This is a genomic window from Streptomyces sp. NPDC087420, assembly GCF_044744165.1.
Classification (GTDB): Bacteria; Actinomycetota; Actinomycetes; order Streptomycetales; family Streptomycetaceae; genus Streptomyces.
This window is the reverse complement of sequence record NZ_JBIUXU010000009.1, coordinates 341,688-399,358: the sequence shown is the minus strand read 5'-3', so window position 1 is coordinate 399,358 and position 57,671 is coordinate 341,688. Positions and strand designations below refer to the sequence as shown.

The following is a 57,671-nucleotide window of genomic DNA, read 5'->3' as shown; positions in this document are numbered from 1 at the left end:
CCTTGGCCTTCGGTACGTACACCGTCCCCCGGTCGTCCGGCAGCGTCTGGACCGTGAACATCGGGACCCCGTCCTCCGGCAGCGCCAGCATGCGCGCCGCGTGGACCGGACCGCCCGACTGCGGCTCGACCGTCAGCGCGTACTGGCCCTTCAGCCCGCCCGGCACCGGCGGCGTGACGTCCAGGGTCGTACCCGCCTTGACGGTGTACGTCTTCTCCGCCGGTTCGCCCCCGCCACTGCCTGCCGAGGCGACGACCTTCACCGTCGCCGCCGCCCCCGGCGCGGTCAGGGAGAGCGTGGAGCCCTTCGCGCGGTTGTCGGCCACACTCGCGCGGGCCGTGATGGGACCGGTCGCGGGGATGAACGCGATCTCCTGATTACCGCCCTTGCCCCGTACGACCCGCAGCGCCGCGACCACCGGCGTCGGGCTGTTGCTCTGCGTCGGGCTGATGATCAGCGAACCCGCTTCGCCCTTGGTGACGTCGGCCAGGTCCAGCGACGCGGTCATCTTCGACTTGACGTGCAGGCTCTCCTTGCCGGCCGGGGTGATCGTGCCGTCGGCGCCCGCCAGTTGGACCTTCAGGTCCGCGTCCTCCGCGCCGGGCGCGAAGGCCACCAGCCGGACGTCGGTCGCGTCCTTCGGGATACCCGGGAGCACCAGCGTGCCCGCGGGGTCCGCGGAGGTCGTCAGCCAGTCGCTGCCCGCCGTGTCGTCGGCCGCGCGGACCGCGGCGCCGACCCGGCCGGTACGGGTGCTGACATGGACGGTCACGTCCTCGACCGCCTCCGGGGTCAGCGTGGAGAGCAGCACCGGGACGCTGGAGCGGGCCGGTACCGGAATGCCCTCGCCCGCCTCGGACTTGAGCGCGCCGTTCTTCCCGTACAGCTCGATGTCGACCACGGCGGCGCTGTCGTCCGGGTTGGTGAGGTGGACGTAGTCCTGCCGGGACTTCTCCGTACTGGCCCCGGGGAACCAGAAGTCGGTGTCGGGCGCGGTGCAGGACAGCCCGAGCAGGCCGCGCGCGCCGCCCACCGAGTCCACGGTGGACTGCTGGGTGGTCCAGCCGGGGGCGAGGCGGCCGGTGGCCGTGCCGACCAGGGCCGGGGTGTCGGCGCCGTCCGCGGTCTTGGAGACGGGGGCGCCGGGCGCCTTCACGGCGAGGAACGCCTTCGCCGGCGCGTCGGCCTTCTTGTCGCCGGCCTTCTCCGTGTCGCCCTTCTCGTCCTTCTTCTCGTCCTTCTTCTCGTCCTTTTTGTCGTCCGTCACGGGGGCGTCCGGGTCCGCCGACGTGACGGGGGACGCCACCAGTTCGGCCGTGCCCGTCGTGCTCCCGCCCGGCGTGTCACCCGCCGGGGTGTAGGAGGTGTACGTCGTGTCCGCGAGGTCCGAGACGCTCGGCGCGGGGCAGACCAGGCTGGTCCGCTCCACGGGGAGCAGCTTCGGCGCCGCCGTCGCCGCCGTCTTCCCGTCGTCGGCGGCCGGCGCGGACAGGGAGGCGAATCCGGTGACCGCCGCGAGGGCGGTCGCGGCCGCGATCAGGGAGAGAGTCGTACGGTTCACTGGTCGGTGCTCCCGTCGGGGCGCGGACGCCGCTCGTTGTCAGGGCCCTCGGGGGACGGCTGCTGCCCGTAGCCGTACGGGTCGTAGAGAGCGGGGTCGTACGGCGGGGGCTGCTGCCCCTCCTCGTACGTTCCCTGCTGGTACGGGTACTGCTGCTGGTCCGGGTACGGCTGGGCGGGGTACTGCTGGTCCCCGTACTGCTGCTGGTCCGGATACTGCTGCTGGTCGGGGTACGCCTGCTGGTCCGGGTACGGCTGGTACGGCTGCTGGTACTGGTCGCCCTGGTACTGCTCGGCCGGGTAGGTCTCCCCCTGGAACTGGTCACCCTGGTAGGCCGCGTACTGCGGTTCCACGTACGCCTGGCCGTCCCACTCGCCGTACGCCTGCTGCTGCGGCACCGCCGCGTAGGGGTCGGGGCCGGGAGGCGCGGAGGGCACCGGAGGTACGCCGGGCACGTCACCCGGCTCCTGAACCGGCTGCCGCTGCTCCGGCAGACCGAGCCGGTCGGGCGTCTCCCCTGTGTCGACCGCCCCCGAGGCGTCCGTCTCGCCGGAGGTCTCCCCCTCGGCCTCCGCCGCCGCCCGCAGCCTGCGCGCCCTGCGGCCCTCGCCCTCGACCGCCTGCGCCGGGACCGCGAGCTCCTCCTCGGGCAGGTCGTCGTCGATCTCCCGGCGGCGCCCCGGCAGGGCGAGCACCAGCAGGACCACGGCGAGCGCGCCCTGCGCCCAGATCCACGCGGTGTGGGTGAACGGGTCCTCGTACGTGAGGTCGAGCCGGCCACCGGCGGCGGGCAGTTCGAAGCCCTGCGCCCAGCCGTCGACGGTCTGCTTGACCAGGGGTTTCCCGTCGAGGGTGGCCTGCCAGCCCTCGGCGGCGCGGTCCGCGATGCGCAGCACCCGTCCCGCCGGGCCCGCCGGGACGGTGGTGTGCGCCTCGACCGGACCCGCGGCCACGGCCAGCGGTTCGCCGCCGGCCTTGCCGTCGGCGCTGTTGACGATCGTGGCCCGGGAGATCTGGCGGTCGACGCGCCACAGCGCGCTGCCGTCCAGCTGGCTCAGCCGGCTCAGACCCGGCGTGGCGTCCAGTACGCGGCCCATCTCGCGCGGCGCGCCGTCCCGTACGAGCACATAGCGGATCGCGTACCCGCTGAGCTGCTGCGTCTGGTCGGCGCCCGATCCCGCGACCAGGTTCGCGACGACCTTGTCGAGTCCCTGGTCGCTGCCGCCCGACGCGGTCAGCTCGGCGTCGCCGAGGCGGCTGCCTGAGCCGCGGACCAGGGCGTACGAGACCTCGGCGGTGGTGGTGCCGTCGAGGACGAGGGTGCGGGGCTGGTCGCGGGTGATGGACTCCTCGGCGACAAACGCGGGCACCTGGACCGGGTCGCGGCGCTCCAGCGGTCCTGCGGCGCCGCTGATCATCCAGCCGAAGACGGACAGCAGCGGGGCGACGGCCGCCGCGAGGGCGATGAGGGCGGCGACGGGCTGGCGCCAGCCGAAGCTCAGGGCGGTGACCCGTTCGCGCGCGCCCTCCGCGCCGACGACGGCGGCGGCGATCAGAGCGAGGCCGTAGACGAGGGTGGCGGGACCGGCCCAGCCGGAGTTATTGGTGACGACGGAGAAGACCAGCCCGACGACCGCCACGACCCAGGCCGCGCGGACGGCGAACTGCCGCTCCCCGCGCAGCAGGGCGGCGAGCGCGGCCAGGACGACGCCCAGGAGCACGATCCCGCCGACCGCCTTGGGGCCGCCGGGGCTCATGCCGAGCAGATCGAGGGCGGAGGCCGATCCCGTACCGAACTCCAGGCCCGCTTCCCGCAGCAGGGCGGAGGGGTCGGTCAGCAGGGAGAGGGACCAGGGCGCCAGGATCAGAAGAGGGGTGCCGAGGGCGGCGAGGACCCGGACGCCGTACGCGGCGAGGTCGTGACGCCGCAGCACCAGGACGCCGATGCCGAGCACCACGGCCAGCGGCCAGGCGACGGGGGTGAAGGCGGTCACGAGCGTCAGCAGGAAGGCGTAGGCCCAGGTGGCGCGCCAGCTGCCCCGTACCGGAGCCTCCGGCTTGTCCTGCCACTCGTCGTCCTCGTCGTCGGCGCCGCCACGCGAGCCGCCGCCCGCGCCGGACCGCAGGCCGTACGCGCCGACCGCCGCGCGGGCGATCAGGGGCAGCAGGACGGCCAGCACGGCCGTGCCGAGGCGTCCGGTGGCCAGGGCGCCGGTCGCGGCGGGCAGGAAGGCGTACGCGACGCTCGCCCAGGCCCGCAGGAGCCGCGACTCGGTGAGGGGCCGGGAGGCGAAGTAGGCGGTGACGCCGGCGAGTGGCACCGAGCAGACGAGCAGGAGCGTCAGCGCGAAGCCGGTGGAGCCGAGGAACAGCGCGGAGAGGGCGGCCAGGACGGCGAGGTAGGGCGGTGCGGTCTGGGTGCCGCCCGTACCGACCGGGTGCCAGCTGTCCGCGTACCGGGACCAGAGGTCCGAGACGTCGCCGGGGGCGGGCAGCAGGGCGCCGCCGGCCAGTGCGCCGCCGCCGAGCAGCGAGCGGCAGGCGACGAGCGAGACGAGCAGCAGGACCGCGAAGAGTACGGGTCCGGGCTTGTGGGCCAGCTTCTTGAGCCGGGCGAACTGCTCGACCTCCATGAAGTCGGCGTCCTCGCCCCCGGGGCCCGACTCGACGACGCCGTGGCGTGAGCCGCCCGCGTCGGTGTCGGTGTCCCGGCCGAGGCTGCCGGCGATCTGTTCGACGGTCGCGCGGATGGTGGCGCCGGGGGGCGGGAAGAGGGGGCGCAGTTCGGAGGCCTCGGCGACCCCTTTGCCCCGCGCGCGCCGGGCGCCCAGGATCCGTCCGGGGCGCAGCAGGGTGCCGAAGAGCCCCATGACCTCGTCCACGGCCTGGCCCGGCACCTTGCCCACGAGATAGGCGACGGTGCGCAGCAGGGTGCCGAGGACCAGCCGGAAGAACACGAACGGGAGGACGGCGGCCCGCGCGTTGACGAGCATGGTGTAGACGGCGCCGGCCTTGTCGACCCGGTGCGGGTTGACGACGGAGCGTCCGGCGCAGTCGACCGTACGGCGCTCCCTGGCGGCGGCCTCCGCGTGCCGCATGACGGCGTCGGGGGCGACGAGCACGCGGTGTCCGGCGGCGTGCGCGCGCCAGCACAGGTCGACGTCGTCGCGCATGAGCGGGAGGGCGCGGTCGAAGCCGCCGAGTTCGTCCCAGACGTCGCGTCTGATGAGCATGCCGGCGCTGGAGACGGAGAGGACGGTACGGACCTGGTCGTGCTGGCCCTGGTCCTGTTCGCGCCGGTCGAGGCCGGTCCAGCGGCGTCCGCTGTTGGCGATGGAGACGCCGACTTCCAGCAGCTGCTTGCGGTCGTACCAGCCGCGGAGTTTGGGGCCGACGACGGCGGCGTACTGGTCGGAGTCGGCGACGCGCAGCAGTTCGGCGAGGGCGCCGGGGTCGGGCGCGCAGTCGTCGTGGAGGAGCCAGAGCCACTGGACCGGTTCGCCGTGGGGCAGTTCCGGCAGGTCGTACGTGTCGTCGCGCCACGTCCTGGTCTCGGGGTCCCAGCCGCTGGGCCGCTTCAGGTACGGCAGGTCGTCGGGGGTGAGCGTCCCCGCGGCGTGCACGGCCTCCTCGACCGCCGTACCAAATCCGGACCTGCGGGCCAGATGCAGCACCCGGTCGTCGCCGAGTGACTCGGTGAGCAGCTGGGCGGAGTCGTCGGCGCTGCCGGTGTCGGCGGCCATGACGTTCTGTACGGGCCGTTCCTGGCCCAGCAGCCCGGCGAGGGCGTCGGGCAGCCAGCGCGCACCGTCGTGGGCGACGAGCACCGCGGTCACGACGTGGCGCGGGAACTCGGGTGCGGTGGCGGGAACGAACGCGGCGTTGGTGGGGGACATTGAGGTAACGGGCCCTCCGGCCGGGGGGTCGCCCCGAAGGGGCGTTGATGCGTCTCGGACGGGGCCCCACACTAACGGCTGACACCATGACGGTCCGCCGCCTGCGGTGTTGTCGCAGACCGCGGACCGTTCCCTACGTATCCCTACGTGCGGTTTTGCGCGGATTGGTCACGTGGACGTGCCACCTGGACCTGTCGCGCGGACCCGCTGTCACGCCGGAGTTGGCCGCGCCGCCGGAGTGGTCGAAGTAGTCGAACTTGTCGGACAGTAAGCCAATCAACGAAAGAAATCGATCGGATCGCGATCAGATCGCGGCTTTCTTCAATCGCCGACGCTCACGTTCCGACAGGCCGCCCCAGATACCGAATCTCTCGTCGTTGGCCAGGGCATATTCAAGGCATTCTGAACGGACTTCACAGGCGAGGCAGACCTTCTTGGCCTCGCGGGTGGAACCGCCCTTCTCCGGGAAGAAGGACTCGGGGTCGGTCTGGGCGCACAAGGCGCGCTCCTGCCAGCCGAGTTCCTCGTCCGCGTCCTCGACCAGCAGTTGCTGGAACAGCTCGGTCATGTGCGCCCCTCGTCTGTCTTTTGCGTCCCCGTGCGGTGGCCGCTACCGATTCCGGCCGAACGACACGAGTGAAATTACAAGTGGGTGGCTCCGGGGCAGTCAAGCGGAGATCTGCTATTGGGCCCGGTATTCACTCTGCGGAACCAAGGCTATGCGGAAAGTGTTCAAATCACCAAAAACCTGACACATGCCACTGGCCTGCCCACGCCCACCCCCTCCCCTCTGCGGGAGAGACGTCACGGGCCCCGAGGTTGGTGCCGATCCGGCTGCGGAAGCGATCCGGATCACAGTCCGATCACGAGGGTGCGACGGTGTTTGCGTACGCGGTTGCTGCGCCATGTCTCCGCAGGTGCGGGCGCACAAACCTTTCTCCGCTCGGAGTAACCGGATGTGGTGAAACATTACCGCCAAATCGGGCATTGAGTTGACACTGGCAACCAGATTCGCCACCTTTAGTGACATGCCAGCGATCGCCGTGCACACCGCGACCCACGTCCGTGGATTCCGCAGCGTTGCCCAGGCCGGTTGTTGCTGTCCGTCTTTCTCCCGCTGTTGATGCCCTGGCGTCCTTGACGCCCCAGCGCTCCAGCCATTTCCTCCCGTTGTGCTTCCTGCCTCAGTTGCCTCTTCGGCCGTCACGCCCGCGTGTCCGGGCCTCCGACGGCTCTCAGCTCTTCCTGCCGAGGAACCACCGCACCCATGAACAGCGACAGCGACATCCAGATCGCCGGCGACCTCCTTGAGGTCCTGCACCTTCTCCGGCCCCCGCGCGAGCACCCCGTCACGGTGGCGGAGTTCGCCGGGCTCGCCCGTACGCTCGCGGCCGACCGCGCCCTGTGGGCGCCGCTCGTCCGGTACGACACCACCACCCGCTGGTACCACCGGCTGCGCACCGGCCCCGGGTACGAGGTCTGGCTGCTCTCCTGGGTGCCGGGACAGGGCAGCGGACCGCACGACCACGGCCGGTCCTCCGGCGTCCTGACCGTGCTCGAAGGCGAGCTGACCGAGCGTACGAGGAGCGGCGCCCGCACCCTCGCGCCCGGCGCGCAACGGGTCTTCGCGCCGGGGTACGTCCACGACGTCGTCAACGACACGATCGGCCCCGCCGTGAGCCTGCACATCTACTCCCCCGGCCTGACGGAGATGCCGATGCACGCGGCGAGCTGCGCCCCGCACGCGGACGAGACCGTACCCGCGTAGGAGGATCCCGGCGGGGTCACCTCACCCCCTCCCGGACGGGAATGTCCGACCGGCCTGACACGATGGGTTCATGCGCATTGTGGTTCTGGCCGGCGGCATCGGCGGCGCCCGTTTCCTTCGCGGCCTCAAGCAGGCCGCGCCGGACGCGGACGTGACGGTGATCGGCAACACCGGTGACGACATCCATCTGTTCGGGCTGAAGGTCTGCCCCGACCTCGACACGGTGATGTACACCCTCGGCGGTGGCATCAATGAAGAGCAGGGCTGGGGGCGTACGGACGAGTCCTTCCAGGTCAAGGCGGAACTCGCGGCGTACGGGGTGGGACCCGAGTGGTTCGGCCTCGGCGACCGCGACTTCGCCACCCACATCGTCCGTACGCAGATGCTGGGCGCGGGCTACCCGCTCAGCGCGGTCACCGAGGCGCTGTGTGCCCGCTGGCAGCCCGGCGTGCGGCTGCTGCCGATGTCGGACGACCGGGTCGAGACACATGTGGCCGTCGAGGTCGACGGCGAGCGCAAGGCCGTGCACTTCCAGGAGTACTGGGTGAAGATGCGCGCGTCCGTGGACGCGCTCGCGGTTGTCCCGGTCGGCGCGGACCAGGCCAAGCCGGCGCCGGGTGTCCTGGAGGCCATCGCCGCCGCCGACGTCATCCTCTTCCCGCCGTCCAACCCCGTGGTCAGCATCGGCACGATCCTGGCCGTCCCCGGCATCCGGGAGGGCATCGCCGACGCGGGGGTGCCGGTGGTCGGGCTCTCGCCCATCGTCGGGGACGCGCCCGTGCGCGGCATGGCCGACAAGGTGCTCGCGGCGATCGGTGTCGAGTCGACGGCCACGGCGGTCGCCGAGCACTACGGCTCGGGGCTGCTCGACGGCTGGCTCGTGGACACCGTGGACGCGGCGGCGGTGCCCGGCATCGAGGGCGCGGGCATCCGGGCCCGTGCGATCCCGCTGATGATGACGGACGTGGACGCGACCGCCGCGATGGCGCGTGAGGCGCTGGCGCTGGCCGAAGAGGTGCGGGCATGACGTCGTTCCGCGTACGGGCCCTGCCGGGGCTGCCGGAGGTCCGTCCCGGCGACGACCTCGCGAAGCTGATCACGTCCACCGAACCGGGGCTGGCCGACGGTGACATCCTCCTGGTCACCTCGAAGATCGTCTCCAAGGCCGAGGGCCGGATCATGGAGGCGGCTGACCGCGAGGCGGCGATAGACGCGGAGACCGTACGGGTCGTGGCGCGGCGCGGTCCGCTGCGCATCGTCGAGAACCGGCAGGGGCTGGTGATGGCGGCGGCGGGGGTCGACGCCTCGAACACCACGCCCGGGACGGTCCTGCTGCTGCCGGAGGACTCGGACGCGTCGGCGCGGGTGATCAGGGCCGGGCTGCGGGACACGCTCGGGGTGGACGTCGGGGTGATCGTCACGGACACGTTCGGGCGACCCTGGCGCAACGGGCTGACGGATGTGGCGATCGGGGCGGCGGGTGTGCGGGTCCTGGACGACCTGCGCGGCGGGACGGACGCGCACGGCAATCCGCTGAGCGCGACGGTCGTGGCGCTGGCGGACGAACTGGCCGCCGCCGGCGACCTGGTGAAGGGCAAGGCCGCGGGGCTGCCGGTGGCGGTGGTGAGCGGTCTGCCGCACCTGGTCGGCGACACGGACCCGTCCTCGGCCACCGGGGCGCGGGCGATGGTGCGCGCGGCGGCGGACGACATGTTCCGGCTGGGCACGTCGGAGGCCGTACGGGAAGCGGTGACGCAGCGGCGTACGGTACGGGAGTTCACGGACGAGCCCGTCGACCCGGGCGCGGTCCGCCGCGCGGTGGCGGCGGCGGTCACGGCGCCCGCGCCGCACCACACGACGCCGTGGCGCTTCGTCCTCCTGGAGTCCGCCGAGTCGCGGCTGCGGCTCCTGGACGCGATGCGGGACGCGTGGATCGCGGACCTGCGCGGCGACGCCAAGTCCCCGGAGTCCATCGCGAAGCGGGTCCGGCGCGGCGACTTCCTCCGTACCGCGCCGTATCTGGTCGTCCCCTGCCTGGTGATGGACGGCGCGCACACCTACGGCGACGCGCGGCGCGACGCGGCGGAGCGCGAGATGTTCGTGGTCGCCGCGGGCGCGGGGGTGCAGAACTTCCTGGTGGCCCTGGCGGGCGAACGCCTGGGCTCGGCATGGGTCTCGTCCACGATGTTCTGCCGCGAGGTGGTCCGGGACGTCCTCGGCCTGCCGGCGGGCTGGGACCCGATGGGCGCGGTGGCGGTGGGCCACGCGGCAACGCCGCCGAAGGCCCGTCCGGCGCGGGAGGCGGAGGCGTTCATCGAGGTGCGGTGACGCATCGTAGGCGCGCCGGGGACGACGTACGGCATGAAGGCGTGAAACCGCCGTACCCCGTTTCTTCTGCGGTTTGCTGTACGTACACGCCGCGCAACGCGGCGCAACCCTCGCAGCCGCTCCGGGAGGAACCCTGTGTCGTCGCCCCTCAGCCCCCAGCACGCCCCGGTCGGCGATGTGGGGGCGGCGCTCCTGTTGATCGACTCCCAGCTCAAGGCGGTCCACAACGGCAGGACGGGGACCGACCCCGAACAACAGGCCCTGATCGACCAGTTCACCGCGTCGCTGGGCCCCGAGGGGGCCAACGACGTCCTGGACGGCGCGTGCACCCTCATCTACATGTTCATGGCGTGGCTGCGGAAGGCCCACGAGGACGTGGACAAGGACGTCATCGAGTACGTGGTGCCGACCCTCGTCGCCTCGATGCGCAGGATGCCCAGGAGCGTCCGGCCCGAGGCCATCCCCATCATGGCCGGCCTGGTCATCGCGGCGGGCACGGGCCTGAGCCCCAACCTGTGGCGCAAGCAGTACGGGGACTGGACGGAGGACGAGATGACTCCCCTGGAAGTCACCACCTTCCTGCTCGCGGAACACATCAACCGCGTCACCGAGGACCCCGACTTCGCGACCCGCATGGTCGCCGAAGCACTGTCCCGCTCGGACGAGGACTGACGTGCCGCGCCCCCGGTCTCAACAACGGCTCGTCCGCGCCACGGACGCGGCTTTCCCGGCCGCCCACCGGGGAGGAAGGAGAACCCCGAAGCCCTCCAGTTTCTCGAATACGTAGTCTCTGGTGTCGTCCGTCATGAACGGATAGGGCGCGTCCAGCAGTTCCGCACTGTCCAGCAGCGGCTCCAACACCTGGAACCAGATCGCGTCGTTCAAGGACGTGTCAGGACTGCGCAATCCGAGATCGACGCACGAGAAACAGCGCGTGAGCAGTTCCTCGCGCCCCGCCGGGGACTTCAGGGCGGGCAGGACGAGCGGTTCGGCGAACCCTTCCCGCAGAAGGGGGAAGAGTTCCGCTCGACCGTTCTCGTCCTGCTCCTCCAACCGCCCGACAAATTCGGCCGCCTCCGGAACGATCGTCACGAGTACTTCCCGCATGTGCTCACGCGTCATACCGGACGGCAGCATCCACTTCGCCTTTCCACGGGAGCCGATGCCGGGAAAACACCGCCGCGCCGACAACTCGCGGCCTCATACCGGTGGTGAACGCGGCTCGATCCCGGTGTACACGTTCCCCAGTGCGGCTTTGCGGGTCGAGGAGGCGAACCGTGAGTACCGGACAGTTACATGCCGGCGAAGTTTCGCAGGGGCATGCGGGGGGCTCGGCGGGCGGGGATGTGGCCGCTGAGGAGGATCAGGCGGACCGCTCGGTGGCGGTGGCCGGCGTAGGGGGCCAGGAGTTCCAGCATTTCCTCGTCGTCGGCGTCGCGGTTGCCCGCCAGGGCGTGGCCGACGATGCCGGGGAGGTGGAGGTCGCCGACCGTGACGGCGTCGGGGGCGCCGTTCGTGCGCTGGATCACCTCGGCGGCCGTCCAGGGGCCGATGCCGGTGATCAGCTGGAGGCGGGCGGCGGCCTGTTCGGGCTCCATCGCGGCGGCTTCCTCCAGGCGGCGGGCAACGCGGGCCGCCCTGAGGATCGTGGAGGAGCGTTTGGCGTCCACGCCTGCCTTGTGCCACTCCCACGACGGGATCATCGCCCAGGTGTGGGGGTCGGGCATGACGTGGAGGTGTGTGGCCGCGGGGCCCGGGGCGGGGTCTCCGTACTTCCGTACCAGGAGGCGCCAGGCGCGGTAGGCCTCGACGGTGGTGACCTTCTGTTCCAGGACGGACGGGATCAGGGATTCCAGGACCAGGCCGGTGCGGCACAGGCGCAGCCCCGGGCGGTTGCGGTGGGCCGCGAGGACCGCGCGGTGGCGGGGGGTGAAGCTGCCGGGGTCGTCCGACTCGCCGAGCAGGTCGGGGAGGCGGTCGAGCAGCCACTCGGCGCCCGGGCCCCAGGCCTGTGCCTCTACGGCTCCGCCCCGGTGTGCGGCGCGGAGGGTGGCGGGGCCGGCGGGCGTCCTGCTGGCCCGCCAGACCGAGCCGTCGGTGGCGGCGAGGAACGTGGGGTCGCCGGGGCCCCTGCGGAGCGGACCCAGGACGAGGCCCAGGTCGTACGGGCCGCCGTCCGGCGGGGTCCAGCGTCGGTCGAGTCCGCCGGCCGACGGGGGCGCGGGGGCGGTCTGCGCCGCTGGGACGGGCGGGGTGGCTACGACGGTCGGGATTCTCGAGGCGGCCGGGAGCGCCGGGGCGGTCTCTGGCGTCGATGGGCCTCGGGGGGCGGTGCGGGGGCGGGGGGCGAAGCGGCCTGCCACGGGGTGTCCGGGTTCGTCGGGGGCGGGGTCACTGATGAGGGTAGGCGGTGGCCGTGGGCGGCGTGGCTTCTCCCCCACCCCGCCCCTTCCCGAAACCGGGGGCCAGGCCCCCGGGCCCCGGTCTGCGTCGGCTGCGCGGCGCGGCGCCTTGGGCGGGGGCCCGCCCGTCGGGCGGAACCGTTGTCCTCAATCGCCGGACGGGCTTGACAGGGCCCCTCGACGGCGTCCCACGGGCGGGAAAGCGCTGGGTGGGTGAGGCCCCGGTCGACGCCCGTCGAACCCGCCCCGCCCATCGGGCGGAAACCGACGTCCTCAAACGCCAGACAGGCTTGATAGGGCACGCACGAAACCACCGGGCGGGCGTGATCCAGCCCGTCCGGCGAATGAGGACACCACCCGGCCGCCAGGGCCCGCGAAGGTCGGCTACGCGTCCGACGAGAAGCGCACCGCCGCCGCCGGGAGTACCGCGTCGCACCAGACTCGTACGCCCTCCCTCAGTTCGTTGTCGGCGCCGACCACCGCTCCGTCGCCGATCAGCGCTCCCGACAGGATCGTGCGGGCCCCCACCCGGGCGCCCGCGCCCACCAGCGAGTCCGTGATCACCGCGCCCGCCTCGACCACCGCGCCCGCCAGCACCACGCTGCCGGAGATGCGGGCGCCCTCGCCGATCACCGCGTCCTCGCCCACCACCGTGCCGCCCGTCAGCTTGGCGTCGGGGGCCACTCTCGCCGTCGGCAGGATCAGGCGGTCGCCGCGGCGGCCCGGGACCGCCGGGGACGGGGCGCGGCCCAGGACCAGGTCCGCGGAGCCCCGTACGAACGCCTGCGGGGTGCCCAGGTCCAGCCAGTACGTGGAGTCGACCATCCCCTGGAGGTGCGCGCCGGACGCCAGCAGGTCCGGGAAGGTCTCCCGTTCGACCGAGACCGGCCGCCCCGCCGGGATGGAGTCGATGACCGAGCGGCGGAAGACGTACGCCCCCGCGTTGATCTGGTCGGTGACGATCTCCTCCGGCGTCTGCGGCTTCTCCAGGAAGGCCGTCACCCGCCCGCCCGCGTCCGTCGGCACCAGGCCGAACGCCCGCGGGTCCTCGACCCGGGTCAGGTGCAGCGAGACGTCCGCCCCCGACTCCGCGTGCGTCCGGACGAGCGCCTTGATGTCGAGGCCCGTCAGGATGTCGCCGTTGAAGATGAGGACCGGTTCGTCCGGCCCCGAGCGGAGCCGTCCCGCGACGTTGCGGATGGCTCCGCCCGTGCCGAGCGGCTCGCGCTCCGTGACGTACTCGATGTGCAGCCCGAGCGACGAGCCGTCACCGAAGTACGGCTCGAAGACCTCGGCGAGGTACGAGGTCGCGAGGACGATGTGCTCGACCCCCGCCGCCCGCGCGCGGGCCAGCTGATGCGTGAGGAACGGGACGCCCGCCGCCGGCACCATCGGCTTGGGTGTGCGCACCGTGAGCGGCCGCAGCCGGGTGCCCTTGCCGCCGACCAGGAGGATCGCTTCTGTCACCGTGTCGTCTCTGCTTCCTGCTGGGGCCGGCACCGCGTACAACTTCGTACATATGACCGGCCAGTGTATGCAGCTGTGTGCAGCTGTACGCAGTCTGTTCGGTACGTTCCGCGTTGTCCGCGCGATTCGGCGACTCCGGCTTTCCTCAGCGGCCCTGGTACTTGGCCGATGTCGTCCGCGTGGTGCCGAGCTTCTCGTAGAGCCGGCTTCCCGGGCACTCGGTGACAAAGCCGTCCCGGTGACCCGAGATGGAGTTCAGCGCGACCTTTGTGCCCTTTTTGTATTTGTTGCTCCCCCCGGACGTCAGCGTGGACTTGCCGCGCGGGTTGACCCCGTAGAGCCCCAGCTTCCACGCGGTCAGTTTGGCGATGGCGGTCGTGGCGGCCGCCGGCGGCTTGGTGCTGCTGTACGTTCCGAGAACGGCGATGCCCACGCTGTTCGTGTTGAAACCGAGCGTGTGCGCGCCCATGACCGGCTTGGCCACGCCACCGGCGCGTCCCTCGTAGATGTTTCCGCACTTGTCGATGGCGAAGTTGTAGCCGATGTCACGCCATCCGCTGCTCAGGACGTGGTACCGGTAGATACCGCGCAGGACGGAGGGCGCCTGCGCGCAGGTGTAGTTGTTCCCTGTCGCGCTGTGGTGCACGAAGGCGGCCCTGACCGACTTGGTGTAGCCGAACTTCCGCTCGCGCAGGCTCTCGTCCGCGCCCCACCCCTTGCGGGTGATGATGCGCGGACGGGCGCCGATGTACGGCTGCGCGAAGCCGACCTGGTCGGCGAGGTCGGCCACCGTCTCCGCCTTGGACTGCGCGGTGATCTCGGTCGCGCCCAGCTCCGCCAGGTCCGCGTTGACCGCCGAACTGGCCGCGTCCCCCGCCGTCATGGCGACCGGCATGCGCTCCTCCTCGGAGGCCGTGCCCGCCGTGCCGGGTACGGTGCCGGGCACCGCCGGAGTGTCGGGGGTGTCCGACGGCCCGTCCGGGCGGCTGGCCTGCGGGCCGCCCGCGGGCATCGCCGTCGGCGGCTCCGCGCCCGGGTCGACCAGCTCCAGCCGCAGCCCCTGCGGCAGCAGCGGACGGGCCGGCCCCTTGGGACCCGCCTCCTCCACGGCGCGTACGCGCAGCTCGACGCCGTCCGAGTTGCCGACCCACAGCGGGGCGGTGGCGCCGTGGACGGTGGCCGCCGAGCGCTCCTCCGTACCGAGGTCGGCACCGTGCTCCTGGTTGTGCGTCTCCAGGTCCAGCCAGCCGGACCAGGTGTGCGTCCCGGTCGCGCGGGTGCGGACCTGGACGGTGCCGTTGAGTTCGTCGTCGGCGTTGTCCCAGACGACACCCAGGAGGGAGAAGGGCCGTACGTCCCGCCGGGCGAGGCCCTGGACCGAGACGGCGCCGGACGCGCGGTCCGTGGCGAGCGTGGTCAGCGGGAGCGACTGGGTGGAGCCCGCCGGGGCGCGGGTGGCGCCGGCGGAGGCGGTACGGGAAGCGGCCTGGGAGACGGCCGTGTGGGGCACGGGGGCCTGGGGGGAGGCGACCGCGCCGGACGGGAGGGACAGGGGCAGGACCAGCGCGGCGGTGCACGCGACGCCGATCGAAGAAGCAAGGTAGGCACGCATGTGAAGATCGTCGGCGTGTCCCGCCGCCGCCGCCCGTCCAGAAACCCGCGGAAAACTGACGGGCCATCGGGCCGACCGGTGGACACCGTCACCGGTACGGCGGCGGGCCGCTCGCCGGGCCACGTACCCTTTCCCGGGTGAACGCCACCGACCGCACCCCTGCCGACCTGCTGCGATCCGCGCTCGCCACGGATCCCGCCCGCCCCTTGGTCACTTTCTACGACGATGCCACCGGAGAGCGCGTCGAATTGTCCGTCGCGACCTTCGCCAATTGGGTGTCCAAGACGGCCAATCTGCTCCAGGGCGATCTCGGCGCGGAGCCGGGCGACCGGCTCGCGCTGCTGCTGCCCGCGCACTGGCAGAGCGCGGTGTGGCTGCTCGCCTGCGCGTCGGTCGGGGTGACGGTGGAGGTCGGCGGTGACCCGGCCGCGGCGGATCTGGTGGTCAGCGGCCCCGACACGCTGGACGCGGCACGCGCGTGCGGCGGCGAGCGGGTGGCGCTCGCGCTGCGCCCGCTGGGCGGCCGGTTCCCGGCGGCCCCGGCGGGCTTCGCGGACTACGCCGTGGAGGTGCCGGGGCAGGGCGACCGGTTCGCGCCGTACGCCCCGGTGGATCCGGACGCGCCCGCGCTGGTGATCGGTGGTGGGTCCTCCGCCCGTACGGAGCTGACGTGGGCCGGTCTTGTCGAGCGCGCCCGCGCGGACGCCGGGGTACGGGGTCTGGGGCCCGGGTCCCGGGTGCTGTCGGGGCTCGCGTACGACACCTGGGAAGGCCTCTCGGCCGGGCTGTTCGCGCCGCTCGCCGCGGGCGGGTCCGTCGTGCTCTGCCGGAATCTCGGGGAGCTGTCGGCGGAGAGCCTCGAAAAGCGGGTCGCGAGCGAGCGGGTGACCGACCGCGCGGTGTGACCCACCATGCGGTGTGACCGCAAGCCGCGTGTGCCACGTGTGCCGCGTTAACCGACCTTTCACATATCGGTAGGACAATCCCTTCCTGCGATACCCGTGCGGCGCACTGCGTGCCGAGCCCTCGGCAGGGAACGTGTATCGCACGACAAGATCGGCGAAACGTGCGGCACATCGCACAACCAAGCGCGGGGTTCGCCCGTCTACCCCTGCAACCGGCGGCCCAGCGCGCCGCCGACGCCTTGAAGGATGGACGCAGACGTGACCGACAGTGCCGGCACCCCGGCCGAACCGGACAACCCGGCCGAGGACGAGCCGCAGGGCGGGGCGCCTGGGCTTGACGAGAGTGCGACGGCGCCCCGGCCACCCGAAGCCGGGACACCCGCGGAACCCGCCGCCACGGAAGCGGGCGCGAAAGCGGAGGGGGGCGCGGAAGCGGAAACGGGACCAGACAGCGACACCGACGCCGGCACCGACGCCGGTGTCGGCACCGACGCCCATGCCGATGTTGATGCCGACACCAACACCGGCGCCGGTACGGCCCCCGAGGCCGACGCTCCGGTGTCCGGCACAGCGCACGCGGACAGTACGGACGGCGCGGCGCACGCGGACCGACCGGCCGGCGCGTCCGGCGCCGACAGCAAGAAGACCCAGCTCTCCGGCGCGACCGCCCTGCCCTTCGCACCCGTCACGCCTGCTGTCACCCCCGCTGTCACTCCCCCCGCCGCCCCCGGCGACAACGATGCCGCGAGCGAGCCCGGCCACCCCCGCCCCCGGCGGCACTGGCTGCGGTGGACCGCCATCGGCACCTCGGTCGTCCTGCTCGGCGTCTCGGCGGCCGGCTGGTGGCTCTACCGGAAGCTCGACGGCAACATCACCACGGACACCACCGCCGCCACCGAGTTGCGTACGTACGAGAAGGAACGCCCCGTGCCCGTCGCGACCGACGCGACGAACATCCTGATGATCGGCTCCGACAGCCGGGCCGGCGACAACGACAAATACGGCAGGGACGACGGCGGTTCGCAGCGGTCCGACACGGTGATCCTGCTGCACCTGGCCGCGAACCGGGAGAGCGCGACCGCCGTCTCGATACCGCGTGACCTGATGGCGGAGATCCCCAGCTGCCGCGAGGCGGACGGCTCCCGCAGCCAGGCGCGGTTCGGGCAGTTCAACTCGGCGTTCGAACTGGGCGGCGCCGCCTGCACCATCCGTACCGTCGAGAAGCTCACCGGCATCAGGATCGACCACCACATGGTGATCGACTTCAGTGGCTTCAAGGACATGGTGAACGCGGTGGACGGCGTCGAGGTCTGCCTCGCGGAGCCCGTCGACGACGTGAACGCCCATCTCAAGCTTCCCAAGGGCCGCCAGAAGCTCAACGGCGAGCAGGCCCTCGGATTCGTGCGCAGCCGCCACGGCATCGGCGACGGCAGCGACACCCAGCGCATGGACCGCCAGCAGCGCTTCCTGGGGGCGCTGTTCAAGAAGGTGCAGAGCAACGGCGTCCTGCTCAACCCGACGCGGCTCTACCCGGTGCTGGACGCGGCGACGAAGTCCGTCACCACGGACCCCGGGCTGAACAGCCTCAAGAACCTTTACGACCTGGCGCGTTCCATGCGGGACGTACCGACGGAAAAGGTGCAGTTCCTCACCGCTCCCCGGCAACCGTACTCAGGGAACCGTAACCGGGACGAACTGGTACAGCCTCAGGCCGACAAGCTCTTCAAGGCGCTCCGCGAGGATTCCCCGATCTCCGTCACCCCGAGCGACGACGCGGACACCGAGGCGACCCCGGACAACGACGTGACGTCAACGGCGAAGCCCTCCGAACGCCCCGAGGAGAGCCCCACGTTCTCGGGCACAAATGCCGCAGTGGGGATGTGCGGGTAAAGGCGGCGCCAAAGAGAACGGGCGCCCGATGAGAACTCGATGAGGAATAGGCGTATTGCCCGCTTATAAGGAGCGTGCAATGTGTCACTGGCGTCACTGCGCGCCGAACGGGGCGGATAGTGTGACGCGATCCGGTGCGTCCGGCCGTCAGGTCGCGCACTGCTGGATCGAATGACCGAGCGCCTTCGGGGGGAGGCGCCTCGCGTGGCACCGACGGAGGATTCAAGCAACCGTGGATGCGCAGAACCGAGGACAGGCGGACGAAATCGACCCCGCCGACCAGTGGGTCCTCAACCCGCGAACCGGTAATTACGAATTGCGACTGGACCACTCCGGAGGGCAGTCACCGCCTGTGTCGCCGTCCCAGGGGAGGCCCTCCGGAAGGCGCGGCTCCGCGGGGGCGGGCACACCGGGGGAGGGCCGGCCGGGAACGGGGGGTCCCCGGCGGGGCGGCACGCGGCAGAAGGGTGCCGATCCGGACACCGACACGGCCCCGGCGCGCTCCGACGTACCGGGGCAACGCAGCCGCCGGGCCGGCAAGGGTCCCGCCAACGGCAAGGGTCCCGCGAACGAGGCGCAGACGGCGGCCGGCCGGCGCAAGCGCAAGCAGAAGAAGTCGCGCGCGAAGAAGGTGCTGCTGTGGACCGGCGGCACGATGGCGGTGGTGGTCCTCGCCGCGTCCACCGGCGGGTACCTGTACTACCGGCACCTGAACGGCAACATCTCGACCATCGACGTGGCGGGCGCGAGCGACAAGGGCTTCGAGAAGGACAAGCCCATCAACATCCTCGTGATCGGTACGGACAAGCGCACCGGCGACGGCAACGAGAGCTACGGCGACTCGGGCAGCGTCGGCCACGCCGACACCACGATCCTCTTCCACGTCTCCGAGGACCGGACGAACGCGACCGCGCTCTCCATCCCCCGCGACCTGATCACCGACGTCCCCGACTGCACCACCGGGGGGAAGAACATCCCCGCCACGTCGGGGGTACGGTTCAACACCAGCCTCGGCCAGGACGGCCGTGACCCGGGCTGCACGATGGCCACGGTCAAGGAACTCACCGGGATCACACCGGACCACTTCATGATGGCCGACTTCAACGCCGTCAAGACGATGACGAGCGCGGTGGGCGGGGTCGAGGTCTGCGTGACCAAGGCCGTGAAGGACAAGGACTCGAAGCTCGACCTCCCCGCGGGCAAGAGCGTCATCGAGGGCGAGCAGGCGCTCGCCTTCGTCCGTACGCGCCACGCCTTCGGAGACCAGAGCGATCTGACCCGGATCAAAACGCAGCAGCAGTTCCTGAGTTCGCTGCTGCGGAAGATGGCGTCCGGCGACACCCTCACCAGCGTCTCCAAGGTGACGGACCTGGCGGAGGCGGCCACCAAGTCGCTGACGGTCGACTCGGGCATCGGCTCGATCACCAAGCTCGTTTCGCTGGCGAAGGAACTCGCCAAGGTCAATCCCAAGAACATCACCTTCGCCACCATTCCGGTGCTGGACAACCCGGCGGAGGTCGTCAAGGCCACCGTGGTCGTCAACGAGACCCCGGCCGAGCAGTTGTTCGCGATGATCCAGAGCGACACGTCGCTGACCGAGGTGAAGAAGGAGGAGAGCGCGGCCAAGGCCGCGCAGAACAAGCTCCTCAAGGGGACGAAGGCGAAGGCCGCGGACGTACGGGTGGATGTCTACAACGGCGGCGGCCCGCAGGGCTCGGCACAGACGACGCTCAACTGGCTCCAGAACGACGAGGGTGTGCTCAAGTCCACGAACAAGGGCAACGCGCCCGCCAACGTGGCCAAGACGACCCTCGTGTACGCGCCCAACCAGGCCGATCAGGCCCGCGCGCTCGCGGCGATGATGGGGCTGCCGGGCGCGGCGATGAAGCCGGGGACCGAGGACGCGGTGGGTCTTCAGGCGATGGAGCTGACGCTGGGCAAGGACTTCAAGGGCGCGGGGGTGCCCATCACCGGTCCGGCAAAGGCGCCGGAGGGTGTGCAGAAAGTGGAAGCCGACAAACAGGTCTGCGCCGAGTGAGGCCGGAATCCCGGCTCACGCGCACGACGGCCTGAGCGAGGGGGGCCCGCGTGGGTCACAGCAGCACGCACAGGGAGCGGTCGCGGCGGCGGTCGCCGCACGCCCGCGAACTGGGCTGGGACGACAGCCTGTACGACGCGGAGACCGACGACGGCGCGGGTACGGACGCCGAGGACGGCCCGGACAGCGCGGACGGCGCGGGCGAGGCCGGCACGGGGCAGGGCCCGGCGGACGGCGCCGGGAGCGGCGACGCCCCGGGCCGGAAGGCCGGCACGTCGGGTGGAAACGGCAAGTCCGGCAGAGCCGCCAAGCGCCCCAGACGCCGGGGATGGCGCGTAGTCCGCTGGATCGCCGGCGTGCTCGCCCTGCTGATACTCGTGGCGGCGGGCGCCGGCTATCTCTACTACCGCCACCTCAACGGCAACATACGCACCGACGACCGCAACAACGGCGACACCGGCCTCAAGAAGCCCGCCGCCAACGAGGCGGGACAGACCCCTCTCAACATCCTGCTGATCGGCTCGGACAGCCGCGCCGATCCGGAGAACGTCAAACTCGGCGGCAGCAAGGACACGGCGGGCAACCCCCCGCTCGCGGACGTCCAGATGCTGTTCCACGTCTCCGCCGACCGCAAGAACGCCTCGGTCGTCAGCATCCCCCGCGACACCCGGGTCGACATCCCCGAGTGCGAGGACAGCGCGACCGGCAAGGTCTACCCGAAGACCAACGGCATCATCAACGAGACGCTGGCGCGCGGCGGTCCCGGCTGCACCCTCAGCACCTGGGAGAACCTCACCGGCGTCTACATCGACCACTGGATGACGATCGACTTCTCCGGTGTGGTGAAGATGGCCGACGCGATCGGCGGGGTCGACGTCTGCGTGAAGGACAACGTCTGGGACCGGCCGCTGCCCGGGGTGCCCGGCGGCTCCGGGCTCAAGCTCGAAAAGGGCACGACCCGCGTCAAGGGCGAGCAGGCCTTGCAGTGGTTGCGGACGCGGCACGCCTTCTCCAGCGACATCGGCCGCGCCAGGGCCCAGCACATGTACATGAACTCGATGATCCGCGAGCTCAAGTCGCAGAACGTCTTCACCGACTCCGTACGGCTCACGGGTCTCGCCGAGGCGGCCACGAAGTCGCTGGAGGTGTCCGAGGAGATCGGTACGGTCAAGAAGCTGTTCGACCTCGGCATGCAGCTCAAGGCCGTGCCGACGAACCGCCTCACGATGGCGACCATGCCGTGGATCGAGGATCCGCAGGACCGGAACCACGTGGTCCCCAACAAGACGGACGCCGAACAGATGTGGACGATGATCCGCGACGACGTGGCGTTCGACGCCAACGGCGACAAGGCCGAGGCGACGAAGAAGCCGGCCGGCCCCGCGTCGGAGGAGCCGTCCGACGCGCCCGCCGACACGGGGGTGACGGTGCTCAACGGGACCGGCGGGGAACAGGCCCCGGTGTCGGGCCGCGCGCGGGCCGTCGCGGAGGTGCTCGACGGCAAGGGCTACTCCCTGGCGAAGGCGGGCACCGAGCAGAGCCCGCAGGCAGCCACCGGGATCACGTACCCGAGCGCGGACCTGGAGGGTGACGCCCAGGCCGTCGCCAAGGCCCTCAAGATCCCGCTGACGTCGGTCACGAAGTCCACGGAGGTCTCGGGGATCACCCTGGTCGTGGGCGCCGACTGGCGCGAAGGATCGTCGTACCCGGTCAAGGCCAAGCCGGAGGCGGGGGGCATCCCCGATACGGCGGACGCCATCAGCGGGTCGGACAAGGACGCCTGCATGGACGTGTACGCGCCGTACCGCTTCTGAGGAGGCGGTCCCGTACACGCGCGCCGGAGCGCCGCCGGAGAGGATCCTCCGGCGGCGCTCCGGTGTGTACGGGACTTTGGTGTACGGCGGCGGCGGTCAGGCCGTCGTGACGTCGTTCGCGTCCGTGGTCGCGGCGGAGCCGGTCCGCACCGGCGGGCGGCGGCTCGCGATGACCTTCTTCGCCAGGGAGCGCGGGCTGGTGAGGAAGCCGTACCCCCACGACATGTGCATCGTCGCCAGGGCCACCGGGATCCGCAGCCGGGCACCCAGCGACAGGCCCTTGCCCGCCGGGACCGAGCCCGCGGTGATCGCGGCGAGGTACCCGGCCGGTACGACGAAGGCCCACGGGGTGAGCACCGCGCCGGCCACGATGCCCGCGGCGATGACACACACGGCCGTCGGCGGGGCGAGGTAGCGGAGGTTGATCGAGCCCGCGTGGTAGCGGGCGACGACGTGGCGCCAGCGGCCGTAGTCCTTGTACTGCTTGGCGAGCGCCCTGACCGAGGGCCGCGGGCGGTACTGGACCCGCAGCTCCGGGGAGAACCAGATCGCGCCGCCGGCCTCGCGGATACGGAAGTTCAGCTCCCAGTCCTGGGCGCGGATGAACTCCACGTTGTAGCCGCCCGCCCGCTCCAGCGCCTCGCGGCGGAAGACACCCAGGTAGACGGTCTCGGCGGGGCCGGCCTCGCCCCCGGTGTGGAAGGCGGCGTTCCCGACGCCGATCTTCGAGGTCATGGCGGCGGCGACCGCGTTCTCCCAGTCGTTCTCGCCCTCGGCGTGCATGACACCGCCGACGTTCTGCGCGCCCGTCTCCTCCAACAGCCTGACGGCGGTGGCGATGTAGTTCGGCGACAGCATGCCGTGGCCGTCGACCCGTACGACGACGGGGTGCGTCGAGGCGCCGATCGCGGCGTTCAGCGCCGCCGGGGTGCGGCCGGTCGGGTTGGGCACGGTGTGGACGCGGGGGTCCTCCCGTACCAGCTCGGCGGCGATCTCGTCCGTACGGTCCGTGGAGGGACCGAGCGCGATGACCACCTCCATCTCGCCGGCGTACTCCTGCTCCAGGATGTGCCGGACGGAGTTCCTCAGATGACGTTCCTCGTTGAGCACCGGCATGATCACGGACACCGCGGGCGACACGACAGGCATGGAGGTTCGGGGTCCTTCGGGAGACGGCGGTATGGCCGCCACGTTACCGCGAACGGGGGACAGCGACGCGCGCCGCCCGGCCGTATCCGTTGCCGCTGATCGTATGGGCCTACGGTGCTCACGATCCCTCACCCGCCCGCCACCGGCCTCGTCGTACCCTCGTCCCCACCGCGGAGGTGTCCCCCGTGCCCACGCCGCCCCGCTCCCCCCGTCCGGCCCGCCGCCCGGCCGCCGCCCGCCCGCGGCCGCCGGTCAGGCGCGGAACCGGACGGCGGCCGGTACGGCGGGACGGGCGGCCCCGCTGGGGGATGCGGGCGGCGACCACCCTGTCCGTGCTCGTGCTGGCCGCCGGCGGGATCGGCCACGCGGTGGTGACCAGCCTCGGCACCGGGATCGACCGGGTCGACGCGTTCAAGGACATGAAGAACCGGCCCGACCCGGGCCACGGCCTCAACCTCCTCCTCGTCGGCACCGACGGCCGGGACAGGATCACCGAGGCGGAGCGCCAGAAGTACCGGCTCGGCGGCGCGCCCTGCCACTGCACCGACACGATGATGCTGGTCCACCTCTCGGAGGACGGGAAGCGCGCCAGTGTCGTGAGCCTGCCGCGCGACAGTTACGCCGAGATCCCCGCGCACACCGACACCACCACGGGCAAGAAGCACAAGACACACCCGGTGAAGATCAACGCGGCGTACGCGGAGGGCGGCCCCAACCTGACCGTCAGGACCGTGGAGCACATGACGGGGGTGAAGATCAGCCACTACCTGGAGGTCGACTTCACCAGCTTCATGAAGACGGTCGACACGGTCGGCGGGGTCGAGATCTGCACCCCCCGGGCGCTGAAGGACTCGTACACCGGACTCGACCTGACCCCCGGCACCCACCGGCTCGACGGCGGCCAGGCGCTCCAGTACGTACGGTCACGGCACATCGACGGCAACGCCGACCTCGGCAGGATGCAGCGCCAGCAGCGCTTCGTCGCGGCGCTGATCAGCCGGGCCACGAGCAGCGGGGTCCTGCTGAACCCGGTGAGGTTCCGCGATGTCACCCGGGCCCTGCTGGGTTCGGTACGGGCGGACGCGGACTTCGGCGCGCGGCAGTTGCTGAGCCTGAACAAGGCGATGCGCGGCTTCTCCCCGTCGTCCTCGGAGTTCACCTCCGTACCGCTGCTGGCCAAGGGGGTGTCGCTGCCGGGCATCGGCTCGACGGTGAAGTGGGACCCGGAGAAGTCGGAGAAGCTGTTCCGGGCGCTGCGCGAGGACAGGCCGCTGGCGCTGCCGGGGCCGCCGGTGCCACGGGACCCGGCGGCGGGGCCCGCGCCGGGGCCGTCGCGTCCGCAGCCGTCCCCGGTACGGCCGTCCTCCGCGCCACCGTCCCCCGTACCGGCGTCGAAGCGGCCGGGACCCGCCGGGTCGCCCAGGGCCGCGCTCGTCGACGTGAAGCCGGAGGGGATCCGGGTGCAGGTCTACAACGCGACCCGGACGGACGGCCTGGGCAAGCAGGTCGACCACGCGCTGCGCGCCGCCGGCTTCCGTACGACCGGCGCGCCGCTCACCGCGGACGTACGGGACGTCCGGCGCACGCAGGTGCTGTACGACCCCCGGTGGGACCGCTCGGCCCGGTCCCTGGCGACCGCGCTGCCCGGCAGCGAGCTGCGGGCCGTGAAGGGGCAGGGCGGGACGCTCAAGGTGCTGGCGGGGTCGGAGTACCGGGCGGTGGCGCCGGTACGGGTGGAGGCGACGCCGGCGGGACGGTTCGAGGCGCTGACGGGGGACCAGGTGGCGTGCCCCTGACGTCGGGACAGCCGGCGGCCCGCCGACACACCGGTCGGGTCAGTTCTCGCGCGCGTCCCGCGTGTCGTCGAATCCCTCGGCCGCGCGCTTCTCCCGCAGTTCCTTGATGGCGCGGCGCCGGGCGAGCCGGTGCGTACGCCGGATCTGCGCCTCCTGGTAGCGCCGCCGGTCCCGTTCGGTCTCCGGGACCACCGGCGGTACGGGGCGTGGCCTGCCGTCCGCGTCGACGGCAGCGAAGACGAGGTAGGCGGAGCCGACCTGGGTGGCGGGCGTGGACTCGTTCCAGCGCTCGGCCATGACCCGTACGCCGACCTCCATGCTGGAGCGTCCTGTCCAGTTCACCTGGGCGCGTACGTGGACGAGGTCGCCGACCCTGACCGGCTCCAGGAAGACCATCTCGTCCATGGAGGCGGTGACGGCGGGGCCGCCGGAGTGCCGGCCCGCGACGGCGCCCGCCGCGTCGTCCACCAGCTTCATGATCACGCCGCCGTGCACCGTACCCAGCAGATTGGTGTCGCCGCCGGTCATGATGTGGCTGAGCGTGGTCCGGGACGCGGAGGTCGGTTTCCCCGGAAGATCCGCCTGGGCTGTCATGCCTCCACCCTATGTGGGGGGTCTGTGGCGTTCCGATACGGGTCGCATTGCATCAGCTTGGCAACAGGGCCGACCCGATTCCTCACCCGCCCTGTCAGCGGCCGGGCGGACCCCGGCACACTGGCTGACATGAACGATTGGCCCGAGGGGCGGAACGGCGGAAGCGGCGGACGTTACGGACGCGGCAGCACGGGCGCGCAGCCCGAGGGCGCCCGCGCGACGCCCCCTGTGCAGGCGCCGCAGGGCGTGCCCCAGCAGCAGGGGTACGACAGCGGCTACAACACGGGCCAGGTCTACGGCGCGCCCGCCGGGGGCGGTGGGGGCGGCGGTGGCGGTGGCGGTCAGGGCGGCTACCCCGGGCCCGCGCCGGCGTCCGGGCCGCGGCAGGCGCCGGACTGGCGCCGCCGGCTCAAGATCGGTTCGCTGGTCCTGGTCGTCGCGATCCTCGCCGTCTCCATCGGGACGTACTTCTGGGCCGACGGCAAGCTCAAGCGCGAGGTCGACCTCTCGAAGGTCATCGACCGCCCGGCGGAGGGCGACGGCACGAACTACCTGATCGTCGGTTCCGACAGCCGGGAAGGCATGTCCTCGGAGGAGAAGAAGGACCTCCACACCGGCTCGGCCGAGGGCAAGCGCACCGACTCGATGATGATCCTGCACACGGGGTCCAACGGTCCGACGCTGATCTCGCTGCCGCGTGACTCGGACGTGACGATCCCGTCGTTCAAGGGCTCGGAGTCGGGCAAGGTGTTCCCGGCGCAGCCGAACACGCACAAGAAGCTGAACGCGGCGTACGCCGAGGACGGTCCCACCCTGCTCGTCCGCACCATCGAGGCCAAGACCGGGCTGCGGATAGACCACTACGTCGAGATCGGCTTCGCGGGCTTCGCCAACATCGTGGACTCGATCGGCGGCGTGGAGCTCGACATCCCGAAGGCCTTCAAGGACAAGAAGTCCGGCGCCGACTTCAAGGCGGGCAAGCAGACCCTGGACGGCGAGCAGTCGCTGGCATTCGTCCGGACGCGGTACGCGTTCGCCGGCAGTGACCTCGACCGTACGAAGAACCAGCAGAAGTTCCTCGCGGCCCTGGCCTCCCAGACGGCGACCCCGGGCACCATCCTCAACCCGTTCACGTTCTACCCCACCATGGGCGCGGGCCTGGACACCCTCATCGTGGACAAGGACATGTCCCTGTACTCGCTGGGCAAGATGTTCTTCGCGATGAAGGGCGTCACGGGGGGCGACGGCACCTCGATGAACATCCCGCTCGCGGGCAGCTCGGGCGGCAATCTCCTCTGGGACGCGGCGAAGGTCAAGCAACTGGTGACCCAGCTCAACAACGACGAAAAAGTAACGGTGAAGAGCAACTGACCCCACCGCCGCAGCTCGCCACCTCGCACGCAGGGGCACCCGGATCCGGGTGCCCCTGCGGTCGTCAAATGAGCCAGGTTTGCGCCGTCTTGACGTAGGCGCCCCACCGCGACGAAGCTCATGCGACAAGTCGCAACACGCTCGACGCGGGAGAGGTAGCCATGTCATTAGTCTTCTTCGGCAAAGACCCGGACACCGACGAGGATCATTGCCCGACCGTGTGGGTGGATGACGAGAACGGTGACTTCGTCTTTCAGGGGTGGAGAGCGGACGCCGCGACAGAGAAGAAGTGCCTGGAAGTCGGTCCGATTCCCTGCACCGAAACCGTCGTCAGGATTCCGGCCCGGATGGTGGCGCAGATCAGGAAGGCATGCGATGCCGCGGAACGCTCAGCAGCCGAGCTTCGCTGAGTGCATCCGGGGTACGGACCGCTCAGCGGTCCACCTGGAGATGCGAGACGACTACGGCGACAACGATCGGTTCGCGGCATGGCGACGTGGCGACCGGATCGACTGGGACAACTTGCCGTCGTGGTGGCGAGCCTTTCACGACCAGATCGCCGAGGCGGTCGCGCGCGGCGTATCCGTCCGCCGGGCCAGAATCGTCAGCGAACCGGTGTCCGAATACATTCGTTGGGAGCACGAGATGACCCGGGCCAATCTCGCCGCCGGCGAGCAGGTCCGATGGGTGCCGCGGCGTCTCGCTTCAACCCTCCTGCTTCCGTGTAACGACTACTGGCTCTTCGACGACAGGCTGGCGAGGGTGCACCACTTCGCCGGGAACGGTTCGCTCGTCACGGACGAATTCACCTCGGAGCCGGACACTCTGAAGCTGTTCGCCGCATCGTTCGAATCTGCGTGGGAGCTTGGGATCCCTCACGACGAATACCAGTTCTGATCGTCTCCCTCACCTCTCAGTCAGCTCATGCCTTCGTCTTCCCTCTCCAGTGCCCAGGCGGCACGCGAGTCCTTGGCCGCGCGGCTCAAGGAACTGCGCCTCGACGCCGACCTGACCATGCAAGAGCTGGCTGATCGATGCGCCTGGAACAAGGCGAAGACCTCACGCGTCGAGGCCGCCAGGACGGCCCCCTCAGATGCCGACATCCGAGCCTGGTGCGGGGCCTGCGGCGCCGAGGAGCAAGCGGCTGACCTCATCGCCTCTTCGCGTTCCGCGGACTCGATGTACGTCGAGTGGCGGCGCATGCAGCGCACCGGCCTGCGCAGGCTCCAACAGGCGAATGCCCCGCTGTACGAGCGCACGCGGCTCTTTCGCGTGTATTGCGCCCAAGTCGTGCCCGGACTTCTCCAGACCCAGGACTACGCCCACGCGCTGCTCTCCCTCATCGCGGATTTCCGCGGCCTCCCGAACGATGTCGGCGAAGCCGCCGCAGCCCGCGTGGACCGGTCGCACCTCATCCGGGACGGCCTTCACCGCGTGGTCGTACTCATCGAGGAGGACGTACTCACCCACCGCATCGGCGGCGACAGTGTGATGGCCGCCCAACTCGCCCACCTGCTGGCGGCGATGGCGTATCCAGCCGTGTCGATCGGCATCATCCCCCGGTCCACGCACCGCGTCATGTGGGGCCCTGAGACGTTCACCATGTTTGATGACCAGCGGGTGCACGTCGAGTTGCTGGCCGCGAAGGTCACTGTGACCACGCCGACGGAAGTAAAGGTGTATCAGGGGGCTTTCGCCCGGCTGGCCGCGATGGCCGTCTACGGCCCCCGAGCCCGAACCCTGATCAGCAGGGCGATCGACGCCCTCGACTAATTGCTCTGCAACAGCCTGCAACATCGTGGACCGGCAACTCGATTCTTTCGTAGCGTCGTTGTCGGAACGAATCACGCGATCAACACGAAGCGAGGCTGAGATGGGAAAAAAGGGCGGAAGCCACTCCGGGACACCGGATACCTCCAGCAGTGACGGCCACCGGGACAAGCCGCCGGGCCCGACCCGTCCCTACGAGCCCCCGCCGAAGAAGAAGTGAGGCCCGATGACAACACAACACCGGCTTGTTCAGAGCCTCCTGGGAAAGGGCGCGCTGCCTGCGGAGTGGCAGGACGCCGTGGCGTCCGTGGATCGGGCCCTGTTCATCCCCGAGGTGATCGTGGGCGGTGACTTCGCCGAGGACCCGGAAGAATGGTTGCGGATCGTCTACACGGACGGGCCGGTCGTGACCCAGGTCAACGACGGGAAGCCCACGGCCGACGATGCCTTCCGGTTGCCTACGTCGTCCTCGTCCATGCCGTCGGTCATGCTCGAAATGCTCGCCCTGCTGGATGTACGGGACGGGCATCGAGTCCTGGAGATCGGCACCGGCACCGGCTACCACGCCGCATGGCTCTCCCACCGCCTGGGCGAGAGCAACGTGACCAGCGTGGAGCTGGACGAGACGGTACTGTCCCTGGCCGACGAGAATCTGAAACGGGCAGGGTTCCGCCCGACGACAGTTCTCGGCAACGGCCGCGACGGCCACCACCAGGGGGCGCCGTACCACCGGATCGTCTGCACCTGCGGCATGCGGGACGTGCCACAAGCGTGGTTGGAGCAGTGCCCGAACGGGCGGGTTGTCACGCCTTGGGGGAGCAGCTTCTTCAGCGGCTCGTTCGCCACCCTGGACGTGGTGGACGGGAAGGCCCAGGGCACGTTCTCCGGGTCTCCGGCCTTCATGTGGGATCGCACCCATCGGGGCGGGGCCGGGCGCGTCGCAGACCTGTACCACCAGGAACAAGGAGTGAAGGGGACGACGGACATCCCGCCGCAGAACGTCATCCAGGACGATCCGGCGTTCTTCATCGGCCTGGCCGTCACCGACGCGTGGTTCCGGTGGTGCGACGCGGACGACAACAGCGGGGAGGCCACCCTGTGGTTCTTCGCCGACGACGGCACGTCATGGGCGACGGTGGAGTACGTCCCGGACGCGGAGACTTACGAGGTCGAGCAGTACGGCCCTCGAACGCTGTGGGACGACGTACGTGAGGTATTCCTTCGGTGGCATGACCTGGGGAAGCCCGAACGGTCCCGCTTCGGGCTGTCGGTGGACGGGAACGGCCAGCGGGTGTGGATGGACGACCCCCATCGCCCCGTCGACCAGCCTGGGCGGCTGTAGATCGCAAGCGGGCGGCACGCACACCGCCCGCCCGCCCGCTTGCTTGCCCGCTTGCTTGCTTGCTTGCCCGCTTGCTTGCTTGCTTGCTCCAAGAACGCGTCCGACCTGCGAAGTCCCCTACGGCAGGTTCCGGGCCATGACGATGCGCTGGATCTGGTTCGTGCCCTCGTAGATCTGGGTGATCTTGGCGTCGCGCATCATGCGTTCCACCGGGTAGTCGCGGGTGTAGCCGTAGCCGCCGAGGAGTTGGACCGCGTCCGTGGTGATGTCCATCGCCGCGTCCGAGGCGAAGCACTTGGCCGCCGCGCCGAAGAAGGTCAGGTCCTCCTTCGTGGCGCCCGCCGTGACGCGTTCCGAGCGGGCCGCCGCCGCGTAGGTGAGCTGGCGGGCCGCTTCGAGCTTCATCGCCATGTCGGCGAGCATGAACTGGACGCCCTGGAAGTCCGCGATCGGCTTGCCGAACTGTTTGCGCTCCTGGACGTATCCCTTCGCGTAGTCCAGGGCGCCCTGGGCGATGCCGAGGGCCTGGGCCGCGATGGTGATGCGGGTGTGGTCCAGGGTCTTCATCGCGGTGGCGAAGCCCGTACCCTCCGCGCCGATCAGGCGGTCCGCGGGGATGCGGACGTGGTCCAGGTAGACCTCACACGTCGGGGAGCCCTTGATGCCGAGCTTCTTCTCCGGGGCGCCGAAGGACACGCCCGGGTCGGACTTCTCGACCACGAAGGCGCTGATGCCCTTGGTGCGCCGGTCGGGATCGGTGACGGCCATGACCGTGTAGTACTCGGACACACCGGCGTTGGTGATCCAGCGCTTCACGCCGTCGAGGACGTAGTGGTCGCCGTCCCGTACCGCCTTGGTCTTCATGCCGCCCGCGTCCGAGCCCGCGTCCGGCTCCGAGAGGGCGTACGAGAACATCGCGTCCCCCTTCGCCAGCGGGCCGAGGTACTTCTTCTTCAGGTCCGGGGAGCCGGAGAGGATCACCGGCAGCGAGCCCAGCTTGTTCACGGCGGGGATCAGGGAGGACGAGGCGCAGACGCGCGCGACCTCTTCGATGACGATCACGGTGGCGAGCGCGTCGGCGCCCGCGCCGCCGTACTCCTCGGGGACATGGATGGCGTGCAGGTCCGAGGCGACCAGCGCGTCCAGCGCCTCCTGCGGGAAGCGGGCCTCCTCGTCGACGGCGGCGGCGAACGGGCCGATCTTCGCCTCGGCGAGCGCGCGGACGGTCTCGCGGAGCATGTCGTGCTCTTCGGACGGGCGGTACAGGTCGAAATCAGCCGATCCGGCCACGGTCATTCACTCCCCAGGGATGCTAACTACCGTTAAGTAACTCGATTTTAGGGGCCTGGTGCGGAAGGGGCGTACGTGAGTTTGGTGACAGCTGTCCCACGGCCGCCCCGCACACCTGGAATGCCCCTGCGGAACGCCCGTGACACGCGGCTATGCTCAGGCACCGCACCCCGCCCGCACCCCCAGGAGCTCCGCATGGCCCTCAAGATCACCGTGATCGGCACCGGATACCTCGGCGCCACGCACGCCGCGGCCATGGCGGAACTGGGCTTCGAGGTGCTGGGACTCGACGTGGTGCCCGAGAAGATCGAGATGCTCTCGGCGGGCCGCGTCCCGATGTACGAACCCGGGCTGGAAGAGCTGCTCGGCAAGCACGTCGCCGGCATCGAGGGGTCGAGCGGGCGGCTGCGCTTCACGATGGACTGGGCGGAGGTCGCCGAGTTCGGCGATGTGCACTTCGTCTGCGTCAACACCCCGCAGAAGCACGGCGAGTACGCGTGCGACATGAGTTACGTCGACTCCGCGATGGAGAGCCTCGCCAAGCACCTGAACCGGCCCGCGCTGGTGGTCGGCAAGTCCACCGTGCCGGTCGGCAGCGCCGAGCGGATCGCCACCAGGATCGCCGAGCTGGCACCCGCCGGCGGCGAGGTGGAGCTGGCCTGGAACCCGGAATTCCTGCGCGAGGGCTTCGCCGTACAGGACACCCTCCACCCGGACCGGGTGGTGGCCGGGGTCCGCAGCGAGCACGCGGAGCGGGTCCTGCGCGAGGTGTACGCGACGCCGCTCGCCGAGGGCTCGCCTTTCGTGGTGACGGACTTCCCGACCGCCGAGCTGGTGAAGACCGCCGCGAACTCCTTCCTCGCCACGAAGATCTCCTTCATCAACGCGATGGCCGAGGTCTGCGAGGCGGCGGGCGGGGACGTACAGAAGCTGGCGGAGGCGCTCGGGTACGACGAGCGGATCGGGAAGAAGTTCCTGCGGGCCGGGATCGGCTTCGGCGGCGGCTGTCTCCCGAAGGACATCCGCGCGTTCATGGCGCGCGCCGGGGAACTGGGCGCCGACCAGGCCCTGACCTTCCTGCGCGAGGTCGACTCGATCAACATGCGCCGCCGCCGCGACATGGTGGAGCTGGCGCGGGAGGCGGTCGGCGGTGACTCGTCGTTCCTCGGGAAGCGGGTCGCGGTGCTGGGCGCGACCTTCAAGCCGGACTCGGACGACGTACGGGACTCCCCCGCGCTCAACGTCGCCGGCCAGATCCACCTCCAGGGCGGTCAGGTGACGGTGTACGACCCCAAGGGCATGGAGAACGCCAAGCGGCTCTTCCCGACGCTCGGGTACGCGGACTCGGCGGTGGAGGCGGTACGGGGCGCCGATGTTGTCCTGCACCTCACGGAGTGGCGGGAGTTCCGGGAGCTGGACCCGGCGGCCCTGGGGGCGGCGGCGTCCCGCCGGCTGATCCTGGACGGGCGCAACGCCCTGGACCCCGAGGTGTGGCGCGCGGCGGGCTGGACGTACCGGGCGATGGGGCGGCCCCGCGCCTGACGCGGGGGTGGGGGCCCCGCGCCTGACCGCCCGGCGGGCGCCGGGCGGGTGTTCAGGGGCACGGGCCCGGCGGGCTCATCTGCCGTCCAGGTCCTCCATCATCGCGGTCGACGGACCGCGGCGCTGCTGCGCCGCCCGGGCCGCGAACTCCGTGTCCCGTACCACCCGCGCCGCGTTGCCCCAGGTCAGGGCCGCCAGATCGGCCTCGTCCCAGCCCCGGTCGAGGAGTTCCGCGATCAGCCGGGGGTAGCGCGAGCTGTCCTCCAGGCCGGCGGTACGGGGGCCTCCGGCCTCCAGACCGTACGACCCCGACAGGCCCACGGACTCCGGGCCCGCCACCTCCCGTACATGCTCGACATGGTCGGCGACGTCCCGGACGGACGGCCGGCCCGCACCACGGGCGACCTGTTCCGGGGCGAAGCTCACCATGCAGACGCCGTGGTTGGCGGGGAGCAGTTCCAGGGCGTCGTCGGCGGCGTTGGCCGGGTGGTCGGTCAGGGCGCGGGCCGCCGAGTGGGACAGCAGGACGGGCGCCTTCGCGACCGCGAGCGCGGCGCGCATCGTGGCGGAGGTGGTGCCGGACAGGTCGACTAGCACGCCGAGGCGGTTCATCTCCCTGACCATCTCCTGGCCGAAGCGGGTCAGTCCGTCGGCGGCCCAGCCGGCGCCGGCGAGCGCGACACACCGTACGCCCAGCGCGTGGTAGCCGCGCAGGGTGCCGATGGAGTCGCCCAGGGCGGGCCCCGCGACCGGGCCGAGGAGGGATGCCACGCGGCCGCAGTTGCGGGCGTCGGCGAGGTCACCGGCGTTCAGCGCGAGGCGCAGGCCCTCCGGGCAGTTCGAGATCAGCGCCCGCACGAGATCGATCAGCTCCAGGGTGGAGCTGATCGCGCGGTTCTGGTCGACGGCCTGTCCGGGGACGGCCAGGGACCAGAACTGTCCGCCGACACCTCCCGCGCGGATCCGCGGGATGTCGGTGTCGAGCGCCGCCTCGCCCAGCTCCAGGTCGTGCGGGCTGATCTGCCGGAGCGCCTGGGCCAGGCTGTTGTGGCCGTCGATGACGGGGTGGGCGGCGAGCAGTGCCCGGGCCCGCTCGTCCGAGCCGGGCTCGGTGGGGGCCGGGTCCGTCGTTTCGGACGGATCGGCCGAGGAAGGGGAAGAGGACGTGGTCGTGATGTACGGATCGTCTTGCAGATCTGCCATTACGAGGCTCCGGGGTCGTCGGTGACGGCAGTTCTGCCACCGTGCCACGGGAGCGCCCGGGGGTCGCGGCGGACGGGGCGTTCGGGCGTACGGCCCCCGGCGGGCGGGGCGGACGCGTGTCCCCCGGTCTCCCGGAAATGTCAGAAACCTGTCAGGAACCGATGGTCGGTCGATGGTCCCCGCCCCCCTGGGCCCCCTCCCGCCCCTCCTGACCCGCGCCCGTTCCTAGACTCGCACGCATGTGCGCGCACGTGGTGGTCGCCGAGGACGACAAGAAGCAGGCCGAACTGGTCCGCCGCTATCTGGAGCGGGAGGGCCACGACGTGGTGGTCGTGCACGACGGCAGGGCGGCGCTGGAGCAGGTACGGCGCAGGCCACCGGACCTCCTCGTCCTGGACGTGATGATGCCCAAGGTCGACGGTCTTGACGTGTGCCGGATCCTGCGGACCGAGTCCGGCCTGCCGGTGCTGATGCTGACCGCGCGCTCCACCGAGGACGACCTGCTGCTCGGGCTGGACCTGGGGGCGGACGACTACATGACCAAGCCGTTCAGCCCGCGCGAGCTGATGGCGCGGATCCGTTCGCTGCTGCGCAGGAGCGCCCGTACGGCCGCCGCCGCGCCGCCCCCCGACCCCGTCCTGACGGTCGGGGCGCTGCGGGTCGACCCCGGGCGGCACGAGGTGTGGGCGCACGGGCGGCGGGTCGAGTGCACGCCGGGCGAGTTCCGGCTGCTGGAGGTGCTGGCGGAACGGCCGGGGCAGGTCTTCACGCGGGCCCAGATCCTGGAGCAGCTGCACGGGTTCGACCGCTACATCACCTCGCGGACGGTGGATGTGCACGTGATGAACCTCCGTAAGAAGATCGAGCCGCGTCCGCGTGCGGCGCGGACGTTGGTGACGGTGTACGGGGTGGGGTACAAGCTCGCGGACGGCGGGGGCGCGGGTTCTGGTGATGGCGGCGGTCCCGGTCGCCCCGGGGGGCCCGTCCATGCGTCGTAGCGCCCCCGCCGGCATCAGTACCGGCCGGAACGTACCTCTGCGCCGGAGTCTGCTGCTGCGGCTGCTGGCGGTGACCGTACTGGTCTCGGTCTGTTCGGTCGCCGCGACCGCGTGGGTGGTCGTCCGGACGACGGCCGTCGCGATCCAGAAGGAACAGGGCCAGGCCCTCGCCGACGACGCGAAGATCTACGACCGCCTGCTGGGTTACGCGGCGACCCATCCGAGCTGGGACGGGGTGGGCCCCACGGTCGCGTCCCTCGCCGACGAGACCAAACACCGCATCGTGCTGCGGCAGGGCGAGGTGGCTGTCGCCGACTCCGTGCCCGCGCCGGAGCACCCGTACCGGCCTCCGTCGAAGCCGACCGCGATCGTCAACCCGCTCGCCGTCACCCCGGACCTGTCACGTACCGGCTCCGCGGACCGGATCGATCCGCGCGCGGTGGGCCCCTTCCGGCTGCCCCGGAAGGAACGCGAGACCCTGCGCCGGGCCGCGTCGCGGAGTGCGACCTGCCTGAGCAGCACCCTGGGCGTCACCGCCCAGGTCACGGACGAGCCCAACGGCCGGCCACGCCTGGTGGTCCCGAACGGCGACCCCGGCGCGGGGGAGCGCTGCACGGACACGACCCTGGACGCGCCGACGCGGACGGAGGCGAGGGCGCTGTCGGCGCTGAGCACCCTGGTCGACAAGTGCCTGGACCGGGTCCACGCGCCTCCGGTGGTACTGGCCAGGGACTTCACGTGGGCGCCCCCGACCCCGACTCCGGTGCCGGCACCGGCGGATGCGCCGCGGGGGGCGCCGCGGGGGGCGGGTGTGGGGGCCACGGTGGCTCCGGACGCCGTTTCGGGCTCGGGAGCCGCCTTGGGCTCGGGTGCCGTTCCGGGCTCGCGCGCGCCCCGGCTCCTGGGGGCCACCCCGAGCGCGAGCGCTCCCCCTGCCATGGCTGCCGCCCCCGTCAAGGCGCCGTCCGAGGACAACACCTCGCTCGTCAACACCTGTATCAGCACCAGCCGCGCGGAGCAGCTCGCGCCGTACGTGGCGCCCGTCGCGCTGCTGTACGTCAGCAGTCCGGCCCGCGCGGCCACGACGTTCTTCGACCTGTCCCGGGGCAACCGGGCGCGGATCGCCGGGGGCGCGGCGCTGGTCCTCCTGCTGACCGTCACGGTCACCACCCTGGCGGGCATCCGGCTCGTACGGCCCCTCCGGGCCCTGACCCACGCGGCCCGGCGCATGGAGGACGGCGACACCTCCGCGCGCGTCCGCGTGACCGGGGGCGACGAACTGGGGCGCCTCGCGGTGGCCTTCAACTCCATGTCGGAGCGGCGCGAGCAGTTGGAGTCCGTACGGAAGGCGATGGTCAGCGATGTCGCGCACGAGCTGCGGACGCCGCTGAGCAATATCCGGGGGTGGTTGGAGGCGGCGGAGGACGGCGTCGTCGCGCACGACCAGGTCCTCCTGACGTCTCTCCTGGAGGAGGCGCTGCTGCTCCAGCACGTCATCGACGACCTGCGGGATCTGTCGGCGGCGGACGCGGGTGAGTTGCGGCTGCGGAAGGAGTGGGTCGATGCGGGGGAGCTGCTGGCGCAGGCGGCGGTTGCGCATCGCGTGAACGCGGAGGGGGCGGGGGTGGCGCTTTCGGTCTCCTCCGGGTCCGCCGAGTCCTCTGAGTCCTTGGCCTCCCCCTTGCCGGGGCTGCTTCTGGAGGCGGATCCCGTACGGCTGCGCCAGGCGGTGGGCAACCTGGTCTCGAACGCGATCCGGCACACCCCGCGCGGCGGCGTGGTCACGCTACGGGCCCGCGCCGACGGCCCCCACCTCCTGATCGAGGTCGCGGACACGGGGAGCGGGATCGCCCCCGACGAACTCCCGCACGTCTTCGACCGTTTCTGGCGCGCGGAGAAGTCTCGGAGCCGTCAGACGGGTGGGAGTGGTCTGGGTCTGTCGATCGTGCGGAAGCTTGCGGAGGCGCATGGGGGTGGGGTGGGGGCGCGGAGTGAGGTGGGCGTGGGAACGGTCTTCACGTTGACGCTGCCGATTGGGCGGGCGTAGCCGTTGGTGGCCTGGCGGCCGGCTTTTGTCCTCAATCGCCGGACACGCTTGAATTTGCCCGCGCGCCCGTCGCCGGGTGCGGGTTACTGATGTCCTCAATCGCCGGACGGGCTTGATGGTGCCGCTGCGGCCCAGTGGCCTGGTGCGGGTCGTTGCCGGGGGCCGCGTCAAAACGACCTGGCCCACCCCGGGCGGGCGGGGTCGTTCACTTCCCGTCCGGCGTGAGGGGGGTGGGGTCGGAGGAGGTGCGTGTGTCCGGACGTAAAGCGTCGCAGCTCGCGCGAAGCGCGGTGACCACGCGGCGGAGCCGCATATGGATTGCAGCGCAGTCCGGACACACGTACCTCCGGAGGCCCCGCCCCCCGTCACCACGACAAACCAAGCCCGTCCGGCGATTGAGGACAACAGGCACGGCCGCCAGGCCGGGCGCAGCGCCCAGCGGGCGGAACGCTACCCGTCCAAAGACGACAACGTCGCCTGCGAAGGCGCCCGTTCCGACGACAGCGAACGAGCAACGTCCTCCCCCGCCCGAAGCACCCGCACCGCGTTCCCCCACGTCAGCTTCGACAGGTCCGACCGCGACCACCCCCGCGACAGAAGCTCCGCGATCAGGTTCGGGTAGCCCGAGACGTCGTCAAGGCCCACCGGCGTGAACGGCGTGCCGTCGAAGTCGCCGCCGATGCCGACGTGGTCGACGCCCGCGACCTCCCGCATGTGGTCCAGATGGTCCGCCACCGTCGTCACCAAGGCCCGCGGCCGCGGATTCTCCGCCTCGAACGCCTCGTGGACCTTCATCGCCTCCGCCGTCTTGGCCAGCGGATGCAGCCCGTGCGCGGTCATGTTCTCCCCCGCCGCCGCCGACCACGCCACCGCCTCCGGCAGGACGAACTGCGGTACGAAGGTGACCATCGCGAGGCCCCCGTTCGCGGGGAGCAGCGCGAGGACGTCGTCCGGGACGTTGCGCGGATGGTCACAGACCGCCCGCGACGACGAGTGCGAGAAGATCACCGGCGCCTCGGTCACCGCGAGCGCGTCCCGCATCGTCGTCGCGGCGACGTGCGAGAGGTCGACCAGCATGCCGAGGCGGTTCATCTCGCGGACGACCTCACGGCCGAACGCCGAGAGGCCGCCCACCGAGGGCACGTCCGTCGCCGAGTCCGCCCACGGGAGATTGTCGTTGTGGGTCAGCGTCATGTAGCGCACGCCCAGCGTGTACAGCGCCCGCAGCGTGGCCAGCGAGTTGTTGATCGAGTGCCCGCCCTCCGCGCCCATCAGGGAGGCGATACGGCCCTGCCGACGGGCCGTCTCCATGTCGTCGGCGGTCAGCGCGCGGGCCAGGTCCCGCGGATAGCGCGCGAGGAGCCGGCCGACCACGTCGATCTGTTCCAGTGTCGCGCTGACCGCGTCGTCCCCGGCCATGTCGGACCTGACGTACACGGACCAGAACTGCGCGCCGACCCCGCCCTTCCTGAGCCGGGGGATGTCGGTGTGCAGATGGGCCGACTGGTCGTCGGCGATGTCCAGGCGGTCCAGGTCGTACCTGACCTGCTCACGCAGCGCCCACGGCAGGTCGTTGTGGCCGTCGACCACGGGGAATTCGGCCAACAGGTCGTGCGCCTCTTCGAGGAAGTTCGTGGAGTCCATGGCCGTCACTTCCCGAAACCGAAGCTGTCCACACCCTGGACCTTGGCGCGCAGCCGCTTGCCCTTGTCCGTCGCCTGCTCGTTGAGCTCCTGGAGGAAGTCCCGCATCCGGGCCTGGAGCTCCGGGTCGTGCGCCGCGAGGATCCGGGCCGCCAGCAGCCCCGCGTTGCGCGCGCCGCCCACCGACACCGTCGCCACCGGGACGCCCGCGGGCATCTGGACGATGGACAGCAGGGAGTCCATGCCGTCCAGGTACTTGAGCGGTACGGGGACGCCGATCACCGGCAGCGGGGTCACCGAGGCGAGCATGCCGGGCAGAGCCGCCGCGCCGCCCGCGCCCGCGATGATCGCCTTGAGCCCGCGGTCCGCCGCGTTCTCGCCGTACGCGATCATCTCGCGCGGCATCCGGTGCGCCGAGACCACGTCGACCTCGTACGGGATCTCGAACTCGTCGAGGGCCTTCGCGGCGGCCTCCATGACGGACCAGTCGGAGTCCGAGCCCATGACGACGCCGACGAGAGGGGTGCTCATTCTGTGATCGTTCCTCGCAGGTAGCCGGCGGCATGGCGGGCGCGCTCCAGCACGTCGTCCAGGTCGTCGCCGTAGGTGTTGACATGCCCGACCTTGCGGCCGGGTTTCACGTCCTTGCCGTACATGTGGATCTTGAGCTGCGGATCCCTGGCCATGCAGTGCAGGTACGCCTGGTACATGTCGGGGTAGTCACCGCCGAGGACATTGCACATGACGGTCCAGGGCGCGCGCGGCCGGGGGTCGCCCAGCGGCAGGTCGAGCACCGCCCGCACGTGGTTGGCGAACTGCGAGGTGATCGCGCCGTCCTGCGTCCAGTGCCCGGAGTTGTGCGGGCGCATGGCCAGCTCGTTGACGAGGATCCGGCCGTCGGCCGTCTCGAACAGCTCGACCGCGAGGTGGCCGACGACGTCCAGTTCCTTGGCGAGGCGCAGGGCGAGCTGCTGGGCCTCGCCCGCCAGCTCGTCGGAGAGGCCGGGCGCGGGCGCGATGACCGTGTCGCAGACCCCGTCGACCTGCTGCGACTCGACGACGGGGTAGGCGACGGCCTGGCCGTGCGGGGAGCGGACGATGTTCGCCGCCAGCTCCCGTACGAAGTCGACCTTCTCCTCCGCGAGGACCGGGACGCCGGCCCGGAAGGGCTGCTCGGCGTCACGCTCGGACCGTACGACCCACACGCCCTTGCCGTCGTAGCCGCCTCGCACGGTCTTGAGGATGACCGGGAAGCCGCCCACCTCCGCGGCGAAGGCCGCGGCGTCGGCGGGGTCGGCCACGATGCGGTGGCGCGGGCAGGGCGCGCCCAGCTCGGTCAGCCTGGCGCGCATCACCCCCTTGTCCTGGGCGTGGACGAGCGCGTCGGGACCCGGGCGCACGGGAATGCCGTCCGCCTCCAGCGCGCGCAGATGCTCGATCGGCACGTGCTCGTGGTCGAACGTGATCACGTCACACCCGCGCGCGAAGTCACGCAGCGTGTCCAGGTCGTGGTAGTCGCCGATGACCACATCGCCGACCACCTGCGCCGCTGAGTCCTGGGGGGTGTCACTGAGGAGCTTGAATCTGAGGCCGAGGGGGATGCCCGCCTCGTGGGTCATACGGGCGAGCTGACCGCCGCCGACCATGCCGACTACCGGGAACGTCACGCCCCCAGAGTATCCGCCGTGCGACGGGACGGAGTCCGCGAGCGGTCCCGGAGGGGTCGGGGGAGGTCGATTGGGGTCCGGAGGCTTCGGGACGGGCCTCTGTGGGGCCTACCGTGCGTCACCTCCGCCTCAGGTGTGTCCTGGGCCACGGACCCGGCCCCGGGTCGGCCGACAGGGTCGCTGGTTAGCATGGCCGCACAGGACATCGACCGGACGGGGCTGAGCGGGCATATGGGCGAACGGGGCGCACTCCGTGTGCGACTGGACCGGCTCGTGCGCGAGGCGGCCAAGTTCGGTGCGGTGGGCGCCGTGGGACTGCTGGTCAATCTGGTGGTCTTCAACCTCGTACGGCACGCCACGGACGTGCCGGTGGTACGGGCCGGCATCCTCGCCACGGTCGTGGCGATCGTCTTCAACTACGTCGGCTTCCGCCACTTCACGTACCGGGACCGCGACAAGACCCGGCGTACGAAGGAACTGTCGCTGTTCCTGCTGTTCAGCGTGGTCGGCCTGGTGATCGAGAACGGGGTTCTCTACGCCGCGACGTACGGGTTCGGCTGGGACACCCCGCTCCAGAGCAACGTGTTCAAGTTCCTGGGCATCGGGGTCGCGACGCTGTTCCGCTTCTGGTCGTACCGCAGCTGGGTGTTCCGGTCCGTGCCGCTTCCCGCGGAGGCAGGCGAATCGTTCCTGGAGCGCAGTCCTGACCGGATACAGAGCTGACCGACGCGCACGCGCCGGGTTCAGCGGACCGGGCGGTCGTCGCCGTCGTCGCCGCCCCGCGGGGTGTGCGGCGCCTTGCGGGTACGGGCCTCCCTGCTGAGGAAGAGCGCGAAGACCGGCGGGTGCTGTTGGAGCAGTTCGAGCCGGCCGCCGTCCGCCTCCGCCAGGTCGCGGGCCACGGCCAGCCCGATGCCGGTGGAGTTGCGGCCGCTGATGGACCGCTCGAAGATCCGCGCGCCGAGGTCGGCGGGCACGCCGGGGCCCTCGTCGGTGACCTCGATGACGGACTGGTTGCCGGTGACGCGCGTGCGCAGCGCGACCGTACCGCCGCCGTGCATCAGTGAGTTCTCGATCAGGGCGGCGAGGACCTGGGCGACCGCGCCGGGGGTGCCGACGGCCCGCATGCCGTTGCGGCCCGAGCAGACGATCGCCCGTCCCGCGCTGCGGTAGGCCGAGCGCCACTCCTCCAGCTGCTGTTTGACGACCTCGTCGATGTCGAAGGCGACGGCGGAGCCGGTACGGGGGTCGCGCGCGTTGGTGAGGAGCCGCTCCACCACGTCCGTCAGCCGCTCGACCTGCGTGAGCGCGATCGTGGCCTCTTCCTTGACCGTGTCCAGGTCGTCGGTGGCGGAGATCTCCTCCAGCCGCATGGACAGGGCGGTGAGAGGGGTACGGAGCTGGTGCGACGCGTCCGCGGCGAGGCGCCGCTCGGCGGTGAGCATGCGGGCGATCCGCTCGGCGCTGGAGTCGAGGACGTCGGCGACCCGGTCCAGCTCGGGCACCGAGTACCGCTTGTGCCGGGGGCGCGGGTCGCCGGAGCCGAGGCGTTCCGCGGTCTCGGCGAGGTCGGTGAGCGGCGAGGCGAGTTTGTTGGCCTGCCGTACGGCGAGCAGGACGGCGGCGATGACGGCGAGGAGCGCGACCCCGCCGATGATCAGGAGGGTACGGCCGACCTCACGGGTGACGGAGGAGCGGCGCTCCTCGACCACCACCTTCTCGCCCTGCTCGCCGGTGGCCTTGCCCCGGATGACACTGCCGGTGGGGTGGTCGCCGAACTGGACGGGCGGGTGGCCGGGGATGTCGACCCGGGCGTAGCGGTCCTTGGTGATCTGGTCGGCCAGCATGCTGGGGGTGATGTTCTCTCCGCCGAGCAGCCGGCTGTCCACGATGCTGCCGATCCGGACGGCCTCGTTGTCCACGCTCTCCTGGGCGCTGCTGCTGATGGTGCGGGTCTCGACGATGACGAGCGACACCCCGAACACCGCGATGACGACCAGCACCACCGCGAGCGTGGAATTGATGAGACGACGGCGCAAGGTGCCCTCCGGGCGGGGTGGTGCGGGTCGTACCGGGCGGGACGACCCCCCGGCTCTTCCTAGCTCTTCTCGAAGCGGAAGCCGACGCCCCGTACCGTCGCGATGTAGCGGGGGTTCGCCGCGTCGTCGCCGAGCTTCTTGCGGAGCCAGGAGATGTGCATGTCGAGGGTCTTGGTGGACGACCACCACGTCGTGTCCCAGACCTCGCGCATCAGCTGGTCACGGGTGACGACCCGGCCTGCGTCGCGGACCAGGACCCGCAGCAGGTCGAACTCCTTCGCCGTGAGCTGGAGCTCCTCGTCGCCCATCCAGGCGCGGTGCGACTCGACGTCGATCCGCACGCCGTGGGTGGCGGGGGCGGGCGAGGGATCGGTGGCGCCGCGCCGGAGCAGGGCCCTCACCCGGGCGAGCAGTTCGGCCAGGCGGAAGGGCTTGGTCACGTAGTCGTCGGCGCCGGCGTCCAGCCCGACCACGGTGTCCACCTCGTCGGCGCGGGCGGTGAGCACCAGGATCGGCACGGTGTGGCCCTCGGCGCGGAGCCGGCGGGCCACTTCCAGGCCGTCCATTCCGGGCAGGCCGAGGTCGAGGACGACCAGGTCGACCCCGCCCTGGAGGCCGGCGTCCAGGGCGGTCGGACCGTCTTCGCGGACCTCGACCTCGTAGCCCTCCCGACGCAGGGCGCGGGCCAGCGGCTCCGAGATGGACGCGTCGTCCTCGGCGAGCAGTACACGGGTCATGGGGTGATGGTAGTCCGCGCCGGGCGCGCCTTGGGTAGCGATCGCGAGCGCCTGCGGGTCAGGGAGTCGATCCTGTGAAGCGCCTTCGAATGCGAAGGGATAGTTCCGCGTCTACCTGTGGTCCATCTCTCAGCCGACGGCTCACGGCCGACGGCTCACGAGAGAGAGGGCGGACCGGCCGCTCACGAGGGTGGGGCCGCCCGTCACGACGGGGGGGCCGCCAGCTCCGCCCAGACCGTCTTCCCCGTCTCGCCGGGGTTCCGCACGACACCCCAGTCGAGGCAGAGCCGCTGGACGATGAACATGCCGTGCCCGCCGGGGCGGCCCGCGCGGTGCGGGGTACGGGGTTCGGGCTGGCCGGCGCCGTGGTCCGTGACCTCCAGGCGCAGGACCTTCGCGTTGGTCGAGACGCGCAGCTCCTCCGGTCCTTCGGCGTGCAGGCACGCGTTGGTGACCAGCTCGGAGACGACCAGCAGGACATCTTCCGCGGCCGCCCGCCGGTCGGCGGTCGCCGCGGGGAGCCAGCCCCAGTCGTAGAGCGCCTGGCGGGTGAAGTCACGCGCGAGCGGGACGACCCCGCTCGCGTCGGACAGCGCGAGCGCGCGTACCCGCCCGTCGGACGGGGCGGAAGTGGTTCCCGCTTCGTCCGGCTCGGGGCCGAGGTCGCCCGGCGGAGGCTGCCGGGTGGTGCTCATCAGCGCTTCACCTCACCGATTCACCGAATTCCAGTTCGTCACTAAAGATCACTACACATCACAGACCGGGTCGGGGAGAGCTGGGTCGGCGGGCCTGCGGGGAGACTCCTGCCCCTGCGTATCGTGACAACACCCACATCACCGATGCGAAAGTCAGCAGGACCCGTCCGGCGGACAGCGCGGCCGGCTCGGACGGCGGCATGACGGGGAGAGTAGGGGGCCACGTACCCAGATCCGCCTCAGCCCGCCAGGGCGTCTTCGACGGAATCGTGGAGGGTGAAGACCGCGTCCGCCCCCGTGATCTCGAAGACCCTGGCCACGACGGGCAGCATGCCCGCCAGATGAACCCCGCCGCCGGCGGCGTCCGCCGTCAGACGGGCACCGAGCAGTACGTTGAGCCCGGTGGAATCACAGAATTCGAGCTGTGAGCAGTCGATGACCAGGCGTGCCCGGCCCTGCTCGAGCGCCGTCTCCAGCGGTACGCGCAGGACGTCCGCCGTGTGGTGGTCCAACTCGCCGGCCACCGTGACGACCTCGCTCCGACCCTCGGTCCGAACCTCGACCCGAAGGCGGCCCCGGTTCGCGCTGCCGACCGTCTGCCGGTCCATTCCCGTCCCTCTTCGTGTCTGGTAGCCATCGTCGGAAGTTCGCGCGCGTCGCATGCCGCTGACGCCGATCGAACATTACGCCTTTCACAGGCCGACCGGTAGCCGAAGTCCCCCACAATAAGGGCAAACCGAACAATTAGCACTTGCAACTGCCTGTACCGAGCGGGTAGGGCTAGGAGGAACACATTCCACACGACCGGCTTCGGAGGCGCCGCAAACCGCAGCAGAGCGTATTGGCTTCGGCGGCCACATGCCGAGAACGATGGAGGAAACGATGGCACCCCGGCTCGACGAACCGCTTTCCGAACCGCGTCCCAAGGGTGAATCACACACCAGGGATCTGGAGATCCTGCCCACTCAAGGCCTGGAGAACCTCCCCGCCGAGGGGCTGGAGAACCTGCCCGAGATCCCGCCCTTCGACGAGGTGGGGGCGGTTGATGCCCGGGCCCTGTCCAAGACGCTCTTCGCCCGTCTCGAGTCCCTCGAAGAGGGCACGTACGAGCACGCATACGTCCGCAACACCCTGGTCGAGCTGAATCTCGCCCTGGTGAAGTTCGCGGCCTCCCGCTTCCGCTCCCGCAGCGAGCCGATGGAGGACATCGTCCAGGTCGGCACGATCGGCCTGATCAAGTCCATCGACCGCTTCGAGTTGAGCCGTGGCGTGGAGTTCCCCACGTTCGCGATGCCGACGATCGTCGGCGAGATCAAGCGTTTCTTCCGCGACACGTCGTGGTCGGTACGCGTGCCGCGCAGGCTCCAGGAGCTGCGCCTCGAACTCGCCAAGGCGAGTGACGAACTGGCACAGCGACTGGACCGGGCACCGACCGTCGGGGAGCTGGCGGAGCGGCTGGGCCTCACCCACGACGAGGTGGTGGAGGGAATGACGGCGAGCAACGCGTACACCGCGAGCTCGCTGGACGCCCAGCCGACGGAGGACGACTCCGAGGGCGCACTGTCGGACCGGATCGGCTACGACGACCACGGCCTGGAGGGCATCGAGTACGTCGAGTCGCTCAAGCCCCTGATCGCGGAACTCCCGCAGCGGGACCGCCACATCCTTTCGCTGCGGTTCGTGGCCAACATGACGCAGTCGGAGATCGGCGAGGAACTGGGCATCTCACAGATGCATGTGTCGCGCCTGCTCACGCGGACGCTGGAGAAGCTGCGTAAGGGTTTGATGGTGGAGGAGTGAGGGGGCGTCGGTCTGACGCTCTGTCTGTCTCTGTCTGCCTGTCTCTGTCTGTCTGCCGGCGTGTGGGGAAGCTGCGGGTTCGGGCCGAGGGGTAGTCGGGTGTGGCCGGTCTTGTGTTGGTCGGCGTGGGGCCGCCCCTTGCTGTTGAGTGTCGCGGGTCCGGTCCGGGCGTCAAGGGCGCTCCTGCGGAGCGTCGGCTTCGCCGATTGCGCTGCGCTTCACCCTTGACCCCCGGCCCTGCCCCGCAAGGGAAGGCTGGGGGGGGCGGCCCGGGGGAAGGTCCCCCGACAATCCCCGGGGGAGGTTCGGGTTTCGTCGCGGGCCTCGGCTTTCGGCGGGGCTTTGCGCACCACTTGAATGGGGCAGTCGGTCTCAGTTCGGCGGCTGACCACCGTCCATCGGCCGATGCACAAGCACCGTGTCTGTGGTGAGTGGGTGGTGGGGCAGACGTGACGGGGGAGGCGGCCGTCAGGCCTCTTTCGGCGGGTTGAGTGCTCTCAGAGCCCCTTAATGAAACACAGGACACAAGACCGGGCAGGAGAGGCCCCCAACAGGCCTCAAAGCCTGGGCAAATAGGGCATATTCGCCGCCGGGACAGATGCGGCCCCGCCTGGCCCCGCAGCCGACCACGGATCTCAGACACGGTGCTTGTACGCCGGCAAACGGACGGCCCGCCAGCCGCCGAACCAGCCCGCCACCGCCCCATTCAAGTGGTGCGCAAAACCCCGCCGAAAGCCGGGGCCCGCGACGAAACCCCAACAACAAACAAGCCCCCCGGGGGACCTTCCCCCGGGCCGCCCCCCTCAGCCTTCACTTGCGGTTTCGGGGCGGGAGTCAAGGGTGAAACGAAGTGGAATCGGCGAAGCCGACGCTCCGCAGGAGCGCCCTTGACGCCCGACCCGAAACCGCGACACTCAACAGCAAGGGGCGGCCCCACGTTGCTCAACACAACCCGGCCACCCCCGACTACCCCTCCGCCCGAACCCGCACCCCGATCACTCACCCCTGCCCCCACTCCCTCCCCCTCAGCCACGCCCCCGCCTCCCCCGGCCCACCGAACCGCACCACCCTCAGCGGTGCGAAGCGGGGATTCGTCGTCCGGCCGGCTATGTCCATCCGCCGCGCCCCGTGCTGCGACCACGCCCACCACGCCGGGTGGTCCCGGCGGAACCACCCCGCCAGCGTCTCCCTGTTGCCGCCGAAGATCCGTTCTCGGCGTACGGTCCGCCTCAGCGATCTCCGCAGCACCCTGGGCATCACGACCCGCCTCGGGTAGTCCAGCCAGATCACGGTGTCGGCGTGTTCCCACAGCAGGTCGCGGACCTCGGGGTAGCCGAACGAGTCGAAGATCCAGGCCGGTGAGGCCGCGATGGCGGCCACCCGTACCGCGAAGTCCTCGTCCACCGTCCAGTCGGGGCCGGTGTAGTGCAGTGCGTCCATCTCGTAGTAGGGCAGGGCGAGTTCGCCGGCCAGGGTCCGCGCGAGCGTGGATTTGCCGGCCCCGCTGATGCCCACCACCAGAACGCGCCGCATCTGTGGATCGTACCGACGGCTGTCCGTGCGTCCGGTCCTGCCGCCTTATTGACGAGGCCGTCCGGTATGGGCCACATTGAGCCCGGGGCAGGGGGGAATCGGAATGGCTCTTGGGGAGAGCTGCCCGGCGGAGTTCAGTGCGCGCACGGTCTACTCCGGTCTGGAGTCGCTCATGCGCCGTCGCCTCGGCAGGGAATGTCTTTATGTGCCGTCGTGCCGGTTCGGGCTCTACCTGGCGCTGCGCCACTGGTGCCCGCCCGGCGGGCGGGTCCTCATGTCGCCGGTCAACGACGACGTCATCTTCTTCGTCGTGCTCGCCGCCGGACTGCGGCCCGTACAGGCGCCGTTGCACCCGTACGACGGGTCGATCGACCTGGACCGCGTGCCGGACTCCGACTGGCGGGGGCTGTCCGCCGTACTGACCACCAATCTGTACGGGAACCCCGACCCCGCTCCCGAACTGCGCGCCCGCTGCGACGCGTTGGGCGTTCCGCTGATCGAGGACGCCGCGCACGCCATCGGCAGTGCGGTGGCCGGTCGGCCCGTCGGCGGTTTCGGGGACGCGTCCGTGTTCAGTCTGTCCAAGCATGTGGGGGCCAAGACCGGTGGTTTCCTCGCCGTCGCGGACCCCTCTCTTCGTACGGAACTGGCCCTGGCCCGGGACGAGTTGCTGATGCCCACCCGGCTCCGCGCCGAACTCGCCTACGCCGTGCGGCCGTACGCCGAGGACGGGGTGCGCGGATTACGTCTGGTACGGGCCGCCCGCGCCGCGTTACGCGCCCTCGGCCAGGAGGAGCGCGAGGCGATCCGGATGCCGCTGCGGGCCGGTGACCTCAAGCAGGCGCTGGCCGGGGAGCCCGGCCTGAGCGGGTTCCACTCCTGGGTGCGCGTCGACATGCACGACTACCGGCTGCGGCCGGGGCGTACCCGCCTGAGACGTACGGAACGGCTGCTCACCGGACTCGACACGCGCCTCGACGCCCACCGGGCCGGTACGGAGCGGCTGTTGGGCAGTGTGTGGGGTGGTGGCGGGGGCCGGGAGGGCGGCCAGGAGCGGGGCGACGTACAGCCGCTGTTCCGCGTGCCCCTGCTCGTCCAGGACCGGGACGCGGCCATCGCCGCCCTCGCCCGGCGCCGTATCACCACCGGCTACCTCTACGACCCCCCGCTCGACACCTACGCGGGCGAGGTCTTCACCGATCCCTCGCCGTATCCCGCGCCCGCCGCCTGGTTCGCCCGGCACGCCCTGCCCGCCGATCCGCGCCGCGCCGACGAGATCATCCGCGTGCTCAGCGCGGCCGGCGCCCGGCCGGCCGTGTGGGACGGGCGCGGCTGAGGTGGCCGAGACCACCCGGCTGCGCGGTCCCGCCGGCCCGGCCGGGGGGAAGGCGGACACCCCCGCGCGGGACGGGCACGACTCGATGTTCCGCAACGCGTACGCGCTCATGCTCTCCACCGGCGTCTCCGCCGCCCTCGGCCTGGGATTCTGGCTGGTCGCCGCCCGCTACTACACGGAAGAGGCCGTCGGGCAGGGCTCCGCCGCCATCGCCGGCATGCGGCTGCTCGCCTCGATCACCGCCACCACCATGATCGGCGCGGTGGTGCGGTACGTGCCCCGGGCCGGGCGCGCCACCGGCTCGCTGGTCCTGCGCGCCTACGCCGTCAGTTCGCTGGTCGTCTGTGTCGCCTGCGTGGTGTTCCTGCTGACCCTCGACCTCTGGGGTCCGTCGTACGCGCCCCTCGACGGGCTCACCGCCGGGCTCGTCTTCACCGCGTCCTGCGTCACCTGGGCGCTGCTCACCCTCCAGGACGGTGTGCTCACCGGCCTCAGGAGAGCCTTCTGGGTGCCGGTCGGCAACGCCGTCTTCTCCCTCGCGAAGCTGCTGCTGCTCGTCGTGTTCGCGACCGCGATGCCCGTCCTCGGTGTCTTCGTCTCCTGGGCCGCCGCGATCGCCCTGTCCGTCCTGCCGCTCGGCTGGCTGATCTTCCGCAGGCTCATCCCCCGCCAGGCCGAGGCCGACCACGACCGTGAGCCGCCGCGCCTCGGGGACATCGGGCGGTTTCTCGCCGGGGACTCGGTCGGGGCGCTGTTCAGCCTCGCGATGATCAATCTGCTGCCGGTGATGGTCGCGGTCCGCTTCGACGCGGCGCACAACGCCTTCTTCTACACGGCGTACACCGTCGGCGGCACGATGGAGTTCATGGCCATCAACATGGCCTCCTCGCTCACCGCGCACGCCTCGCACAGCCCGGAGCGGCTGGCGGAGGGGGTGCGGGGGGCGCTGCGCCGGATGGCGGTCCTGCTGGTGCCCGTCGTCCTGGTGCTGGTGGTCTTCGCCCCGCAGGTGCTCGCGCCGTTCGGACCCGACTACGCCGAGCACGGCACAACCGTGCTGCGGCTGCTGGCCGCCGCCGCCCTCCCCCGCGTGGTGGTCGAGTTGTACATCGGCGTGCTGCGGGTCCAGGGCCGTACGGGCATGCTCGCCGTCCTCCAGGGCGCCATGTGTTCGCTGGTGCTGGGCAGCGCGATGTTCCTGCTCGGGCCGACCGGGATCTCCGGGGCGGGCCTGGCGATGCTGGGGTCCATGACGCTGGTCGCGCTGGTCGCGGCGCCGGGTCTGCGGGCGGCGCTCAGCGGCCGGCCGCCACGTGCCACCTGGCTGACGCGGCTGGTGCGGCGGGAGGATTCCCGGCGCGAGACGGTACGGCCGGACGACAACTACGGCACCAACTGGGCGCGGCGGGCCGCGTATCCGCACAGCGCGCACCACCACTCGGGCACGCCGGCCTTCGGGATTCCGGCGGGGGCGGTCGGGCGGGTGAAGGCGCGGGAGGGGGCGGTACGGCGGGGGGCCGCGCGGCTGCCCGCGCCCCGTGGGCGTTCCAGCGAGCGTGAGGAGCGCTGGATCACCCTGCTGTGGCTGCTGCTCGGGCTGGCCGCCGGGCTGTTCTGGTCCCCACTGGCGCGCGTTGTCCCGCTCGGCCAGGACCCTTTGACCGGACGGGAGTTGATCGACGCCCTGCCTCCGCTCACCCTCGCCGGGGGCGTCCTGCTGATCGTCGTCCAGTGCGCCGCCACGTCGCTGGTCCGGCCCCGGCCCGTGCTCCTCGGGACCGGGCTGCTGATCAGTTTCGCGTCGCTGCACTCGGCGCCGCCGCTGCTGGGCGTACGGCCCGACCGGGCGTCGGGGCCCTGGCACCGGCCGGTCACGGATGTCCTGGCCGACCTGGTGGATCTCTCGGTGGGCGGGGAGCCGTTCGGCCGGGACGACGTCCTGCGTGCGCTGCCGGTGGCCCTGCAACTGCTGTGTCTCGGGCTGGCCGCCCTGGCCCTGTGGGCCGTACGGGCCGACGGCCGGTTCACAGCCGGGGTGTTGTGGGTGCTGGTGATCACCGGGTGGGCGGCACAGGACCCGTTCGCCGCCGCGCCCGTGCCGGTGTTCCTGGGGATGGCCGGGGTGGCGGGCGTGGCGCTCGCCCTACGGTGTATTCCGCCGGTACGGCGCTACCGCCCGGGCAGCGGCTGATTGAAGTAGCCGTCACGGCCCGCCTCGCGGTAACCCTCCAGCGCCGGGCCCTTGTTGACGGTCAGGTCGCAGTTGGCGCCGGGTACCGGACGGTTCCAGTGCACCAGCGCCTTCACCTCCGGCAGGGTGGGCGCGGTCTTCGGGATGTCCTCGTACCAGCCGCGCTGCCGGTCGGGACTGGCCGGGTCGGGTGCCGTACTGAACTCGGCGAGCATCACCGGCTTGGAGCCGGAGATGTTCGCGCGCAGCCAGTCGTACGACGGGCGCTGGCTGCGGTCGAAGCCCAGCCAGTCCGGGGAGTCGTGGCACTGGAAGTAGTTGTACTGGTCCATGCCGATCCAGTCGACGTACGCGTCCCCCGGGTAGAGCTTCTTCATCAGCTCGGCGTTCCCGAGGTAGCCGGACACGGTCCACACCCACACCACATTGTCCACGCCGAGCTGCCTGAACCGGTCGTAGATGTGCCGGTAGGCGGCGACGAACTCCTCGGGGGTGCCGGCGTCCGGGGTGCGGAAGTCGGTCTCCTGGTCGAAGGAGAAGAAGATGCGTTTGCCGTACGCCTTGAGGCGGCGCGCCTGCGGATCGATGATCTCCTCGTCGAAGTCACCGGCGGCGACCTTGTCCCAACCGAGTTGTTTCTCCGTCCAGTTCCGGTGGTGCGGCTCGGTCCACACGGTGGACTCCCAGGCGAGCATCAGCATCCGGTCCTCGCCCAACTCCCGCTCGTCCGGGGTGAGCAGTGTCCCGTCGAGGTCGGTGCCGGACATGTCGTGGTAGTTGTAGACAAGGTCGAGCTTGCGGCCGATCTTCTTCTCGAAGCCGTGGACGGCGTCGGTGAGCGAACCGTTCTCCGCGTACGGGACGTACGCGCCCCACCAGGCGCCGCACGGCGGTTCCAGCAGGGTGGTGGGGGCGCAACTCGTCGGTGGCGCGGGGGCGTTCTCCTGCCGGTCGATCCAGAGGCCGGCTCCCGTGAGCAGCGCGCCGACGACGGTCAGGGCGAGGGCGAGGAGGGTGGCCCCGCGGGCGCCCCGGGGTGACCGGTCCGTCATCGAGGCGCCTCGGGATCCGGTTCGGGGGCCGCATCCGGTTGGCGCGTCGCTGCGGGGAGTGGCAGGGCGGGCAGGAGGCTCGCGAGGGTGGTGACGGTGGCGAGCGCGGCGAGGAAGAGGGTCGCCGAGAAACCGGACACCAGGAACAGCGCGGTGGCTGCGAGCGTCGCGAGGGAGAGGCTCAGGGGCGCGGCGAGCGCCAGCACCTCCAGCCGGGCGGCGGGGCGCGACCGCTGCGGGAGCAGCAGAGCGAGGCCGGGGCCGAGGCTGACGAAGAGAAGGACCGGTATCCACCGCGACGGCGACCCGTCGGGCAGCGCGGTGGCGGCCAGGGCCACCCAGCCGGACAGGGCGAGACCGCTCCGGAGAGCGATGTGGTCGCGCGGCGGGAGGATGCCGGGGGTGCGGCGCGGGAACGAGGGCGCGGTGGGTGGCTCGGGGGCGGGGGACGCGGCGGCTCCTGCGGGCGGAGCCGCCTGGACGGGTCGCTCAGACGCGGCAGACGGCGTGAGCGCCGCGGGCGCGGCGGGCGCAACCGGAGGGCCGGGCTTGGCGGACGCCATGGCCGCTGCGGGCGAGGCGGGCTCGGCAGGTCGGTCGGGCGCGGCAGGCTCGGGCACGACGGGCGGCCCCGGTGTCCCAGGCGCCACCGGCGCCTTGGGCTCGGCTGGCGCGTCGGTGCGCGCCTGATCGGCGGGCTCCGGGCGCGTCCCCGCAGGGGCGCCGGGCTCGTTCGTCCCGGGTTCGGTGCCGGTGTCCGTGTCGCCGGCGCCCGCGCCCGCACGCCTCCGCTCGGCGCCCGCGTCTCCGCCGCCCGGGTTTCGTTCCCCGGCGCGGTCGTTCTCGGGGTCTCCTGGTCGCATCGCGGCGGCCTCCACGTCAGGGGGTGGGTGCGGCGGGGGCGGGGGCCTCGACGTGTTCCAGGACCAGGCCGTACCGGCTCTCCTCCACCACGCGGAAGTGCGGTGAGCGCTTCAGCGCCTCGCCCATGCGCGCGAAGCCGCCGGCCGGCAGGTAGCCCTCGCCGATGGTCGCCTCCTCCTGGGTCGGGGTGAGGATCACGTACGCGGTCCGTCCGGCCGGGATGCCCGCGTCCAGGTAGCCCGCCGGGTCCTTGAGCATCTTCAGGTTCTCCGGCACCTCCTGCTCCGTGAAGAACCACCGCTCGTACTGGTCGTAGCGGTGGTACGCGCCCGGGAAGGACCCGGTGGTGGCGAGGATCAGCGAACCCTCCGGCGCCCGGTCGTAGGCGCGTTCGACCAGCGCGGTCTCCGCCGGCGGCGCGTACTGCATGCCTTCCTTCCCGTAGTACGAGGGCAGGAAGCCGGCCAGCAGGGCGACCAGCGCGACCGGCAGCGCCACCACCGCCGCCCGGCGCGCGAGGCGGCGCGACCGGCCCGCCTCGGCGGCTGCCGGGACGAGCGCGGCGGCGGCGAAGAACGCCGTGCCCGGCAGCCCGAACAGGTAGACGCGGAACAGCATTTCGCCGCCGTAGTCGTTGACCGCGAAGAGCGGCACCGGCGCCGCCGCCGCCAGCAGCAGCGGCAGCGCGCTGTGGGTCAGCCTGCGCCGCAGCAGTACGGCCGCCCCGGCCAGTACGGCGAGCGCGGCAACCATCAGAATGTTGGCCGCGCCCACCAACTCCGGCCCCGGACCGGTCGGTTCACCGGCGAATCCGGGGCGGGAGTTCTGGAGCAGCCGGCCCGCCGAGTCGCGCAGGGTGCCGAGGGTGTCCAGGAACAGCGGGCGGCCCATCGTCAGGTCCCAGACCAGCATGACAACCCCGGTCACCACCAGCAGCCCGAGATTGCGGTAGCGGCGGGTGAGGCAGAGCGCCATCAGGGTCATGCAGAGCATGACGGGCGTCAGTTGGTGCGAGGCGTTGACGGCGGCGACCAGCGGCACGAGCACCGCCACCCCGATCGCCCGCTGACGGCGGGTGGTGGGCGGGGGCACGGACGCCGCCGCCGGGTCGAGGTGGGCGCGTTCGCGCAGCCTCCCGGCGGAGCCCGGCCGGACGAAGTGCCGTACGACCACGGCGAACACGGTCAGGAAGAGCAGATACGCGAAGGCCTGCGGGGCGAGGTAGTCCTGGCCCACCCAGTTGGCGAGCTGGAAGATCCAGACCGCCGTCCACACCAGACGCCAGTCGTCGGTGAACGTCCGGTAGATGAGCACCAGGACCGGCATCATCAGCAACCCGAAGGCGACCGGCGCCCAGTTGGTGTACGCGGCGGCGCCCTCCACCCCGAAGGCCCTGATCAGCGCCGCGTTGAGCGAGAAGAAGCCGGGCCACTGGTCGTACGCCGACATCCCGCCGGAGAGTTCGGTGTACGGATGGAAGGTCCCCTCGGCCAGCAGCCGGGCGATCACGGCGTCGTGCTTCGACGCCCAGGCGTAGCGCACCGAGTCGTACAGCAGGGCCGGTGGGGCCTTGAGCGCCACCAGCATCGCGACGCAGTAGGTCAGCGGCCACCAGGGCGCGGTGCCGGCCCGGCGCAGGCTGGCCAGGAAGCCGGCCGAGAGGACGACCAGCGAGACGTAGAAGACGACCGGGAAGCGGTCGAGGAGCCCGAACTCCCCGATGTCGCGGAACCCGATCCGGGGTAACGACCAGGCCCACAGCCCGGCGCCGACAACCAGCGGGAGCCAGGAGAAGAGCAGTTGGGGACGGAGCGGAGTCTTCGTCGTGCGCCCGGGGAGTGGCTGGTCCGCCGTCCGCGAGGTGTCCGGCGCCTTTGGTACGGGCTCCTGTACGGGGGGCAGCGCGCCGCTCCCCGAGACCGGTGTGGACACACGTTGCTGCACAGTGCGACTCCCCCCACAGATGTGGTCGCGGCCGTCACGCCGCTGTCCCTGAAGCGAAGTATAAGAACGGTCATCGTGTTTGTGTTGTTCTCGTACGCCCCTGATACACAAGGGAGTTGGGGTGCGCGCGGGCCGCGCTACCCCGCGAACTCCGGCCCGCGCAGACGGGCGCGCGTCCTGCGGTACAGCCGCCAGCCCACTGTGGGCAGCGCGTCGTTGAACGGCGCGACCCGCACCGCCTCACCCTCCGCCGGCCCGCCGTCCATCCAGCGCTCGACGTGCCGCACGGTGTGCCGGCGGCGCAGGATGAGCCGTGCGATGCGGTACGACTCGTCGCGGTACGAGGAGAGCGCGTGCCGTACGGCGACGGCCGAGGCGTACCCGGCGTCGGCGGAGGCCCGCCGTACGGCCGGGCTGTTGTAGCCGTGCGGGTAGGCGAGATGCGCCACCTCGTGGCCGAGGACGTCCTCCAACGCCGCCTTGGAATCGCGTAGTTCGCGGTTCAGCGCGCGGGCGGGGAGGGTGTCCAGCTGCGGGTGGGTGACGGTGTGCGCCCCCACCTCGATCCCGTACGACTCCAGTCGCGGTGCCTGCGCCAGCCGCATCATCGGGGCCGGCGGGAGGAGGCTGGTACGACCCGGGGTGATGGCCCCGGTGGTCAGATACGCGGTCGCGGGCAGGTGGCGGGCGGCGAGCGCCTCGGCCGTGGGGCCCGGCAGGTCGGCGAAGCCGTCGTCGAAGGTGAGGACGACGGGCCGGGGCGGCAGGGGGCGGCCGTCCACGAGATGGCGGACGAGCGCGCTGATCGGCACCGGCGTACGGCCACTGGCCACCACGGCGTCCAACTGCGCCGCGAAGTCCCCCGGTGTGACAGTGAATTCGGCGATCCAGGCGGGTGGGTCGTCCATGACGGCGTGGTAGAGGAGGACGGGGATCGGTGGGCTCGTGCGTGAACCGCCTTCGCTCATGACCGGCTCCCGCGCGTTCGCAGACGCGCCTTGAGGTATCCGAGGGGGCCGTGGAGCATCCCCCGGCGCTCCAGCCGCGAGAGGCTGCGCGGCCAGGGGTGGGCCTGGGCGCCGTGCGCGCCGGGGGCGGTGCTTGTGCCGGGGGTTGTTCCCGCGTCCGGCCCGGCCCGGTGCGCGGTGATCGCTCGGGCGTGGGCGAGGCCGCGCGGCAGCTTCCACAGGAGCGAGGGCAGCAGTGCGGGGCGGCGGACCAGGATCGCGGTGAGGTACGCGGTGAGGCCGGCGCCGTACCCGTACGCCTGGTTCCTCAAGTCCTGCCAGGTCTCCCGGTGGTGGTGCCAGACGAGCGCCCCTGGCGTGTAGCGCAGGCGGTGTCCCGCGCTCAGGACCCGGACGAAGGCGTAGAGGTCGTCGCCGCCCCTGGCGGGTGTTCCGGTGCCGGTGGCCGGGTCGAATCCGCCTACGGAGGCGAGGACTTGGGCGCGGAAGGCCATGTTGGCTCCCGAGCCGAAGCTGCCGGCGGTGAAGGGGAAGAGCGGTTCGTCGGCGGGCGGCGCGGCCGGGTCGTACAGCCGCGGTGTGAAGCCCTTGGCGAAGCCGCCGTGGCTCTCCAGCAGGATCTGGGCGGGGGTGGTGAGGCGGGCCGGGAGGATCAGGCCGGTGGTGCAGCCGAGGCGGGGGTCGGCGGCGAAGGGTTCGGTGAGGGCGGTGAGCCAGTGCGGATCGGCGACGACGTCGTCGTCGGTGAAGGCGAGCACCTCCCCCCGCGCGGCGGCGATGCCCCGGTTGTGGGCGGCGGCCAGGCCCGGGACCGGCTCCTGGACGTAGTCGACGCGGCCCGCGTAACGGCCCTGGACGAGGTCGCGGGTGGCGGTGGTGAGGGGCGCGTTGTCCACGACGAGGACCCGGAAGTCCGGGTGGTCCTGGGCGAGGAGGGAGTCGAGCGCGCGGGCGAGTGGGGCGGCGCGCTCGCGGGTGGCGACCACGACGGTGGCGCGGGGAGGCGGCGGGGTGGGGCGCTCGGCACACGGCGGGGGTACGGGCTCGGCGCGCGCCCGGTGTTCGGCGGAGCGGCCCTGCGCGTTGCGCCGCTTCCGTACGGCCCACTCGGCGCGGAACGCCTCCGCGAGCACCTCCGCCGGGTCCTCACCAGTGCGTACCTGGGCGAGGACCGTCGCGGCCGGGCGGCCCCGGAGCCGTACGAGCGCGTACACCCCGCCCTCGCCCAGGGGCGGGCCGCCGGGCGCCGGCCTCAGGGACAGCACCTCCCCGTCGGGGCCGTCGAGATCGATCTCGGCGACCGCGAGCGGCGGCAGGTCGGGCAGTCCGGCCCGGGCCGCCTCCCCCTCGGTCACCGTGTCCGGTGTACGTGTTCGGTCGAGCACCGCTCACTCCCCCCGTCCGCTCCGCCGTGGTCACCGGTCACGCAGACGGCCCACCTGGTTCAGGGTCCGCTGCGCGTAGCCGGCCAGCCTCGGCCGGTTCCGTACGTAACTGTGCGCGCGGCGGGCCGGTTCGCGGCCCAGCCAGGCGAGGGCCGCCCGGGGCCCCGGCCGTACGGACGAGCCCTCGTACACCCGCAGCGCACCGGTCTTGAGCGCGTCCTTGTACTCCGCCGCGCCGCGCCCCAGGTCGAGCAGGCCGATCCCCTCGGCCGCGGCGGTCTCCGCCATCCGCAGATGGAGGATCAGGCCGGGCGAGAACTTGGCGAACTCGGGGTCGTACGCGGGAAACCAACACGACAGGACCGTGCGCGAGCGGAGTCCGAAGTGCGCGGCGACGGGCCGGTCCCCCGCGTACAGCACGGAGAGCACACCGGAGCAGCCGGGCGCGCGCGTGACCGCCAACTCCCGTACCAGCTCGCTGATCCACTCCTGGGCGAAGCGGTCGCGGCGGCCCGTCCTGCGGTACTGCGCCGACTTCCACCCCATGAGCGTGCGCAGCGCCCGGGGGTCGCGTTCGTCGAAGACGAAGCGTGTCCCGCCCGCCTGGCGGCCGAGTCTGCGCTCCTTCGCCGTGGTGGTCCTGAGGAACTTGGGTGACTGGGCCCGCAGGACGGCTTCGTACGCCTCGTACCCCTGTCCGACGTCGATGACCGGTGACGCGAACTCCTCGGCGGCGGCCGGGACGAACAGGTCCTGTCCCGCTTCGAGGTTGTCGAATTCCCAGGACGAGAGGGAGCAGGCGCGCAGCAACTCGCGCGCCGTGAGCCGCAGTCCGGTGCGGAGGACCGCGCCCTGGCAGTCGGAGACACCTGTCCCGATGGCTCTGCCCTGCCCCAACGGGCCTTTCTCGTACGGGAAGAAGCCCACGGGCTCGTCGCCGTCCCCGTTCCCGTCCGCGCCCCTTTCCCGTACGACGGCGATCCTGGACCGGGGGCGTACCCGGCCGACCGCCCGGGTGAACTCCGGTTCCATGA

Annotated in this window: 46 protein-coding genes (2 of these 46 cut by a window edge); 21 read left to right on the top strand and 25 right to left on the bottom strand. The window is 71.5% G+C overall.

Going from position 1 to position 57,671, the window contains the following annotated elements:
* From ACIO1C_RS21265 to ACIO1C_RS21255, 3 genes are all read right to left on the bottom strand, one after another.
* A protein-coding gene (locus ACIO1C_RS21265; RefSeq protein WP_401865767.1) for a DUF5719 family protein crosses the window boundary here: on the bottom strand, positions 1-1,561 show its 5' portion. It extends 26 nt beyond the left edge of the window; only the first 1,561 of its 1,587 coding nucleotides appear in the window; it begins with the start codon at positions 1,559-1,561; the stop codon falls past the left edge of the window.
* Entirely contained in the window at positions 1,558-5,457 is a 3,900-nt protein-coding gene (locus ACIO1C_RS21260) for a glycosyltransferase (protein WP_401865765.1), read from the bottom strand. Before ACIO1C_RS21260 ends, ACIO1C_RS21265 begins: the two co-directional genes overlap by 4 nt.
* A gap of 304 nt (positions 5,458-5,761) precedes the next feature.
* Positions 5,762-6,025 carry a WhiB family transcriptional regulator gene (locus ACIO1C_RS21255; protein ID WP_014046372.1) on the bottom strand — a complete coding sequence of 88 codons (264 nt, stop codon included), beginning with the start codon at positions 6,023-6,025 and terminating at the stop codon, positions 5,762-5,764.
* Between the two features lie 699 nt (positions 6,026-6,724).
* Between ACIO1C_RS21255 and ACIO1C_RS21250 the strand changes: the two genes are divergently transcribed.
* From ACIO1C_RS21250 to ACIO1C_RS21235, 4 genes are all read left to right on the top strand, one after another.
* Positions 6,725-7,225, top strand: coding sequence for a cysteine dioxygenase (locus ACIO1C_RS21250; RefSeq protein ID WP_401865763.1), 501 nt, complete (start codon positions 6,725-6,727; stop codon positions 7,223-7,225).
* A 70-nt stretch (positions 7,226-7,295) separates the two neighbouring features.
* On the top strand, positions 7,296-8,252 hold the full coding sequence (gene cofD, locus ACIO1C_RS21245) for a 2-phospho-L-lactate transferase (RefSeq protein WP_401865761.1): 957 nt from the start codon (positions 7,296-7,298) through the stop codon (positions 8,250-8,252).
* Complete coding sequence (locus ACIO1C_RS21240; protein ID WP_401865759.1) at positions 8,249-9,553, top strand: coenzyme F420-0:L-glutamate ligase; 1,305 nt, start codon at positions 8,249-8,251, stop codon at positions 9,551-9,553. The genes cofD and ACIO1C_RS21240 overlap by 4 nt, the downstream gene beginning before the upstream one ends.
* A 135-nt stretch (positions 9,554-9,688) precedes the next feature.
* Positions 9,689-10,225, top strand: coding sequence for a hypothetical protein (locus ACIO1C_RS21235; protein ID WP_401865757.1), 537 nt, complete (start codon positions 9,689-9,691; stop codon positions 10,223-10,225).
* A gap of 18 nt (positions 10,226-10,243) precedes the next feature.
* Here the strand turns inward: ACIO1C_RS21235 and ACIO1C_RS21230 are convergent, their stop codons facing one another.
* From ACIO1C_RS21230 to ACIO1C_RS21215, 4 genes are all read right to left on the bottom strand, one after another.
* Entirely contained in the window at positions 10,244-10,645 is a 402-nt protein-coding gene (locus tag ACIO1C_RS21230) for a hypothetical protein (protein WP_401865755.1), read from the bottom strand.
* Positions 10,646-10,845: 200 nt separating this feature from the next.
* Positions 10,846-11,916, bottom strand: coding sequence for a DNA-3-methyladenine glycosylase family protein (locus ACIO1C_RS21225; protein ID WP_401865753.1), 1,071 nt, complete (start codon positions 11,914-11,916; stop codon positions 10,846-10,848).
* A gap of 423 nt (positions 11,917-12,339) precedes the next feature.
* The gene (locus ACIO1C_RS21220; protein WP_401865751.1) at positions 12,340-13,422 is read right to left on the bottom strand and encodes a sugar phosphate nucleotidyltransferase; all 1,083 of its coding nucleotides are present in this window, start codon (positions 13,420-13,422) and stop codon (positions 12,340-12,342) included.
* Positions 13,423-13,567: 145 nt separating this feature from the next.
* Positions 13,568-15,034 (bottom strand): N-acetylmuramoyl-L-alanine amidase, encoded by a 1,467-nt coding sequence (locus ACIO1C_RS21215; RefSeq protein WP_401865749.1) that lies wholly within the window; start codon positions 15,032-15,034, stop codon positions 13,568-13,570.
* Positions 15,035-15,171: 137 nt separating this feature from the next.
* Between ACIO1C_RS21215 and ACIO1C_RS21210 the strand changes: the two genes are divergently transcribed.
* From ACIO1C_RS21210 to ACIO1C_RS21195, 4 genes are all read left to right on the top strand, one after another.
* Complete coding sequence (locus tag ACIO1C_RS21210) at positions 15,172-15,939, top strand: TIGR03089 family protein (RefSeq protein ID WP_401865747.1); 768 nt, start codon at positions 15,172-15,174, stop codon at positions 15,937-15,939.
* 246 nt (positions 15,940-16,185) lie between these two features.
* Complete coding sequence (locus ACIO1C_RS21205) at positions 16,186-17,829, top strand: LCP family protein (protein WP_401865745.1); 1,644 nt, start codon at positions 16,186-16,188, stop codon at positions 17,827-17,829.
* A gap of 232 nt (positions 17,830-18,061) precedes the next feature.
* Entirely contained in the window at positions 18,062-19,867 is a 1,806-nt protein-coding gene (locus ACIO1C_RS21200; protein ID WP_401865744.1) for an LCP family protein, read from the top strand.
* A gap of 50 nt (positions 19,868-19,917) precedes the next feature.
* Entirely contained in the window at positions 19,918-21,681 is a 1,764-nt protein-coding gene (locus tag ACIO1C_RS21195; RefSeq protein WP_401865742.1) for an LCP family protein, read from the top strand.
* Between the two features lie 96 nt (positions 21,682-21,777).
* Here the strand turns inward: ACIO1C_RS21195 and ACIO1C_RS21190 are convergent, their stop codons facing one another.
* A complete protein-coding gene (locus ACIO1C_RS21190) occupies positions 21,778-22,830 on the bottom strand; it encodes a glycosyltransferase family 2 protein (RefSeq protein ID WP_401865740.1) in 1,053 nt (350 codons plus the stop codon).
* A gap of 308 nt (positions 22,831-23,138) precedes the next feature.
* Between ACIO1C_RS21190 and ACIO1C_RS21185 the strand changes: the two genes are divergently transcribed.
* On the top strand, positions 23,139-24,626 hold the full coding sequence (locus tag ACIO1C_RS21185) for an LCP family protein (RefSeq protein WP_401865841.1): 1,488 nt from the start codon (positions 23,139-23,141) through the stop codon (positions 24,624-24,626).
* Between the two features lie 39 nt (positions 24,627-24,665).
* On the opposite strand, the gene ACIO1C_RS21180 is transcribed toward ACIO1C_RS21185, so the two are convergent.
* On the bottom strand, positions 24,666-25,220 hold the full coding sequence (locus tag ACIO1C_RS21180) for an acyl-CoA thioesterase (protein WP_401865738.1): 555 nt from the start codon (positions 25,218-25,220) through the stop codon (positions 24,666-24,668).
* 129 nt (positions 25,221-25,349) lie between these two features.
* Here ACIO1C_RS21180 and ACIO1C_RS21175 point away from each other — a divergent pair, with 129 nt between their 5' ends.
* The 5 genes from ACIO1C_RS21175 (at position 25,350) to ACIO1C_RS21155 (ending at position 29,703) form a co-directional block, all read left to right on the top strand.
* On the top strand, positions 25,350-26,591 hold the full coding sequence (locus tag ACIO1C_RS21175) for an LCP family protein (RefSeq protein ID WP_401865736.1): 1,242 nt from the start codon (positions 25,350-25,352) through the stop codon (positions 26,589-26,591).
* 161 nt (positions 26,592-26,752) lie between these two features.
* Positions 26,753-27,001 (top strand): hypothetical protein, encoded by a 249-nt coding sequence (locus ACIO1C_RS21170; protein WP_327236333.1) that lies wholly within the window; start codon positions 26,753-26,755, stop codon positions 26,999-27,001.
* A gap of 40 nt (positions 27,002-27,041) precedes the next feature.
* Positions 27,042-27,488 (top strand): DUF6879 family protein, encoded by a 447-nt coding sequence (locus tag ACIO1C_RS21165; protein ID WP_401865734.1) that lies wholly within the window; start codon positions 27,042-27,044, stop codon positions 27,486-27,488.
* A gap of 27 nt (positions 27,489-27,515) precedes the next feature.
* Positions 27,516-28,364 carry a helix-turn-helix domain-containing protein gene (locus tag ACIO1C_RS21160; RefSeq protein ID WP_401865732.1) on the top strand — a complete coding sequence of 283 codons (849 nt, stop codon included), beginning with the start codon at positions 27,516-27,518 and terminating at the stop codon, positions 28,362-28,364.
* A 223-nt stretch (positions 28,365-28,587) separates the two neighbouring features.
* Entirely contained in the window at positions 28,588-29,703 is a 1,116-nt protein-coding gene (locus ACIO1C_RS21155; protein ID WP_401865730.1) for a methyltransferase domain-containing protein, read from the top strand.
* Between the two features lie 117 nt (positions 29,704-29,820).
* Here the strand turns inward: ACIO1C_RS21155 and ACIO1C_RS21150 are convergent, their stop codons facing one another.
* The gene (locus ACIO1C_RS21150; RefSeq protein ID WP_401865728.1) at positions 29,821-30,999 is read right to left on the bottom strand and encodes an acyl-CoA dehydrogenase family protein; all 1,179 of its coding nucleotides are present in this window, start codon (positions 30,997-30,999) and stop codon (positions 29,821-29,823) included.
* A gap of 189 nt (positions 31,000-31,188) precedes the next feature.
* Between ACIO1C_RS21150 and ACIO1C_RS21145 the strand changes: the two genes are divergently transcribed.
* Entirely contained in the window at positions 31,189-32,535 is a 1,347-nt protein-coding gene (locus ACIO1C_RS21145) for a UDP-glucose dehydrogenase family protein (protein WP_401865726.1), read from the top strand.
* Between the two features lie 75 nt (positions 32,536-32,610).
* Here the strand turns inward: ACIO1C_RS21145 and ACIO1C_RS21140 are convergent, their stop codons facing one another.
* Entirely contained in the window at positions 32,611-33,738 is a 1,128-nt protein-coding gene (locus ACIO1C_RS21140; RefSeq protein ID WP_401865724.1) for a dipeptidase, read from the bottom strand.
* 239 nt (positions 33,739-33,977) lie between these two features.
* On the opposite strand from ACIO1C_RS21140, the gene ACIO1C_RS21135 reads away from it, so the two are divergent.
* Both ACIO1C_RS21135 and ACIO1C_RS21130 read left to right on the top strand, forming a co-directional pair.
* The gene (locus tag ACIO1C_RS21135) at positions 33,978-34,736 is read left to right on the top strand and encodes a response regulator transcription factor (RefSeq protein WP_401865722.1); all 759 of its coding nucleotides are present in this window, start codon (positions 33,978-33,980) and stop codon (positions 34,734-34,736) included.
* A complete protein-coding gene (locus ACIO1C_RS21130) occupies positions 34,726-36,783 on the top strand; it encodes a sensor histidine kinase (RefSeq protein WP_401865720.1) in 2,058 nt (685 codons plus the stop codon). The genes ACIO1C_RS21135 and ACIO1C_RS21130 overlap by 11 nt, the downstream gene beginning before the upstream one ends.
* A gap of 450 nt (positions 36,784-37,233) precedes the next feature.
* Here ACIO1C_RS21130 and ACIO1C_RS21125 read toward each other — a convergent pair whose 3' ends face one another.
* From ACIO1C_RS21125 to ACIO1C_RS21115, 3 genes are read right to left on the bottom strand one after another with little or no spacing between them, the layout of a single operon-like run.
* The gene (locus tag ACIO1C_RS21125; protein WP_401865718.1) at positions 37,234-38,427 is read right to left on the bottom strand and encodes a dipeptidase; all 1,194 of its coding nucleotides are present in this window, start codon (positions 38,425-38,427) and stop codon (positions 37,234-37,236) included.
* A gap of 5 nt (positions 38,428-38,432) precedes the next feature.
* Complete coding sequence (purE, locus tag ACIO1C_RS21120) at positions 38,433-38,957, bottom strand: 5-(carboxyamino)imidazole ribonucleotide mutase (protein ID WP_401865716.1); 525 nt, start codon at positions 38,955-38,957, stop codon at positions 38,433-38,435.
* A complete protein-coding gene (locus ACIO1C_RS21115; RefSeq protein WP_401865714.1) occupies positions 38,954-40,093 on the bottom strand; it encodes a 5-(carboxyamino)imidazole ribonucleotide synthase in 1,140 nt (379 codons plus the stop codon). The genes purE and ACIO1C_RS21115 overlap by 4 nt, the downstream gene beginning before the upstream one ends.
* 231 nt (positions 40,094-40,324) lie before the next feature.
* Between ACIO1C_RS21115 and ACIO1C_RS21110 the strand changes: the two genes are divergently transcribed.
* Positions 40,325-40,816: a GtrA family protein gene (locus ACIO1C_RS21110; protein ID WP_401865839.1), complete on the top strand. Its 492-nt coding sequence runs from the start codon at positions 40,325-40,327 to the stop codon at positions 40,814-40,816.
* Positions 40,817-40,836: 20 nt separating this feature from the next.
* On the opposite strand, the gene ACIO1C_RS21105 is transcribed toward ACIO1C_RS21110, so the two are convergent.
* The 4 genes from ACIO1C_RS21105 to ACIO1C_RS21090 all read right to left on the bottom strand — a co-directional run bounded on the left by ACIO1C_RS21105 (position 40,837) and on the right by ACIO1C_RS21090 (position 44,172).
* Positions 40,837-42,132 carry an ATP-binding protein gene (locus tag ACIO1C_RS21105; RefSeq protein WP_401865713.1) on the bottom strand — a complete coding sequence of 432 codons (1,296 nt, stop codon included), beginning with the start codon at positions 42,130-42,132 and terminating at the stop codon, positions 40,837-40,839.
* 59 nt (positions 42,133-42,191) lie between these two features.
* A complete protein-coding gene (locus tag ACIO1C_RS21100) occupies positions 42,192-42,869 on the bottom strand; it encodes a response regulator transcription factor (protein ID WP_167032446.1) in 678 nt (225 codons plus the stop codon).
* A 203-nt stretch (positions 42,870-43,072) separates the two neighbouring features.
* Complete coding sequence (locus ACIO1C_RS21095) at positions 43,073-43,564, bottom strand: ATP-binding protein (RefSeq protein ID WP_401865712.1); 492 nt, start codon at positions 43,562-43,564, stop codon at positions 43,073-43,075.
* 239 nt (positions 43,565-43,803) lie between these two features.
* The gene (locus ACIO1C_RS21090; RefSeq protein ID WP_401865710.1) at positions 43,804-44,172 is read right to left on the bottom strand and encodes an STAS domain-containing protein; all 369 of its coding nucleotides are present in this window, start codon (positions 44,170-44,172) and stop codon (positions 43,804-43,806) included.
* 274 nt (positions 44,173-44,446) lie between these two features.
* Here ACIO1C_RS21090 and ACIO1C_RS21085 point away from each other — a divergent pair, with 274 nt between their 5' ends.
* The gene (locus ACIO1C_RS21085) at positions 44,447-45,364 is read left to right on the top strand and encodes an RNA polymerase sigma factor SigF (protein WP_401865708.1); all 918 of its coding nucleotides are present in this window, start codon (positions 44,447-44,449) and stop codon (positions 45,362-45,364) included.
* 999 nt (positions 45,365-46,363) lie between these two features.
* On the opposite strand, the gene ACIO1C_RS21080 is transcribed toward ACIO1C_RS21085, so the two are convergent.
* Positions 46,364-46,897, bottom strand: coding sequence for an adenylate kinase (locus ACIO1C_RS21080; RefSeq protein WP_401865706.1), 534 nt, complete (start codon positions 46,895-46,897; stop codon positions 46,364-46,366).
* 172 nt (positions 46,898-47,069) lie between these two features.
* Here ACIO1C_RS21080 and ACIO1C_RS21075 point away from each other — a divergent pair, with 172 nt between their 5' ends.
* The gene (locus ACIO1C_RS21075; RefSeq protein ID WP_401865838.1) at positions 47,070-48,233 is read left to right on the top strand and encodes a DegT/DnrJ/EryC1/StrS family aminotransferase; all 1,164 of its coding nucleotides are present in this window, start codon (positions 47,070-47,072) and stop codon (positions 48,231-48,233) included.
* A gap of 1 nt (position 48,234) precedes the next feature.
* Positions 48,235-50,424 (top strand): lipopolysaccharide biosynthesis protein, encoded by a 2,190-nt coding sequence (locus ACIO1C_RS21070; RefSeq protein ID WP_401865704.1) that lies wholly within the window; start codon positions 48,235-48,237, stop codon positions 50,422-50,424.
* Here ACIO1C_RS21070 and ACIO1C_RS21065 read toward each other — a convergent pair.
* The 6 genes from ACIO1C_RS21065 to ACIO1C_RS21040 form a co-directional block, all read right to left on the bottom strand.
* Positions 50,403-51,476, bottom strand: coding sequence for a glycoside hydrolase family 26 protein (locus ACIO1C_RS21065; RefSeq protein ID WP_401865702.1), 1,074 nt, complete (start codon positions 51,474-51,476; stop codon positions 50,403-50,405). The two genes, ACIO1C_RS21070 and ACIO1C_RS21065, sit on opposite strands and share 22 nt — an antisense overlap.
* Positions 51,473-52,339: a hypothetical protein gene (locus ACIO1C_RS21060; protein WP_401865700.1), complete on the bottom strand. Its 867-nt coding sequence runs from the start codon at positions 52,337-52,339 to the stop codon at positions 51,473-51,475. Before ACIO1C_RS21060 ends, ACIO1C_RS21065 begins: the two co-directional genes overlap by 4 nt.
* A 16-nt stretch (positions 52,340-52,355) precedes the next feature.
* The gene (locus ACIO1C_RS21055; RefSeq protein WP_401865698.1) at positions 52,356-54,284 is read right to left on the bottom strand and encodes a hypothetical protein; all 1,929 of its coding nucleotides are present in this window, start codon (positions 54,282-54,284) and stop codon (positions 52,356-52,358) included.
* Positions 54,285-54,421: 137 nt separating this feature from the next.
* A complete protein-coding gene (locus tag ACIO1C_RS21050; RefSeq protein ID WP_401865696.1) occupies positions 54,422-55,252 on the bottom strand; it encodes a polysaccharide deacetylase family protein in 831 nt (276 codons plus the stop codon).
* Positions 55,249-56,568 carry a glycosyltransferase family 2 protein gene (locus tag ACIO1C_RS21045; RefSeq protein ID WP_401865836.1) on the bottom strand — a complete coding sequence of 440 codons (1,320 nt, stop codon included), beginning with the start codon at positions 56,566-56,568 and terminating at the stop codon, positions 55,249-55,251. Before ACIO1C_RS21045 ends, ACIO1C_RS21050 begins: the two co-directional genes overlap by 4 nt.
* Before the next feature lie 99 nt (positions 56,569-56,667).
* Positions 56,668-57,671, bottom strand: the 3' portion of a protein-coding gene (locus ACIO1C_RS21040) for a GNAT family N-acetyltransferase (RefSeq protein WP_401865834.1). The gene runs 91 nt beyond the window's last position; 1,004 of the gene's 1,095 nt are visible here — the last part of the coding sequence; its start codon lies beyond the right edge, outside the window; the stop codon is at positions 56,668-56,670.

What these genes read in the sequence shown, in the direction of transcription:
- ACIO1C_RS21175 (WP_401865736.1), top strand. Translation starts at nt 25,350, where the DNA reads ATGAACGATTGGCCCGAGGGGCGGAACGGCGGAAGCGGCGGACGTTAC.
- ACIO1C_RS21170 (WP_327236333.1), top strand. Translation starts at nt 26,753, where the DNA reads ATGTCATTAGTCTTCTTCGGCAAAGACCCGGACACCGACGAGGATCAT.
- ACIO1C_RS21180 (WP_401865738.1), bottom strand. Translation starts at nt 25,220, where the DNA reads ATGACAGCCCAGGCGGATCTTCCGGGGAAACCGACCTCCGCGTCCCGG.
- ACIO1C_RS21190 (WP_401865740.1), bottom strand. Translation starts at nt 22,830, where the DNA reads ATGCCTGTCGTGTCGCCCGCGGTGTCCGTGATCATGCCGGTGCTCAAC.
- ACIO1C_RS21205 (WP_401865745.1), top strand. Translation starts at nt 16,186, where the DNA reads ATGGACGCAGACGTGACCGACAGTGCCGGCACCCCGGCCGAACCGGAC.
- ACIO1C_RS21110 (WP_401865839.1), top strand. Translation starts at nt 40,325, where the DNA reads ATGGGCGAACGGGGCGCACTCCGTGTGCGACTGGACCGGCTCGTGCGC.
- ACIO1C_RS21060 (WP_401865700.1), bottom strand. Translation starts at nt 52,339, where the DNA reads ATGCGACCAGGAGACCCCGAGAACGACCGCGCCGGGGAACGAAACCCG.
- ACIO1C_RS21255 (WP_014046372.1), bottom strand. Translation starts at nt 6,025, where the DNA reads ATGACCGAGCTGTTCCAGCAACTGCTGGTCGAGGACGCGGACGAGGAA.
- ACIO1C_RS21185 (WP_401865841.1), top strand. Translation starts at nt 23,139, where the DNA reads ATGCGGGCGGCGACCACCCTGTCCGTGCTCGTGCTGGCCGCCGGCGGG.
- ACIO1C_RS21150 (WP_401865728.1), bottom strand. Translation starts at nt 30,999, where the DNA reads ATGACCGTGGCCGGATCGGCTGATTTCGACCTGTACCGCCCGTCCGAA.
- ACIO1C_RS21250 (WP_401865763.1), top strand. Translation starts at nt 6,725, where the DNA reads ATGAACAGCGACAGCGACATCCAGATCGCCGGCGACCTCCTTGAGGTC.
- ACIO1C_RS21075 (WP_401865838.1), top strand. Translation starts at nt 47,070, where the DNA reads ATGCGCCGTCGCCTCGGCAGGGAATGTCTTTATGTGCCGTCGTGCCGG.
- ACIO1C_RS21140 (WP_401865724.1), bottom strand. Translation starts at nt 33,738, where the DNA reads ATGGCAGATCTGCAAGACGATCCGTACATCACGACCACGTCCTCTTCC.
- ACIO1C_RS21125 (WP_401865718.1), bottom strand. Translation starts at nt 38,427, where the DNA reads ATGGACTCCACGAACTTCCTCGAAGAGGCGCACGACCTGTTGGCCGAA.
- ACIO1C_RS21240 (WP_401865759.1), top strand. Translation starts at nt 8,249, where the DNA reads ATGACGTCGTTCCGCGTACGGGCCCTGCCGGGGCTGCCGGAGGTCCGT.
- ACIO1C_RS21090 (WP_401865710.1), bottom strand. Translation starts at nt 44,172, where the DNA reads ATGGACCGGCAGACGGTCGGCAGCGCGAACCGGGGCCGCCTTCGGGTC.
- ACIO1C_RS21130 (WP_401865720.1), top strand. Translation starts at nt 34,726, where the DNA reads ATGCGTCGTAGCGCCCCCGCCGGCATCAGTACCGGCCGGAACGTACCT.
- ACIO1C_RS21215 (WP_401865749.1), bottom strand. Translation starts at nt 15,034, where the DNA reads ATGCGTGCCTACCTTGCTTCTTCGATCGGCGTCGCGTGCACCGCCGCG.
- ACIO1C_RS21135 (WP_401865722.1), top strand. Translation starts at nt 33,978, where the DNA reads ATGTGCGCGCACGTGGTGGTCGCCGAGGACGACAAGAAGCAGGCCGAA.
- ACIO1C_RS21085 (WP_401865708.1), top strand. Translation starts at nt 44,447, where the DNA reads ATGGCACCCCGGCTCGACGAACCGCTTTCCGAACCGCGTCCCAAGGGT.
- purE (WP_401865716.1), bottom strand. Translation starts at nt 38,957, where the DNA reads ATGAGCACCCCTCTCGTCGGCGTCGTCATGGGCTCGGACTCCGACTGG.
- ACIO1C_RS21080 (WP_401865706.1), bottom strand. Translation starts at nt 46,897, where the DNA reads ATGCGGCGCGTTCTGGTGGTGGGCATCAGCGGGGCCGGCAAATCCACG.
- ACIO1C_RS21065 (WP_401865702.1), bottom strand. Translation starts at nt 51,476, where the DNA reads ATGACGGACCGGTCACCCCGGGGCGCCCGCGGGGCCACCCTCCTCGCC.
- cofD (WP_401865761.1), top strand. Translation starts at nt 7,296, where the DNA reads ATGCGCATTGTGGTTCTGGCCGGCGGCATCGGCGGCGCCCGTTTCCTT.
- ACIO1C_RS21050 (WP_401865696.1), bottom strand. Translation starts at nt 55,252, where the DNA reads ATGAGCGAAGGCGGTTCACGCACGAGCCCACCGATCCCCGTCCTCCTC.
- ACIO1C_RS21145 (WP_401865726.1), top strand. Translation starts at nt 31,189, where the DNA reads ATGGCCCTCAAGATCACCGTGATCGGCACCGGATACCTCGGCGCCACG.
- ACIO1C_RS21160 (WP_401865732.1), top strand. Translation starts at nt 27,516, where the DNA reads ATGCCTTCGTCTTCCCTCTCCAGTGCCCAGGCGGCACGCGAGTCCTTG.
- ACIO1C_RS21095 (WP_401865712.1), bottom strand. Translation starts at nt 43,564, where the DNA reads ATGAGCACCACCCGGCAGCCTCCGCCGGGCGACCTCGGCCCCGAGCCG.
- ACIO1C_RS21165 (WP_401865734.1), top strand. Translation starts at nt 27,042, where the DNA reads ATGCGAGACGACTACGGCGACAACGATCGGTTCGCGGCATGGCGACGT.
- ACIO1C_RS21155 (WP_401865730.1), top strand. Translation starts at nt 28,588, where the DNA reads ATGACAACACAACACCGGCTTGTTCAGAGCCTCCTGGGAAAGGGCGCG.
- ACIO1C_RS21100 (WP_167032446.1), bottom strand. Translation starts at nt 42,869, where the DNA reads ATGACCCGTGTACTGCTCGCCGAGGACGACGCGTCCATCTCGGAGCCG.
- ACIO1C_RS21260 (WP_401865765.1), bottom strand. Translation starts at nt 5,457, where the DNA reads ATGTCCCCCACCAACGCCGCGTTCGTTCCCGCCACCGCACCCGAGTTC.